Below are 57,671 nucleotides of genomic sequence, written 5' to 3'. Positions count from 1 at the left end.
TCGTTTTTCGCCCTATTGACTGAAGTAATATAAATACAGCAAAAGGATTCATATATTTTATACCAATCACAGTAAGTAAGTGACCAGAAATAGCGTAGGAAAAATGCTTGAGAACAAAGCAGAATTTTTCGATAAGTAGTTATTCTACAATCAAAAATTCTAACGCAGTTATCGAGTATTTTAACAAGCTAGAATGACCAGTTATTTACTACGATTGGTATTAGAAAGGGACTGTGGAAAGCTGACTACTCATTGAAACACAACAGTCTATGGTTGATTTGAGGCTATACCAAGTATCTCAGTCGGTTGATGAAGTTTCACCTGAAAGTGTTACTGTGGTCGCTTCTCAGACTTAATTTCCCACCTAGCAACTGCTTTACTCGCTAATGACTTCTTCATCAACAGAATGTTAATTACGCCTTTGAACGATCCCAAATATTCGGCATCACTTTGTTTGAATATCCCGAAATAAAGCGTCTTTTCTGCCCTGTTTCTGAGTCATAGACATGTCGACTAACAGACCCGATGTTGGCACCGTAGATGTGAATGCTGATAGACGTACGATCTGAGTGAGCGTTTGAGACCTTGTGAATATCTCCGATACGCGGTGATACTAGGTCAATGTCACCACAGTGGAGTTGATGTTGCCCATTCGGCTGTAGCCGATTCGATTTTGGATCCCAATGAAACTCTTCACAAGACTCAGCGCCTCGCATGACTCCGACCATACCCCACACAGTGTGATCATGCACTGGTGTCGCTTGACCGGGCCCCCAAACAAAACTCACCACGGAGAAACGTTCCAATGGATCGCAATACAATAAGTATTGTTGATACGTCTCTGAATTTGGTCGAGCGAACTCATCAGGCAACCAATCATCGTGGCTGATAAGTTCAGTGAGGAGCATTTTCCCATCTGCCAAAATGCGATCTTCATCTAGGCCCACTTTATCGACCAACTGTGTGAAAGACTGAATAAAGCCCCTTAACCTAGCTATGTTTTTCATTACTGGTTTTCCGTCAATTTGATTATGGCGCGTGGTAACACTCTGTCGCTATTAACACGATGTGTAATACCGCACATATCTACTGAATACTTTAGTTGCCTAAGAAAAAGTTAGTCAATAATAACAAACTACAATTTACGTTTGAGAGGGAGTTTCTATGAGGTTTTTTTTTGCACTGACATTTGATGATGACACGAAACGCAAATTGATGGCGTACCAAAATTTATTGCGTTCACACGGTATAAAAGGTCGTCATACTCGCACAGCAAACCTTCATCTCACGTTGGCATTTATTGGTGAATCAGCAGAAGAGCATAAGCAAAAATTAATCAACATCTTACATCAGTTGAAATCAGAATGTGATGCTTTACGGATTGATCATTTAGGTGTATTTCATCAAAAACGAAGTCGGTTGATTTGGATGGGCATAACAAGTAATCACGCATTAATGAGCTTACAAAGAGAACTGAATACGGCACTGAAAGCACAAGGCTTTGCTACTGAATCAAGAAAATATACGCCCCACATTACACTTTTTCGTCATGTTACTGGCGATACTCAGATAAAGAACGTCGGTGTTAAACCGCAACACATTGATGTTTATTCAATTGCTCTAATGGAAAGTATTCACATCAACAATAAGTTGACTTATCGAGTTGTCGACGAGGTAGTTCAGAGTCAGGGATTGGCTCCCTGACTCTGGCTTTATAAAAAAATTTAGTAAAGCTCTCTCCTTCTATGTAAGCTCACCAGGATGGAAAAAGAGCTTTGCCCCATATTGGCTATTTTTTGTTTTTAGGCACCCACGCCGTACGGTCAATATCCAAATCAGGGAACTCATCTGGATTGAATTCAGGATGCTCAGCACCGGCGGCAAGCTTCTTCCTGTAATCTTTCAACAAGCGCATTGCCGTCGGAAACAGCATGATCAACGCCAGCAAGTTCACGATGGCGAGAATCCCCATCATCGGATCTGAGAAGAAGAATACAGAAGTCGCTCCAGGTGCAACCGCGCCAACAAACACGATAGCAATAACGGCAAAACGCAGAATATGTAGCGACAACTTGCGCTGAGACATAAATGTAAGTGCGTTTTCACCCAGATAGTAGTTGTAGATAACAGAACTAAATGAGAACAACAAAATTGCACCTGTTAGATAATACTGAGCCCATTGACCTAGGTGAGACACCAACGACTGTTGGGTAAGGACAACGCCATCCACACCTTCGGCTCCCGGTACATAGACATCCCCGAGTAGAATCACGAAGGCGGTACAACTACATACGACAATAGTATCGATAAATACGGACAGAGACTGAGTAATACCCTGACTAATCGGGTGAGATACATCTGCCGTTGCCGCGACATTTGGCGCAGAACCCAAACCAGCTTCATTAGAGAACAAGCCTCGTCGTAGCCCGTTAGCCAACGCAGCCCCCATACCACCACCCACAACTTCCTCAATACCGAAAGCGTTTTTAACGATAGTCGCAATAACGCCTGGTAGCTCAGTGATATTTAGAATAATAACAAGCAGCGCTAAACCAACATAGGCAACCGCCATAATTGGTACGATGACGTCAGCTGCTTTTGCAATACGATGAATACCACCATAGATGATGAAACCAACAGCAACAGAAAGAAACGCACCAGTGTACAAACGGTCAATACCAAGGCTATCTGAAGCGGCACCAGCAACGGTATTGCCCTGAAATGCATTAAACCCGATAGCAAAAGAGGCGATCAGACAAACAGCATAAACATAGGCGAGCCAGCGGTAGTCTTCACCAAGACCATGGATAATAGTACGAGCAGCACCACCACGAAAATCATTGCCTTCCTTTCGTTTATATAGCTGGGCGAGAGAACACTCGACCAAGCTGGTCGCCATACCAACCAGTGCCACAGCCCACATCCAGAATACGGCTCCCGGCCCACCGAGCGTGATTGCAACAGCAACACCAGCGATGTTACCACCACCAACGCGTCCACCAATAGAGAGTAAAAGTGCTTCACGGCCAGAGATAGCTTTCGCATCTGAAGTCTGGTTTTTAGTCAGTAATACGCGAAACATTCGTTTGAAGAATCGAAATTGAACAAAGTCAGTTACGATTGTGAAGAATAGACCAAAGATCACGAGGAACGGGACAAGAGCCCAACCCCATGTGAGGTCTCCGATAATACCAAAAAAAGATTCAAGTAATTGCATCATTATTCCTCAAATTAATTAAAGGCCTTCTGATTTATTAACTATACAATTGATAAATAAGTATAAATATTTACAGCCCATGATAATCGGCACATCAGTTTTGTTTTTCGATAAAACATCATGTAACTATTATGATAGTCAGGGAATGTTGGGATAGGAATAAAGATTCTTCTGCTAGAGAGCAGCGGAAGGCAATCACTTTAAATAGCAAGTTAACATTAAGTTTCCTTCAGGGTTAGAAACAAAAAATGCCCCTATTCGAGAGTCCGTGAATAGAGGCATTTAAAATTGAATGGCGTTTTATAATAGAATGTTATGCGGCTTCGAATGCCAATGCTTTCTTCTCAACCTGACGGAAGATCAGCGTCAGAATGCCGTTGACCGTTAGGTAGAATGCCCCCGCAACACCAAACACGGTAAGCGTATCGTAAGTTTGAGCGTTGATACGCTGCGCGTACCCCATAAGATCCATGATCGTGATAGTGCTCGCCAGAGAAGTCCCCTTAAAGACCAAGATCACTTCATTGGAGTAAGCCGGAACCGCGCGGCGAATCGCATAGGGAAGCAATACTTTTAACGTGGCCCACTTGTTCATGCCTAGTGCGCGACAAGCTTGCCACTGACCTGATGGTATTGCGTTGAAAGCACCTTTAAACAACTGAGTACTGTACGACGCGGTATTCAACGCCAAAGCGACCATGGCACAGAACCATGGCTGGCTTAACCATGACCACAAGAAACTCTCCCTGATTGCATCAAATTGCCCTGGACCATAATAGACCAGAAAAATCTGTACCAACAGCGGTGTACCCGTGAACAAGGTAATGATGCCTCGACTCAACCAATGCAAGCCTGGCGTGCGCAGAATCAGCGTTAGGGTCATCAATAAAGCAAGCATACAGCCGACAATCAGCGAAGCTGCGGTCAATTGGATGCTGGTTCCGAGACCTTCAACCAATTGCCAAACGTGTTGTTCGTTCATGCGGTTGCCTCCTTACCCATGCTGATTCCTTTAACCGAAAACTTCTTATCGATGAGCTTCACTGCTCGTTGTGTTACCAAAGTAATCACCAAATAAACGGCAGCCGCGGTCGCGTACCAAGTAAAAGCCTCGTGTGTCGCAGCAGAAGTAAGCTGAGCTTGCTTAAGAAGGTCAGTCACACCAATCAGAGAAACCAATGCAGTATCTTTGAGCAACACCAACCATTGGTTAGTGAGGCCTGGTAGCGCGTGTCTTACCGCTTGTGGCAAAACAATACGTACAAAGGCATGCACCTGGCCGATCCCCAGCGCACTGGCTGCTTCTCTCTGCCCTTTTCCGACCGCTTTGAGTGCACCACGTAGCGTTTGAGAGGCGTAAGAAGCAAAAATCAATGACAGCGCAATCACACCAGACAAAAACGGGCTAACTTCAATAAAGTCACCGGTGATCAAAAACAGAACTTGAGCCGAACCAAAATAGATGAACAACACGACGAGAAGCTCTGGCAAGCCGCGTATCACTGTAACAAAAGCCGTTGTTGGCCATTTGACGAATACACGACGAGACATTTCACCACTGGCGAATACCACTGCCAGAATCAAACCGACTAACAGACTTGTAAAAGCTAGCTGGACAGTCATCCAGCTCGCTTGCACAAGAGATAAAGAATAGCCCGATAACACCATATTAGTTACCGAAGTACTTGTTGAAGATCTCGTCGTATTCACCGTTTGCTTTTACGGTTTTAAGAGCAGTATTCAGTTTGTTTACAAGTTCTTCGTTATCTTTGTTTACCGCGATACCAAAACCGTTGCCGAAGTACTTCGCATTCGTTACACGTTCGCCAACGTAAGTTAGGTTGTCTTCTTTCTTAAACCATTCAGCTACCACGGCTGTATCACCGAAAACAGAGTCAATGCGACCATTTTTCATATCGATGAATGCATCTTGGTAGCTTGCATAAGGAACTGCTGTAACGCCAGGAAGCTGCTCAAGAAGGTAAGTTTGGTGAGTTGAACCGTTTTGAACTCCAACACGCTTGCCTTCTAGCTGAGTTTTGTCCGCTACTTTACCTTTTAGAGAAACAAATGCGGCTGAGTTGTCGTAGTACGAATCAGAAAAGTTTACTTGCTCTAAACGTGCATCAGTAATGTCCATCGCAGAGATAGCTGCATCGTAACGCTTGAATTTTAATGCAGGAATCAAGCTATCAAAAGCTTGGTTGTAGAAGCTACATTTGGTTTCCATTTCTTTACATAGTGCGTTCGCTAGATCCACATCGAAGCCTTGGATTTGATTATTTTCATCCATGTATTCGAATGGTGCGTATGTCGCTTCCATTGCGAATTTGATTTCTTCTTGTGCTGCTACGTTTGCAGAAATAAGGCCGATTAGTGAAGCTAGTAAAATCTTTTTCATTGCAATACTCCGTGTGTACGTCTTGGGCTGACACTCGCAATGACAGCCGGTCATCTGTGATTGTTGTTTATAGCTACACCCTTATGTGGGTATAAAATTATTTTAGTGTTTTAAATAATCAGCAAACTGGGTCGTTTGCGGATTGGCAAACGCATCGCTTGTACCATGTTCAACAATATGCCCTTTCTCAAGGTACAAAACATGGCTGGCAATTTTTTTGGCAAAATCCACTTCGTGAGTAACGACAACCTGAGTGATACCTGTCCCACTTAAATCCTTGATTATCTTAACCACTTGGTTGGTAATTTCAGGATCAAGCGCGGCCGTTGGTTCATCAAACAGAAGCACTTCAGGTTTCATCATCAACGCACGAGCAATCGCAACACGTTGCTGTTGACCACCAGATAACTGCATTGGCCAAGCATCAGCTTTATCCGCCAAATGCAATGTCGCTAAAATTTGCAACGCCTGCTGTTTGGCTTCGTCTTTCGCCATACCAGAGACTTTGACTGGCGCTTCAATCAAGTTCTCCATGACCGTCATATGTGGCCAAAGGTTGTACTGCTGGAACACCATACCTACTTTACGGCGAAGCGCTAAGCCTTGTTTTTCTTTGATATCAGTTGAAAAGTCGAAAGCGTCATCGGTAATGTTTAACTTGCCGTTATCCGCCCCTTCTAAGAGGTTAAGAACGCGCAGCAGAGAGCTTTTCCCTGCCCCACTCGGGCCTAATAACACCAATGTTTCACCACTTTCACAATTAAAACTGACATCGTGAAGAACTTGTGTATCACCGTAGGATTTATTGACCCCGCTAACCTGAATACTCATGCTGTCTTACCGCATTAATTGTCATCGGGCGTTAATATTACCAATAAGTGCATTTTATGCAATATAAATGTATAAAAATATACCTTGTTAAATTATTGTATGAAAATATAACAGCATCACAGAGCATATGACTGGTTTGATGAGTCACGATATAGAGGATTTATCAAATAAGAACGAGAGAAAAACGGTGGGTAAGACTCGAGTGAGAAAAAGATGTGTGGGTATTATTTAGCGTAACGTCATGGCCTTACTCCCCCAAAGCTCTTAAATATTGATAAGAGCTGATGGGGAAGCTTTGGTATAGAAACAAGCCGTAGTAACAAGTGGTACTTCTATACTTATCACTCTGGCGTAATGTTCTGATTCATTCTGAATAAATTATTCGGATCATACTTTTTCTTGATTTCCTGAAGACGGGCGTAAGTCGGGCCATAGGCAGACTCGGTGCGATCAGACTCGTCCTGAGTCAGAAAGTTGATGTATGCCCCACCACTGGCAAAAGGTTTGGTTTTAGCGAAGAAATCACGCGCCCAAGTAATACAATGTTCATCCTCCTCCTCGGCATCCCAACGCCCGTGAACATTAAGGACATACTCTGCATCACGACTAGAATATGCCATTGATTCAGGTGCAGGACGGGACGCTGCACAGCCTAGAGAGGCGATAAAAATCTCGCACTGAGGTGACGGTAATTTCCCTGCGTATTCGATAGCAGCGTCGATCACCTCTTCACTGAGCTCTGTAAAGTTATGTGATTTCCAATAATTACGTGCGCCCGGCGTTAATAGAGGATCAAAGGCTTGCTGCCATGCTACAAAAGGTTGCACACCAATATGCTCACCATGAGCATCACCAAACGACCGAAGCGGTGCAATCAACTTTTCACCCTCTGATGGATCTCCCGCATAACAAATGGCAAGAACCACAACCTCTTTACCATGAACATCTTCCGGCAAAAACGGTAAAGGTGGCGCTTTACGGCTGACCATCCAAACACTGAGTTCTTCTGGCGCAGTTTTCGTGAATTGAGCGAATTGAGTAATAACGGACTTGGCTTGGCTAAATGGGAATACGATCAGGCCACTAAGAACATCAGGACCAACAGGGTGAAGCTGAAACTCAAACTGAGTAACGATGCCAAAATTACCACCGCCTCCCCGAAGTGCCCAGAACAAATCCTGATTCTCAGTCTCACTAGCCAGCAACTGACGCCCATCCGCCGTCACGACATTAGCGGACACCAAGCTATCAATCGTCATACCATATTTGCGACTCAACCAGCCAAAGCCTCCACCAAGAGTTAAACCTGCAATGCCTGTAGTAGAATTGATGCCCACGGGTGTAGCCAGCCCGTAGTTTTGTGTTTTAGAGTCAATATCACCAAGAGTACAGCCGGGCTCAACGATAGCCTTTTGCGCAGATGGATAGACCTGCACTTCGTTAAGAAGTGATAAATCGATCATCAAACCATCATCACATACTGCATTACCAGCAATGTTGTGCCCTCCACCTCGAACAGAGACGAGCAAGTTGTTTTCTCTAGCGAAATTCACTGACAACACAACATCTTCCGCTGATTTACAGCGAGCAATCATACCAGGCTTGCGATCTATCATGCCGTTCCAAATTTTTCGAACCTCATCATAAGACACATCATCAGGTAAAATAGCCTCACCACCGAAATGTTTTATAAAGTCTTCAACCTTAGCGCTTTCGATACTTTTCATACAAGTTGCCTCACACGTTTTACATGAGCACTTGCGAATATTGAATACGACACCCAAGCTCCTCATATTTAAACGTTTATTTAGAGTAGCTATTATCCAGTTACAATAATCTGCTTCTTAAACCTCAATATATTTCTAAAAAGTAGATCGTCCATTTTCTAAAGTAGCCAAGATAAGCAAAACAGTATTTTCGAGTTTAATCAGGCCACTGTAATTAGATTTATTATTCTAATTTACTTGCCTACCTTGGGCCCGAGATCCAACATCAGATTCGGGATGATAAAATAGTTAAAACGCTTAAAGTGTATGAGCAATTCATCAAGATGGTTATGAAAAAGCGTCTCATTACTGATAATACAGTCAATTAAATAAAAATATATCGTTTATACAATCACTTCATCAACCTAAATGGCTAAGTGATTATTTTGGTTGATATAGGACTTATTGCTTATCCAATTCCACAAAAAGAGCCAGAAACCCTTTAAAAATTGGTGACAATGCTTCAATAAATAAAATTAAACGGATGATATCAAGGTATTCATATTAACATTTAATTGTTTAGCCATACGACATCCATGATGTTTTATATCATCCAACCTAAGCATTAAATAGCATCTAAATTAGAACAATAACCCTAATTTATATTAAGAAAATAATGATTGGATTTTAGTTCGCAGTATTAACCCGATGTTTTAAGCATCCAATACTTGGATTAGACAGGATATCAAGCATGAAACTTAAACCATTTTCTTCGAAGTTAACCACCAGCACCCTATTGTTTTCAGTCTCTGGCGTTTCTTATGCCTTTGAATGCCCAGAGAATTTTCCTATATGCGCACCAGCAACAGTTATAGAAGCCGCAGTGCCAAGATTGTTATCGACAGTATCTCCCGGCGATGCACCACTAATATTAAGAACGACCACGCTTATTACGGCTGCTTGGTTTGATGCCATTGCGCCGTACAGTGACACGTCTATTGGCGTACATTCCGACTTAGGCCGCCTTGATGCAGGAGACAGTGATTCAGCAAGAAACATCGCCATCATGTACGCGAGCCATAAAGTACTCTACAGCTTAATGCCACAATTTGCGTTGGATTGGGATGCCATGCTTACAAGCGTAGGTCTTGACCCAAGTAACGATACGCTTAATGTAACCTCTGCGGTAGGTATAGGTAATATCGCTGGTAACGCCGTTGTTGCAGCTCGAGAATATGACGGCATGAATCAGTTGGGTACGGACTGTAATCAATACTATCCAAAACCCTATGCCGATTGCTCGGGTTATCGACCGGTGAACACCGCAGAAAAATTAACCAACCCTCGACGATGGCAACCAGATACACTGACCTCTGGTAGCGGTATCTTTTTCTCCCAACAATTTGTCACCCCTCAGTTAGGAACGACCCAACCTTTTAGTTACGAAAAGCCGACAATAATAGTTCCTAAACCAGAAAAATCTTACGCCATAACCCCAAGTGGCAAAGCATTTCCAGAGTACATTGACCAAGCCAATGAGGTATTAGAAGCACAAGCCAATTTAACCGATGAGGAAAAATTATTTGCGGAGTTTTACGACAATAAAATCATAAGCTTGGGTTATTCAACGCTAGCCGCAACTTTCTATCATCACTTATCATTGGAGCAATTTGTTCAGCTTGATTACTTGGTAAACGTCGCAGCCTTCGATGCTGGGATAACAGTTTGGCACAATAAGCGAAAATACGATGCCGTCAGACCATTTTCAGCGATAGGCTATTTGTTTAAGAACGATAACCTTACCGCTTGGGGTGGCCCTGGAATGGGTACTGTGAGCGATCTTAAAGGCAGTGAATGGCGACCATATTTACAATCCGCAAATCACCCAGAGTACCCATCAGCAAGTGCCAGTTTTTGCCGTGCTCATGCCACTTCGACCAAGCGCTATCTACAAGAAGAATTAGGGCTATCATATGAAGTCGCTAACGACCTAAGTTTCTGGCAACCTGGATTTTTGCCGCCTCAGTTTGAGGTATTAGATAAACAACCGGGAACATCTTTAATTGAGCCAGAGGTAACACCGCAATCGCACACAGTTTTGGGGTGGGATACCTGGGATGAGTTCTCTGATAAATGTGGATTAAGTCGTTTGTGGGCTGGGGTCCACTTTTACGACTCCATTCCAGCTGGCCAATCCATAGGAGATCCTATTGGTTCAGCAGCTTATGACTGGTTAAAAGCTTACATAAATGGTTCGGAAAAATAACGAAAATTTAGAAACTTATAATAGCTACTAATCATATAAACAACTTTACTCGCCTTTTATATTACTTTGAATCATTTATAAAAGGCGAGCTTATTTTTAACCGAGTAATATTACTAACACTTCAAACACCCTTTGTCACTTTTCTATTCCCGATTAAAACCTCTTCTTTGCAGACTAATATCAAACTGAGCTAAAAATACCTGTTAGAGATTGATAGGCTTTGCTTATTAAATTAATCGGTCTAAGTGATATGATAAATCTGAGGTTCCTTACTATTATCAAATACAAGTTACTGAGATGTATAAACATTAACTTCTAAATAGATAATAAAACAGTGATAAAGCATTTACGTTTTCTGTTTAGAGAAAAATAAAATTTCACTGCTAAAAGGACACCCTATGAACAACAGCGATAATAACTCAGCAGGAAAGTGCCCGGTAATGCATGGTGGCTTGACTTCCACAGGCTCGACCGTGATGGAATGGTGGCCGAACACGCTTAACTTAGACATTCTCCATCAACACGACCAAAAAACAAACCCTCTTGGTGAAGACTTTGACTACCGCGAAGCGCTCAAATCACTTGATGTAGAAGCCTTAAAAAATGATTTGAAAGATCTGATGACAGACAGCCAAGAATGGTGGCCAGCAGACTGGGGACACTACGGCGGCTTAATGATTCGTATGGCATGGCACTCTGCTGGCAGTTACCGCACCACTGATGGTCGCGGGGGCGGTTCAACCGGAAACCAACGTTTTGCTCCGCTAAACTCTTGGCCAGACAACGGCAACCTTGATAAAGCTCGTCGCTTGTTGTGGCCAATTAAGAAAAAATACGGTAACAAAATCAGCTGGGCAGATTTAATGCTTCTTGCGGGTAACATGGCTTATGAGTCTATGGGTCTTAAAACCTTTGGATTTGCCTTTGGCCGCGAAGATATCTGGCACCCTGAAAAAGACATTTACTGGGGTTCGGAAAAAGAGTGGTTAGCACCAAGTGGTGTCGAAGGTAGCCGTTACTCTGGTGAACGTGACCTTGAAAACCCTCTGGCGGCAGTAATGATGGGTTTGATTTACGTGAACCCAGAAGGGGTAGATGGCAATCCAGATCCTCTGAAAACCGCAGCCGACATGCGTGTCACCTTTGCCCGTATGGCGATGAATGATGAAGAGATAGTGGCTCTGACTGCAGGTGGCCACACGGTTGGTAAAGCTCACGGTAATGGTGACGCGGCAAACTTAGGTCCCGAACCGGAAGGTGCTGACATTGAAGAGCAAGGTCTTGGTTGGAACAACCACACATCTCGCGGCATCGGGCGTGACACCGTAACCAGCGGTATTGAAGGCGCTTGGACAAGCCACCCAACTCAATGGGACAATGGTTACTTTAAAATGTTACTAGAACATGAGTGGCAACTGACAAAAAGTCCTGCAGGAGCTTGGCAATACGAGCCTGTAGATATCGCAGAAGAAGATAAGCCGGTCGATGTTGAAGATCCGTCAATTCGCTACAACCCAATGATGACCGACGCCGATATGGCTCTGAAGGTTGACCCTGAGTATCGCAAGATTTCTGAGAGCTTCTACCAAGATCAAGAGTACTTCAACGAAGTTTTCGCGAGAGCTTGGTTTAAGCTGACGCACCGCGATTTAGGCCCTAAAGCGCGTTACATTGGCCCAGATGTACCAGCTGAAGATCTTATCTGGCAAGATCCAATTTCAGCGGGCACCACCAACTACGACGTAGACGCAGTAAAAGCAAAAATTGCGGCAGCGGACTTAAGTGTTTCTGATTTGGTTTCAACAGCTTGGGACAGTGCACGTACCTTCCGACACTCAGATCTTCGTGGCGGTGCAAACGGTGCTCGTATTCGCTTAGCTCCACAAAACGCATGGCAAGGCAATGAACCACAGCGCCTGTCTCGCGTACTTGATGTACTAACTAAGATTGCAGATGAATCTGGTGTCAGCGTCGCGGATACTATTGTTCTTGCTGGTAACGTCGGGCTTGAACAAGCAATTAAAGCGGCAGGTTTTGACTTTACAGTGCCATTTACACCTGGCAGAGGCGATGCAACGGCTGAGCAAACGGATGTTGAATCATTCGATGTACTTGAACCAGTGGCTGACGGATTCCGCAACTGGCAGAAACAGCATTATGCCGTTAAACCGGAAGAAATGTTGCTAGACCGTGCTCAGTTGCTTGGTCTGACTGGCCCAGAAATGACGGTACTACTCGGTGGTATGCGTGTACTAGGTACTAACCACGGCGGTACTCAACATGGGGTATTTACGGATCGTGTAGGTGCGCTGACGAATGACTTTTTCGTTAACCTAACGGACATGTCGTACACATGGAAACCAACTGGTCGAAACTCTTACGATATTTGTAACCGTAAGACAGGCGAAACGAAATGGACAGCAACACGCGTTGACTTAGTCTTTGGTTCAAACTCTATCTTGCGCTCTTACTCTGAAGTGTACGCTCAAGATGACAACCAAGAGAAGTTCGTGAAAGACTTTATCTCGGTTTGGACAAAAGTGATGAACGCAGACCGATTCGATTTGGTTTAATGACAAGCCAATCTCACTAAAAAGCACCTAGGTGCATATTAATTTTAAGCCGCTATTTTTTAGCGGCTTTTTGTTTACACTGTAAATCTATTAGAGCTTAACCCCGGCCGGTGGGAACTGATCACTGTCAGTTTGGATCTACCGCGCCAACATTTTCTAGTTGTCCTGCCTTATCACTTTCAAACGTATTATCCTGTTTCTCCTAAACCATGAGCATCACTCCTATAAACTTCATAGCTCAGCCACCTGTTCAAAACCTAATCACTCAGTACCAAATATGATCCAAATAACAATTATCGGTTGAATTTGGTAACGTTCTCATTTACTTTTGGACATCTAAACGGCTAGATATCCAATAAAGGTGTAAGAAAAATGAAAACGGATACGATGTTGATTCTTGATGGTGGTATGGGGCGAGAACTAAATCGTCGTGGTGCGCCTTTTCGTCAGCCAGAGTGGTCTGCGGTTGCTATGATCGAAACGCCAGAAACTGTTAAAGATGTACACACTGACTACATTCAAAGCGGTGCTCAGGTGATTACGACTAACAGTTACGCATTGGTGCCCTTTCATATTGGAGAAGCGCGCTTCAAAAAAAGTGGACAATCACTCGCTGCACTTTCTGGCCAAGTAGCAAAGGAGGCGGCGCAAGGGACTAGAGCCAAAGTAGCGGGTTCACTTCCTCCTCTATTCGGTTCATATCGACCAGACCTGTACGATCAGGAACACGTACGTGACTTAGCGACCCCACTGATTCTCGGTTTGTCAGACTCTGTTGATTTCTGGCTCGCGGAAACGCAAAGCCTAATCGCCGAATCTGTGGCAGTAAAAGCATTGGTAGACGAACTAACGACAGAAGAAAAGCCATTTTGGGTCTCGTTTACACTGGAAGATTCTGAACCAACAGACGAGCCGTGTCTGCGTTCCGGAGAAACAGTACAACAGGCGGTGACAACCATGACACAAGCTGGAGTAAGTGCCATTTTGTTTAACTGTTGCCAGCCAGAGATTGTGGAAGAAGCATTACAAGTGTCAGTACGCACACTTGCAGAACTCGGTTTATCTCACATTCGCCTTGGTGTTTACGCCAATGCGTTTCCTCCACAACCAAAAGATGCAACCGCAAATGACGGTCTTGATGAAATTCGTGACGACTTAAGCCCAGAGGCCTACCTCATTTGGGCAGAAAAATGGCGTCAATCTGGGGCGTCTATCATAGGTGGTTGCTGTGGTATCGGACCTGAACACATCGCTAAATTAAGCCAATATTTCAAGGACTAAGCGTTAATTATGGTACAAACAAAAAGAATTGGCTTAACCGCATTAACAGCGTTAGTCTTTAGTTCAATGGTTGGCGCAGGAATATTCAGCCTACCGCAAAACATGGCAGAGGTCGCCGGACTCAATGCCATGATCGTCGGCTGGACGATTACTGGTGTAGGCATTCTACTTCTGGCAGGTTGCTTTCTTCACCTATCTCGCCTTAAGCCAGACTTGGACGGAGGCATCTATGCCTATGCCAGAGAAGGGTTTGGTGATCTCGCAGGTTTCCTGTCTGCATGGGGCTATTGGTTGTGTGCGACCATTGGTGTGGTTGGCTACCTTGTCGTCGCGTTTGCTGCGATCGGCGCTTTTGTGGATTCCTCGGACTTTACGTTATTTGGTGACGGGACAACCATCTATGCCTTTATCGGCGAGTCCCTAGTGCTGTGGTCAGTTCATAGCTTGATTCTAAGAGGAGTCACGCAAGCAGCCTTCATCAATTTGCTGGCGACTTTGGCCAAGAGCGTACCGTTAATCCTCTTTATCTGTGCAGCCTACTACTTTTTCGATACCGATACTTTTCATATCGATACACAAGGAAAAGCACTCCAACAACCTTTTATAGAGCAAGTGAAAGGGACGATGTTGATTACACTTTGGGTGTTTACGGGTATTGAAGGTGCTGTGATTTTATCAAGTCGAGCCAAAAACCGGAAAGATATAGGCCGCGCAACTTACCTTGGTGTCATCGCTGCATTAATCTTGTACGTTTTGATTTCTCTCATGTCACTCGGAATCGCTTCACGTGCAGAGATCGCCACGATATCGAATCCTTCAATGGCTGGGCTGATGGCAGCTATGACCGGGTCGTGGGGTAAAGCAGTGATCAGTATTGGTTTAATTGTATCGGTGCTGGCTTCGTACTTAAGCTGGATTTTGTATTCTGCGGAAGTACCTTACACTGCGGCTAAATACGGTGCGTTTCCGAAATATTTTGCGAAATCAAACGATAACGACACACCAAAAAACTCGTTGCTCTTAACCAGTTTAACTGTACAACTGTGTTTAATACTCGTGATGCTTACAGGTGAGGGTTATAACACATTGGTGCTGATTTCTACGTCAATGATTTTGATACCGTATTTCTTGGTTGGTGCATACCTGCTTAAGTTATCCATACAGACTAATGCTAACTTGCAATTAAAATTGATTGGCTTTGGAGCCAGCATTTATGGCATTTGGCTCGTCTATGCGGCTGGTGTCGATACCCTGTTGCTTTCCTCGATTCTATATATACCGGGAGTTGCACTATACGTTTACAGCAGACGTCAACATCGATTAACCCCGACTTCAGCATAAAAACGTTACTAGCTATAACAAGGATGGCATTAAAGCCATCCTTTCCCGAGTCTCGAACCTTAAAACTTAAGCCACTACCTTTTCATCCGCGCAACTGCTCTTCAGACTCTGCATGATTTTGTCAACAAGCTGGCCGAGACGTGCTTCGGTTGGTCTCGTGCTGGCAAACGCCCGCAAGCCGTAAATATTCATCACCAAAAAATCACTCAACAACTCGCAATCGGTCCCTGAAGCAATTTCATCATTCTCTTTTGCTAACTCTAGCTTCGATTGAATGTTGAGTTTCCATTGCTCAAGCATGTTACAAATGATGGCTTCTACCTCTTCATCTTGCTGATCAAGCTCACTCAACGCCTTTTGCAATAAACAACCTTTGCCGTTTTCACATTCGCTGAACTCGATAATGTCATGAAGATAACGCTCAAAGCCGAATAAAACCTGTCTAGGGTCGTCAAAGAACTCTTCAAAAGCCTGAGATTTTGTTGTCGCATAATGGTCAAGCGCGGCCAGTAATAGGCCCCTTTTGTTCTCAAAGGCACAGTAGATGGAGCCTGGATGCAGCCCAGTGGCACGCTTCAAGTCCTGCATGCTCGTTTTATTGTAGCCCTTAGCAATGAACTCATTCATCGCTGAACTTAAAACATACTCTCGGTCAAATTCGGCATTTCTCATCTGGCAAGGCTCTATAATATTACAAACACCCTAAGTTTACTGGGGTTAACAACGTTTCACAAGCTATTTGAATGTTCGTTCAAAAACAGCTTGAATGATCATTCAAAAAAGAGTTAGCATATGTCCCTAGCGTTTATTAGGAGCATGCTCATGACCAAAACATTATTCGAAGCGTATAAACTCAACGACAAAATTACACTAAAAAACAAAATTGCGATGGCACCATTGACGCGCTGTATGGCCGATGATGATTTGGTGCCTACTGATGCAATGGTGGCCTACTACGCGAAACGTGCAGATGCAGGTTTGATCATTTCTGAAGCAACCATTATTCGTCCTGATGGTCAGGGTTACCCAAATACTCCGGGAATCTTTACCCAAGAACAGGTAGCAGGTTGGAAAAAAGTAACCGACGCTGTACACGCGAACGGCGGTAAAATTTTCGTACAGCTTTGGCATACAGGCCGTGTAGCACATCCACATTTCTTCGGTGGAGAATATGTATTAGCGCCCTCTGCGGTAGCATTTGATGGTACGGTTCCTCGTATGCGTGAGTTAGTTTACACTGTGCCAAAACCAGCCACTCATGAAGAAATTGCTCAGCTAGTGGAAGACTACGCAACGGCAGCACAAAACGCGATCGACGCAGGATTTGACGGCGTAGAGATCCACGCCGCGAATGGTTACCTGCTGGATCAGTTCCTGCATTTCGATACAAACCATCGAACAGACGAATACGGTGAAACACCAGAAAACATGTCCCGCTTCCCGCTCGAAGTTATTGATGCAGTGATTACTCGTATTGGTTCGGAAAGAGTTGGTCTGCGCGTATCCCCTGCTGGTTACATGCATATAGAAGCCGACGCTCGTGACCGTCAGGTGTTTGATTACTTCCTACCTGAAGTAGAAAAGCGCAACTTGGCTTACTTACACGAAGGTATGTTTGATGACAGCGTAGAGTTTGATTTCCTTGGCGGACGCGTATCACAATACCTCCGTGACACTTACTCAAAGACGTTGATGGGCGTAGGCGGTTACACAGCACAAACAGGCGCAGAGGCAATTCAATCGAATAAATTTGACTTGGTTGCTATTGGTCGTCAGTTTATAGCGAACCCAGACTACGTTAACCGTATCGAAGAAGACAAAGAACTTGTCGAGTACGATGCAGCAATGCTAGAAACGCTGGTTTAGTACTTAAAGTTAAGATAGATATTAAAAACGGCTCATTGTGAGCCGTTTTTTATTTTTGAAAGCGTTAACTATATTCTAGTTCGCCAGCTCCTCGTATTGAGCGCTCACTGTTTGCTACCAAAAAAACCGTTGCTGTTTTTTTAAGTGTGTCCCACTCATTGTCCTCAACGAAGATACCATTTTGCCACGACACCTGCTGAGTTCTGCTTAGCTCTTCACCTTTTATATGAATCGAGTAGCCCTGTGAGCTTTCCTCAATATTAAAATCATTAACCGATAGCTCGATTACCATTGAGTGGCAATCAATGTCTGTTTCGCTAGATCGGTCTGATAAAAAGATTTCAGGCGCAATGTGCCCTCGATTCAGTACATAAAGCGTTCGCCTCGGCTTTGAGCCATTCACCCATTGCGCACGACAGGCTATTCCTTTAGCAGCAAGCTTTAATAATTCACTAAATGCCAACCAACGGTTGTGACACTGCTTTAAAGTGATCTCAATGGATTTTGACTCAATCATTTTCTCCAGTGCAAAATCAAGCACCGTAGGGAGATGACATGCAACGCTACCATTATTAAGCTCGATTTCTATACTCGATGACGTGCTTTTGGTCACCGATACCGCACAGTCTGAATCTAACCCTAGGAACAGGCTGGCGTTATTAAAATGGCGCACCCCGTGCAAGCCGACCATTTGTAGATCAGCCACCATATTCGCAATAACATCAGCCTCACCACAGTGACGGCGCATGCCAAGAAATGCCTTATTAACGGCGGCCACCAATTCGTTGTGAGAGACGATCATAATGCAAATCCTCCGTTGATTTTTTGATTGTCACTTTGCGCAATTTCGGCACGTTCCGGCATGCTTGGGAAAATCCATGTGTCTGCCAATTGCGGATCGTGAATTTCATCTAACAGCGGCGCGCCTTGAAAGAAGGTCACGCGAACCCAACGGTCTGAGCGAGGATCAAACTTAGTCGCACCAAATATCGCCAACTTACAACGCAATAAGTGCATTGGCAGCGCATCTTTGCGCAGCACGTTCATCTGAATGTCGCCCATTGCTCTATTGCCTAACGTCCATACGCGACGTGTGATCGAACGATAAGTCGGGTTTTGTAACAAAAACTCAGCCACTGAACTGTCTTCATTAGACCCAAGCAAAGCGTGGTAAAGACGATTCGCTTGTCTTCCGATATCGAGCGGCAATTCTTTGTCTTCTCCGGCCTCTTCACCACGCACTCCAAGTCTAGGCTCTTCTTTGTCTTGTGAACGATACCAGAACCAATAGTTGTTCTCAGCCAGTGAGTAATCCGCATCAATCGCCCAGCGGTATTTTTTTCGCAATACTTCAAGTAAGTCTAGGATCTTTTTCCCGCCAGGAATAGATAACGTTTCATCCGTGTTCATTTGGCTGGCAAATTCATCCACCAAAGATGGGTAGAGTTCGATCAAGCAAGAGGTGAGGATTTCTTGGGCTTCCACACTCATTGTTTTCTTCTGCTCGACCAAACTCGCCCAGTTCGGATGCGATGCCATTAACGTTGTTAGCTCTGGCAGCAGTTGTTTGATGTCTGCTATCGCTTGGTGGTTGAGCCTGTCTTGATGTTCATTAATGGTAATAACTTGCTCTAGGTGACGTTGCGCCTTTTGCAGCAACCCTTGCAATGGCGCATGGAATGACACTTCACACGGCATCGCAAAGACTCGCGCGACTGCACGCTCTCGAGATGTCATCCACTGGTCAACGATACATGGGTGGTTGATCAAGTATGGGGCCATACCCAAACCTGTCGCATTACCCACGCCAAGGTAGCGCTGCAAACCACGATGCAATGCCACCGCGTTGTCGCCACCTTGCTGAAGAGCTAAAAAGTGTACCCAATCTAAGCTAAACTCACGCAACATATACACAGCACACATTTGTGCACTAAAAGACAAGCTAAAATCTGGATTGTTCTCCAGCAGTTTAAAATCGGCGATGCCAAACTTTCCGTTACCATAAACAGCTGTGGTACGCAGGATATAACCCACTTCCGCCAACTCTTTCGGCTCGGGCTGCTTGCCTTGAGAAAGTGCGCTAACAATGTGTTCAAACACGCGCACGCTTTTGTTTGCTCGAGCAAGGACAAGAACGTTATTCGGATTACGTCCCGCTTCTTGCAGCGGTACATTTGCTCGCAATCTTTCTAACAAAGTAACATCAACATCGCCATGAACCAGTGCGAAAGTGACGTCCCACTTTTCTGCAATTACGCGGTCATTACGCTCGTCATCAGCAATTTCATCACAGAACACCACCAAATGATAAACGTGCTCTGGCGTGGTCAATTTATAAATCACATGACCATAACCACGCGGGCAAAGTTGCCAATCATGTTTAGTTACTTGCCAGTTTTGACTTGCCATATTACGAATCAGACTGCGAACAAAGCTGATTCGGTTTTGGTGCATTGCGCCAAGCCTTTCTGCTGCCATGACAATCGCTGCGTCGCGCATAGTCGCTTCCGTATAAGTAGAACGATGTGCATCCATTTTGCTCACCACCTATTTGTTATTGTAAGAATACTAGGGTTTGTGCGAATGCAGGAGGAAAACACCCACACAAGCTCCACGTTGTTTGAATTAGATAATCGTTATAGCCCTTGCTCTTTCGCCATCTTGATTGCGATTTGCGGTGCATTCCAAAGTGACGGCAACAAAACCAGAGAAACCGGAACCGCGGTAATCACAATAAAAGATTGCAGTGCAGAAATTCCGCCGGAGCCCAGAGAAATTAGAATCAGTGCCGTTACACCCATCATTACCCCCCAGAAGGTACGAATGATCGCGTTTGGCTCCGTTTCACCACTGACCACGACACTGATGGTGTATGTCATTGAGTCGCCCGTGGTAACGATAAAGATCGTAGTCAGAATCAGAAATAGAATCGAAGTCAGCATCGGGAATGGCAGTTGCTGGGTCACCGCGAGCAAAGCACCGGGTAAATTGAAACCTTCAAATGCCGCACTCACACTACCCGGCTCAGCAATTTCAAACGCAAGACCAGAACCACCGACAATCGTGAACCAAAAGCATGTTGTTAGCGGAGCCACAATACTAATGGTTGAAATGACCTGGCGAATAGTGCGACCACGAGAGATTCGAGCAATGAAGATTGCCATCATCGGACCATAGCCAAGGAACCAGCCCCAGAAAAATACCGTCCACCAGCTTAACCAACCTTCATCACCACGGTATGTCGCCATTGGGATCAAGTTATCCAACATACTTCCTACCCCTTGAATATATCCATTAAAGATAAAGTTCGTAGGACCAAAAAGCAGAATATAAACCATCAATGCCATTGCCAGAATCACGTTATAACGACTAAGCAGTTGCATTCCGCGGCTTAAGCCACTAAGTGCAGACAGCGTGTAGAGCGCAATCGCAAACAAGATAATGATAAGCTGGGTGGTAAAGCCATCGGGAATATCAAAAAGTGCATTTAGCGCGTAGCTAACCTGCAAGCCTAGAAACCCAATTGGCCCGATGGTGCCAGCCGCTACAGCGATAATACAGCACGCATCAATCAACGCACCGACTTGACCTTTAAGCGCTCGTTCGCCCAATACCGGGTAAAGCAAAATACGTGGTTTTAGTGGTAAACCTTTGTCGTAATGTAGGTGCATGACCACGATTGAAGTTAAGCTACCCACAATTGCCCAAGCCAAAAAGCCCCAGTGCATAAAGGATTGTGACAACGCATTCACCGCGCCTTGCTGTAAGTTATCTTGCGGGCCGTATAAAGGTGGTGGGCTAACATAGTGTGCGATAGGCTCAGCCGCTGCCCAAAAAACACCACCACCAGCCAGTAAGGTACAGAAAATAATCGCCATCCAACGGAAAGAATCCATTTCTGGCTTTGAAATTCCGCCCAACATCACCTTGCCTGTTCGCCCTGCAGCCAAGCCAAGACCAATAAGAAAAGTGAGAAGAAGCAGTAACTGCCAGTAAGGACCAAACACTTGCACTGACCAGCTAAACCCGGCATTAACGAGCGTAGATAACAATTCGCCATCATAAAGTGCAATCGCAACAAATAGCGCGATAAAGCCGCCGCTATACCAAAGTACTGGGTTATTCAGACCTAATTTATCAGTGGTGCTATTCACTGTTAATGTGTTGTGTGTTGCTTGTGCCTCGTCTGATGACACGCTCATCGTTGAAGCTTTCATGCTATCGGTTAAATCAGACATACTCTGACTCCAGAGGTTCTTTGCAGCAGCCAAAGACTGGCTACAAAATGTGAGTTTTACGCCTGCCGTATTGTTATTATGTTGGCAGGCGGTTCCTAATTTGGGGAAATGCTACGAAATAGGCTCTAATCCTTCTTTGAGGAAGTTGAACCAGTTTTCACCCAATATCTTTCCTGCTTCGGATTCACTGAATCCATGACGCATTAATCCGTTATAGATGTTCTCCATTCCTGCACTGCCGCAGAACCATGGCAGCGCATCTGGCCAGCCTGAGTTACTTGCTGAGCCTTCGCCGTAATCCATCGCTTTTGACCAACGACCATTACGCATCCACTCCAACACTTGTTGCGGTTGGTTTAAGCATAAATCGCTACCGATACCTAAATGGTCAACGCCAAACATATCTGCAGTTTGTGCGACCATCTGGCAGAAATCATCCAACGTACATTGGCTGCCATTTGGCAGATGGAACGGGTATAAGCTAAAGCCAATCAGGCCGCCGCGTTCAGTTAATGCTTTAATAACGTTGTTTGATTTGTTACGTAGCGCATCATGCGCAAACGTCGGGTTGGCATGGCTGATACAAATTGGACGCGAAGAAAGGTCGATAGCTTCCAGCGTTGAACGCTCGGCGCTGTGGGACATATCAATGATCATCCCAACTCGGTTCATCTCTTCAATCGCTTGCTTGCCAAAGCGAGTAACACCGGAGTCGTGTTGCTCGTAACAACCTGTCGCCAGTAAGCTTTGGTTGTTGTAGGTCAGTTGCATGATCAATAGACCTTGGCGGCGCATCACTTCGATAAGGCCAATTTCATCATCGATTGGTGAGCAATTCTGCGCGCCGAAGAAGATGCCGACTTTACCCTCGACTTTGGCTTTTTCTACATCTGCCATTGAATAGATAGGCATGATGAGATCCGCATTTTGCTCGAAACGTAAGTTCCACTCAGCAAAACGCGTTAAGGTTTCGCGCGCAGTTTCGTGGTAGACGATGGTGGCATGAACAGCAGTAATGCCACTCGCCTTAAGCGTTTGGAAGTACTCTCGATCCCAATTGCAGTACTGCAATCCGTCAATCACAATCCGTTGTTGGTACATAACCACTCCTTAAACAATTTCTTTGCCTTTCAGTGTGGGTAGCTGACGCCATCAGCTACCCAGCTCTTCTTAGTAAGGGCGCTGATAAGCGGTTTTCACCACGGTGTAGAATTCTTTCGCGTACTGACCTTGCTCACGAGGACCAAAGCTTGACTCTTTACGACCACCAAACGGAACGTGATAATCTGTACCTGCGGTTGGCAAGTTAACCATGACGCAGCCCGTTTGAACTTGCTGCTTAAAGATCGCGCTGTTGCGTAGGCTTTGCGTAATAATGCCGCCTGTCAGGCCAAAACGCGTATCGTTCGCCACTGCAATCGCCTCATCCAGGTCAGAAACGCGAATCACGCTCGCCATTGGTGCAAAGACTTCTTCTTGGTTCACTTCCCAGCTATTTTGTGTGTTCAAGAACAGCGTTGGCGACATGTAGTAGCCGTCATGCTCTAGGTTTAGGCGCTCGCCACCAAAAGCCAGTTCCGCGCCTGCTTGACGTGCTTTTTCAATCCATTCAAAGTTTGCATTCAATTGGTTACCATCAACCACTGGGCCCATGAACACACCATCCTCAAGTGCGTGACCAACTTTAAGCTCACTCATTCGTTTAATTAGTGCTTCGACATACGCGTCGTGAATACCATCCATAACAACGAGACGAGACGACGCGGTACATTTTTGACCTGCACCAGAGAATGAGCCTGCGATTGTTGCTTCTACGGCAATTTGAATGTCTGCATCATCCGCCACCACAAGCGCATTTTTACTGCCCATTTCTAACTGACAACGCACAAAATTTGGCGCAGTTGCTGCAGCGACTTTACGGCCTGTATCGACAGAGCCAGTGAAGCTCACGCCGTTTACATCTTTCGAGTTGATAAGGGTATTACCCACTTGCGAGCCGCTACCTAGGACGAGGTTAAATGTGCCTGCAGGTAAACCTTGACGATGGATAATCTCAGCAAGCGCCACAGCACTCGCAGGGGTTAAATTTGCTGGCTTCCAGACTACGCTGTTGCCAAACGCAAGCGCTGGCGCGATTTTCCACGCCGCTGTTGCCGTCGGGAAGTTCCAAGGAGAGATAATGGCGATAACGCCGACGGCTTCACGAGTAACTTCAACGGAGACACCTGGACGGACGGAAGCAGCGTTATCGCCAATTTGACGCAGAACTTCGGCAGCAAAGTATTGGAAGAACTGACCTGCGCGGTAAATCTCACCTCGACCTTCAGCAAATGGCTTACCTTCTTCACGCGAAAGCAAGGTACCCAGTTCATCACAGCGTGCAATGAGCTCATCACCAATCGCTTGCAGCACTGCTTGTTTGCGCTCGATTGGCGTTTTTTCCCACTCTGGCTGCGCTGATTTTGCTGCTTGAATCGCTTGCTCTACTTGCGACACGCTCGCTTGAGCGAAATCACCAATATTTTCGCTGATATCAGAAGGGTTAATATTGGCGATGGTGTCCATGCCCGATTGCCATTCACCTGCGATGTAGAGCGATTTTTCTGCTTGAACATTGTTAATAAAAGTCATTGTTCTTTCCTTGTTCTTCCGATTTTTGATGGCAAGCCACCAACTCACTGATCTCTAATTATTTTTGTTGTGGTTTTATTCTGGCTGACTTGCCGACGCGTAGACGACAAACTCCACCAACATTTCTTCTCGCGCTAACCCTGCAACCACCATGGCTGCGCGGTTTGGATACGGCGCATCAAAATATTCCGCGTATACTTGGTTAACGGTTTTTAAGTATTCTCTGTCGGTAACGTAAATCAAGACCTGCAACACAGAATCCAAAGATTCGCCCGCGCACTCTAGAGTGTGAATGAGATTGTTAAAGGTTTGGCGTGTTTGCGCTTCGATGCCACCTTCAACAACCGCGCCCCTATCATCGATAGGAATTTGTGCCGTATACAAGGTTCCGTTGTTAACAATCGCCCATTCAAGCGGCGCTTTAGAAGCAAACAAACTGGTTTTTACTGGGTGTTTTTTAGTAGGAGTATTCACGTGCCTTTCAACCTTTGTAACAACTTTGTTTCAATATGGTTAAATGATGCACGTTGACATACGATAAATCTAACGGTAAATTTTTTACATTTGATAAATAAAACTTATCACTTTATTGTGAATAGCGTAAATAAAGGGATTGAGAGGCGTTAGGGATGAGTATCAAGCTTCAACAATTAATGCATTTTGTGATGGTAGTCGAGGAAGGTGGATTTCGGGCCGCTTCACATCGTGCAAATCGTTCTCAGGCGGCGCTCTCCACATCGATAAAAGAGCTTGAGAAAATGCTGGGGCAAACGCTGTTTGAGCCCGGAAACAAAACCAAGTTGACGCCTTTTGGTGAGATTTGTTTGCCTAAAGTGGTTCAGTTCCTCAATATCTATAGTGCGCTAGACAATGATCTAAAAGCCGCCGCTGCCGGACAACAAGGGAGAGTGAGAATTGCGAGTGTTCCTTCTGTGGCGGCGAAACTCATTCCAAGCGTGTTGGCGGCCTTTTGCGAGCAGCATCCAAATGTAGAAGTGAGCTTAGTCGATGACAACGCTGCGGGCGTCGAGGCTCGTCTACTCTCTGGTGAAGTCGACTTAGCGCTTGGTAATCCATCTCACCTCGATGAGGGTGGTATCGACTTTACGCCGCTGCTATCTGATCCAATTGGTGTGGTGTGTTTAAAAGATAACCCTGTTGCAAATCACCCTGAGGGAATAGAGTGGCAAACCTTACTTGAACAACCTTTTATTCGTAACGGTACCTGTACGCTTCTCGATCCAACCCCTGCAAGAGCATTAAGTCAGCAAGCGCTTTATTCAGTGGAAAATATCACGTCGTTATTTTCAGTCTTGGAGCTGGGTATTGGCGTAACCACTTTACCAAAGCTAGCCTTTCCGACTAACGAAACTAGATTGGTGTGGATTCCAATGATAGATCCACCTTTAGAAAGACAAATTGGCATCTTTACGCTTAGTGATCGCACTATCTCTCCACAAGCAAAAGCATTTCATGATCTATGCGTTCAATATCTAAATTATCAAGGAGAAAACGCCTAACTTGAGCGTGATTTTTCCACTAGAGAGGAAGCGATAACCTACACTGCTGCAATGTGTTAGCCTACAGTTGATTACTTTCTTTTTGATCGTACGAGAAAGGAGAAGGAACAGCGATATATTATGTCGCTGTTCCTTTTGAGATTACGCTTTTTACGCGGAGTAATATAAACCTAACGATTACAGGTCAGGAATTTGGTGTTTGGTATGGGTGCAGACCAAACATCTTTTGCTCAAAGCCTTGAGGCAAACGCAGCTCATCAATAAACTAACGCTAACGGAAGTAGCTCTAATCCAAGCACACCGCTGATTCCCATTACCACCAGCAAAGAGACTTTGAACACCGACTTCGACCAAGCAACGTAGTTTTCATCGTCAATGCTGCGGAAAGTCACTTTTGTCCACATAAAGCAAACAACGGCTGCGACAGCCAAGTATTCATACCCTGCTTCACCGAGTAAAAAGAGTCCCAATGATACTGCACCAAAGGCCACCACGTAAGCTTTCATATGACGATGCGCTTTATGGATACCCTCTTTAACAGGCAGAACAGGAATCCCCGCTTCTCGATAGTCTTGCATGCGGAACATGGCAATTGCGTACGAGTGCGGCATTTGCCAAAGGCAGAACATAGTGAACAACAGTATCGCTTCTAAGCTAATGAAGTTTGTCACTGCCAGATAACCAACTAATGGCGGAACAGCACCAGAAATACTTCCGACCAAGGTGCCATATACCGAGTTGCGTTTGTACCACATTGTATAAAAGAACACGTAGTAAACGTAACCTAGCAGCACCACGACCGCCGAAAGCGGATTCACTAATTGAAACAGCAATGCCGTTCCCACCAGTAACATTGCTAAAGCATAGACAAACGCGACGTCAATATTGATGTTACCTTTCGCTAGCTCTCTGTTCTGAGTACGCGCCATCTTTTGATCGATATCGCGGTCAAAAATATTGTTCACTACACAACCTGAAGCAATCACAAGCCCCACACCAGCCAACGTTGTCAGAAACAACGTCAGGCTAGCAGGTTCTGTTTTTGCGGCAAGGAAAAAACCCGCCGCAACAGAAATCAGGTTGCCGAAAATAATGCCCGGTTTGGTGATAGACAAATAACTTTTCAGCATACCTTAGCCTACAACTTCATGTTGACGTTCATGTTGTAGATAATCCAGATCGAACCGGCGATCAGAATAAGCACAACAATGGCAGTAAACATCAGTGAAACCAGATTCCAGCGACCATCATCGGTCTTTGCTTCCATATGCAAGAAGTATTTGAAGTGCACAAAGATCTGAACCAATGCACAGCCAAACAGAACCGCGTATGTCGTAGTCTCTGGCAGAGATTGCGTCCAAACAAAGTAGAATGGAATCACCGTTAGAATAAGCGACGCAACAAAGCCTTTAACGTAATCAGACGCACTTGTTTCAATATGTTGTCCCATTACATTACCCCCAGTAAGTAAACGATGGTAAAGACACAGATCCAAACAATATCCAGGAAGTGCCAGAACAGGCTCAAGCAGTTAAAACGCATCGCCATGTTGTCGTTCAGGCCTTTAGTCGACAGTTGGTGATAAGCCACTGCCAACCAAATCAGACCAAATGACACGTGCAAGCCGTGCGTACCTACCAATGTAAAGAACGCAGAAAGAAACGCACTTTCCTGAGGGCCGTAACCTTCAGAAATCAAGTGATGGAACTCGTAAACTTCCATGCAGATGAAGCCCAGACCCAGCACAAAAGTAATTTGCAGCCAGCGTTTAAGACCAGCAACATCATTACGTTTCATCGCAATCATGCCAAAACCAAACGTGATACTACTGAATAGCAGCAACATGGTTTCAACGAACACGAAAGGCAATTCGAAAATGTCTTTACCTGTTGGGCCTGCTATCGAGTTGCTAGATAGTACTGCGTATGTGGCAAACAGAGTTGCGAACAGTACACAGTCACTCATCAGGTAAACCCAGAAACCAAACAGCTTGTTGCCATTCGTATCATGGTGGGCATCGTGGTGGTGATCATGGTCATGATGAGCAGCGACATTAGTTTGCATACGTCACCTCCAGATCATCTTTGCTTTCGTTATCTTTCACTGAACCTTTCTTCGCTTCTTCAAGCTGAGCACGTCGTGCTGCTTCAATCGCTTTGATTTCTTCAACTTCAACGTAATAATCCACGTCTTCGTTATAACTGTGTTTGATACAAGTTACGACGATAGCTACCAGACTCAAGCCAGCCAACCACCAGATGTACCAAATCATGCCAAAGCCGAATAGCAGTGACCAAGCTGACACGTAGATGCCTGTTGGCGTGTTCTTAGGCATGTGAATACGCTCGTATTCCACTTCCCTTTCCACGTCTTTAGTCGGGTCAAACTCACCACTTTGTTTCTCGTACCAGAATGAATCCAGCACATCACCTTTTGGAAGGTGTGCAAAGTTGTAGAACGGTGGTGGTGAAGACGTTGCCCACTCAAGAGTACGGCCATCCCACGGATCACCAGTAAGATCGCGGTTTTGCTCGCGGTCACGAATACTGACGTAAATTTGGATGAATTGAGACAATACGCCCAGAGCAATGACGACTGTACCAGCGGCAGCAACCGCCAATAATGGAAAGTATTCTGGGTTGATCTCCTGGCTGAGACGACGGGTCATACCCATAAAGCCCAACGCGTATAGCGGTAGGAACGCCATCAAGAAACCAATGATCCAAAGGTAGAACGCACGTTTACCCCAAGCTTCGTTCATAGTGAAACCTGTCGCTTTCGGGAACCAGTAAGTGATCGCTGCGAAACAACCAAATACCACACCACCGATAATTACGTTGTGGAAGTGTGCAATCAGGAATACTGAGTTATGCAGAACGAAGTCCGCGCCCGGTACCGCCATCAACACGCCCGTCATACCACCAACGGTAAAGGTGATCAGGAAGCCAACCGTCCACAGCATAGGTGTTGTAAAGCGAATACGCCCTTTGTACATGGTGAATAGCCAGTTGAAGATCTTAACCCCGGTCGGGATAGAAATGATCATCGTGGCGATACCAAAGAAAGCATTGACGTTCGCACCAGAACCCATAGTGAAGAAGTGGTGTAGCCAGACAACGAAAGCGAGAATTGTAATTACAATCGTCGCCCATACCAGCGAGGTGTAACCAAATAGCTTCTTGCGAGAGAATGTCGCCGTTACTTCTGAGAACACACCGAAAATCGGCAGGATCAGAATGTACACTTCTGGATGGCCCCAAGCCCAAATCAGGTTGACGTACATCATTACGTTGCCGCCAAGATCATTGGTAAAGAAGTGCATGCCCAGGTATCTATCCAGCGTGAGTAGCGCGATAGTAACCGTCAGGATTGGGAATGAAATGATGATTAGGATGTTTGCACACAGAGATGCCCAAGTGAAAACAGGCATTTTCATCATTGGCATTGAAGGCGTACGCATGCGCAGGATTGTTGCGAAGAAGTTCACACCCGTTAGCGTCGTACCAACACCCGAGATCTGCAGCGCCCAAATCCAGTAATCAACGCCAACTCCCGGACTTGCTTCAATACCAGACAATGGCGGATAAGCCAACCAACCTGTACGGCCAAACTCACCAAGACCTAGCGACATGTTCGTCAGGATAACACCGACAATAAACAGCCAGAAACTTAGGTTGTTCAGGTACGGGAAAGCCACATCACGCGCGCCAATTTGCAGCGGAACGATGATGTTCATCAGACCAATAACCAATGGCATTGCGACGAAGAAAATCATGATCACGCCATGGGCGGTAAAGATCTGGTCATAGTGTTCTGGTGGCAGGTAACCCGCTTCACCCGCAGACGAAAGTAGCTGCTGACTACGCATCATTACCGCGTCAGCGAAACCACGAATTAGCATTACCATCGCAACCGCGATGTACATAAAGCCTAGTTTTTTGTGGTCTACCGATGTAAACCACTCATTCCACAAATACTGCCACTTTCCAGCTTTAGTTACCGCGTAAGCCACAGCTAAACCGACTAAAGCCACTACCGCTAGGGTAATGACGATAATAGGTTCATGGAATGGAATTGAATCCAGAGTTAATCTTCCAAACATTGCGATTATCCTTGGTTTTCAGGCAAACAGTTCATAGAACCAGGATGCTGAGTCACGACGTTGCTGAACAGGAACGGAGGTACACTTGAGAACAAGGTAACCGGCTCAGCGATACTAGGTTCAGCTAGCGTGCTGTACTGTACCCAGTCTTCAATGTGGTCTGGACTCGCTTTAACTTTCTGCACCCAATTCAGGAATGCAGCGCGATCAGGCATAGCTGATGCAGTGAACTTCATTTGTGAGAAGCCTTCCCCACTGAAGTTCGACGCAAAGCCCTTGAAGTCACCTTCGTGGTTAGCAATCAAATTTAGCTTGGTTACCATGCCTGGCATGGCGTAAATCTGAGTACCTAAACGAGGAATGAAGAACGCGTTCATGATGTTGTCAGACGTCAGTTTGAACTGGACAGGAACATCTTTAGGAAATGCTACGTAGTTAACCGTCGCAATATTTTCTTCCGGATAGATGAATAGCCATTTCCAATCTAGCGCAATGACCTCTATCGTCATTGGTTTTACGTCACTTTCCAGAGGCTTAGACGGTTCCAGTTCGTGAGTAGAACGCCATGTGATAGCGGCTAGAATCGCAATAATGATGATTGGAATAGTCCATACCACCACTTCGATTTTGGTCGAGTGCGACCACTCAGGGGCGTACTCTTCATGAGTGTTACTTGCTCGGTATCGGTAGGCGAAGTAAATCGTCATTAAAATCACGGGGATCACGACGATCAACATCAGCAAAAGAGCAGTGATGATCAGCTCTTTTTCCTGGACACCGATAGCACCTTTGGGGTCAAGCAAAGCAGAATTACATCCTGAGAGCAAAAGTATGACGGACGCCAGACTCCCTCTCGATAAGATGCGTTTGTATCTTGAGGCTTCCATTAACTTTCTCGATGGTTGTCTGGTTTCTAAGTAAACGCTTAGAACCAGTTGTTATAGTCATTAGAATGTTTATGTGTTGAGCGTATGCGACATTGGACGTCAAAACGCAATAAAGCCCCACAAACAGTGTGAGTTTATTGTTACACTTTGAAATACAATGTTACATTCGGCCGCATTATGAGGATTTAGAAGTTAAAGCTCACGAGGCAGATCTGGAAACTAACATTTCATTAATCAACAAAACGTTAAGAAAAAGCGTTGTTGGCTAAGAAGCTTAGATAGGAATTGGAAGCCTTTACGCCTGAAGGGATGTGGCTTAAATAGAAGTAATAAGCATTGGCGATTGACGATTTGGTCACTCAAAGTTGACATCAGAATCACTAAAAATCAGGCTACAAAATGTGATATAGATCAACTTAATAATTTCACACATTTTTTACATGGTATTTGCTTGTAGATTATCTAATAAACATAACATTCAGATAATTTATTAATTATTCAATACACGCTCAACAATACTCAAAGTCGTACGATAAGGCCGCTTAAAATAAGTCAGTTATAAACCTAAACGTTATTATTTGGGTTACATACGAAGGCCGCCATCGATTTCTAACACTCTCCCAGTAAAGTACTCGTTTTCAAGGATGTACTTTACTGACTGAGCGATTTCTTCCGCCTTTGCCATTCTTCCGATTGGGATCATTTTTTCCAGACGTTCTATCACTTCCGGTTTCATATTCCCAGCCATTGGGGTGTGTACGACACCCGGTGCAATTGCCGCAGCGCGGATACCATATTTGGCTAACTCGCGTGACCAGGTTGTCGCCATGGTTGCAACGGCAGCTTTGGACGCAGAATAATTGGTTTGACCGATGTTTCCCGCTCGCGAAACACTTGATATGTTGATGATCACACCACTAGATTCAGTTTCTATCATCTTCACTGCAGCCTCTCGACCACAGAGGAAAGTACCTGTTACGTTTACCTTCATGACTTGATTGAACTGTTCCAACGACATCTTGGAGATAGCGCCATCTTTCATTTTGACCAATAAGCCATCCCTTAACACGCCTGCATTATTAACGAGCCCGTTAAGCCGACCAAAGTCTTGAACAATATCACTAAACGTATGTTCAACTTCCTGTTCATTGGTGACATCTAATTGGTAAGTGAGCGCTTTAGCACTTAACATTTGGCATTGCTGTTGAGTATCTTGCAAACCAGTTTCATTGATATCAAGCAGAGCCAAGTCGGCTCCCGCACGAGCAAGAACAATCGCCGTCATCTGTCCGAGCCCCTGCCCCGCGCCAGTAATAGCGATAACACTGTTTCTTATATCCATGACGATACTCCAACGTTTTATAACTTTTCTACGAAGCGTAACAACGGTGTCGCAAATGCAAAAAGTCTCTATCGGTAATATGTCCGTTCGGGCTTTGCCGGAATGACGAGTGACATAAATGGTACTCGATTATCAAACATCGTCATTCCCTACCGCGAAGAACGAGCGAGAAAATGAATCTCTCACATTTGTGAATGACACTTATTTTTTATTTTTATAGAACTCAAACAAACTTGAGAAATCGAGCTCCCCATAGCCGCTTGAGTTATGAAACGCATACAAATTACGAGCGAGCGACCCCATAGGAACAGAGGAATGCGTTTGCAATGCGGCATCCAGCCCTAAGCCCAAATCTTTCAGCATTAACTTGCTCATAAAGCCTGGTTGATACTGATGACTTGCCGGCGCACTTTCCATCACACCGGGACAAGGGTTATAGAGCTCTAACGCCCAGTTACGTCCAGAGCTTTGCAGCATGATATTCGACAACACCTTAGGGTCGAGTCCATGGTCAATCCCAAGATTAAGCGCTTCGCACGTTCCCGACATCAAAATACCCAACATGAGGTTGTTACAGATCTTCGCCATCTGACCATCGCCGGCTTTACCTGCATGGAACACATTTCTGCCCATGTATTGCAAAATAGCGTTGGCTTTTGAGAATGCTTCATCTGAGCCACCAACAATAAACGTCAAGGTCGCTGCTTTTGCCCCTGCTACACCACCTGATACTGGTGAATCAACAAATAAGAATTGTTTGTTTGCAGCCTCATTCGCGACCAGTCGTGCTGAATCAGGGTCAATAGTAGAACAATCGATTAACAAGGTATTTGGAGCCGCTAGGTTGAGTACCCCAACACCGCCGTGTAAGTCGCCAAGGTAAGCACTTCTCACCTGTGATGCTGCTGGTAACATAGTGATTACAGTACCAGCCCCATCCACCACTTCTTGTAATGAACTGGCAACGATAGCGCCAAACGGTTCTAACGCTTTCGCAGCCTTGGTGTCCAAATCAAACACTTGTACATTGAATCCCGACGCTAACAGGTTTTGCGCCATCGGGCTGCCCATATTGCCTAAGCCTATGAATGCAATGGTACTCATGATAAATCTCCTTCGTTTATGCGGTCTGTTTATCTTTCGTCTGGTAGCTCAACAGACCCTAACTCTGCCAGAGGATGTTCATCTTTTGCCCACAACGAGGTAAAGAGCGTATCAACAAGATCCTCATCAACTTCAGTCACACTGTTAAACATCCAATTTGGTTCGCCATCGCGATCGATCAGCCTGGCGCGTACACCTTCTTTAAACTCACCTAACAAGGCACAACGGACAGAGAGTGTGAGTTCCAACCGGAAGCAGTCTGCAAGTGGTAAACTATGAAACTCTTTGACTTGCCTGAAGCAAATATGCGCCGTGATAGGGCTACCAGCAGCAAACGTTTGTTTCGCATCCTCTAGCCACGGATTAATGTTATCCATGGCCATCACTCGCTGGGCAATAAGGTTCAGGTCAAATCCTTTACATGCTTGTTTGATTTGCTCCAGACATGGACAAATTTGTGTGATTGGTTTGCTGTCGATGACACTTTCTTCCATTAACGCTAACAGTGCATTCACCAGTTCTTTCGCGTTATTGCTTCCCCACGGTAAGCTCTGAAGCTCTTGCAAAAGGGTTGGATAATGCTCTTCCAATAACAACCAATCCGCAAAGCCAATTGTGACAGCGTCACTCGAATTGACTAACGCCCCGGTTAATCCAAGAAACAAGCCGACCTCCGGATCGATTTGGCTTAAGAACCAAGTCGCTCCCACATCGGGATAAAGCCCAATATTAATTTCTGGCATGGAGAGACGCGATGTGGGTGTGACCACTCTATGGCTTGCTCCCATAAAAAGCCCCATGCCACCGCCCATCACAATGCCTTCGCCCCAAGCTATGATAGGCTTGTTATAAGTGTGGATGAGATAGTCACACTCATACTCCAACGTAAAGTAGCGGGTACAAAACTCGGCAGTGGTGTCTTTCCCTTCGTCATGCATGACCTGGTAGATAGCCCTGACATCACCACCCGCACAAAAGGCTTTTTCTCCGGCCCCGCTAAGAATCACACACACCAAATGGGGATCATCTTTCCATTTCAGCAACTGATCATGGAGTTGAACTAACATGTCGTAGGTAAGCGCATTTAATGATGACACATTGTCTAACGTCGCAACGCCAATTCGATGAATAGCGTCTGTACACTCCAATTCAGTGATCGTTACCTTTCCTGCCATTTGGCCTCCTATTGGTTTTTCCATTTAGGCTCGCGTTTCTCAAGAAAGGCACGTACACCTTCCGTTTGATCTTCGGTATCAAAGAGATTAAGGAACAGCTCTCGCTCTTTGATAAGTCCATGCTTTAATGGTGCTGAGCGCATGTTTTGAATCAGTAATTTGCATGCCGCCACAGAGGATGGCGACTGATTTGCCACCGACAATGCCAACGCCATCGCTTTGGTTAGTGCTTCGCCTTTTGGCACAAGCTCCTCTGCTAAGCCTAGTTCGTTTGCTTGAGTTGCGCTGAGTTGTTCACCACAAAGAATCATACGCTTAGCCCAGCCTTCACCAACTAAAGCCGTTAGGTTCTGCGTTCCACCTGCACATGGCAGCAGACCCACTTTTGCTTCTGGTAATGCCAGCACCGCTTGTTCTTCCACTACTCGGAGATCACACGCCAACGCGACTTCTAGCCCTCCACCCATGGCATAGCCGTTTATTGCGGCTATGGAAACCCCACGAAAATCAGAGAGGGTTTCAAACGCTTCCCCAAACGCTCGAGCCATACCGAGTGCCACCGCTTTGTCTCCGTCAGCAAAAAGTTTGAGGTCTGCGCCTGCTGAAAAAAACTTCTCTCCATTCCCTGTTATGACGAGCGCATACACGTCTTTATTTTGGTTCAGCTCAAGGACGAGGGTTTTTAACGCGTTGAGACTGTCCGCCGTCCAGGTATTTGCAGGCGGGTTGTTCATCGTAATCACAGCGATATGATCATTAATAGTGTGTTGAATAGCGTCTTGAGGTGATGACATAGTTCGAATCCTTTCCTGATGAAATTGTTCGAATGCAGATTTACAGTAATGATGATTCTGCCGACAACAAACGGCGTGCGATGATCAAACTCATGATCTCGTTGGTGCCTTCAAGGATCTGATGCACACGAACGTCGCGGAAATAACGTTCCATCGGGTATTCTTTGATGTAGCCATAACCACCGTAAAGCTGTAAGGCTTGGTCACAGACTTGAAACCCGACATCCGTTGCAAAACGTTTTGCCATGGCACAATAGGTGGTTGCGTTTGGGTCACCGTTATCGAGTTTACTTGCGGCGTAACGAACTAGTTGTCTTGCTGCAACCAGCTCTGTTGCCATGTCCGCTAATTTAAACTGCAACGCCTGAAATTGCGCTAACGTTTTGCCGAACTGCTTACGTTCCTGCATATATTGAGTTGCGTGGTTAAGAGCCTGTTGCGCCGTCCCGACAGAGCAGGTTGCGATATTAATTCGCCCGCCGTCTAACCCTTTCATCGCAAAGACGAAGCCTTGTCCTTCTTCACCCAATAAATGAGTGGCTGGAACGGTGACATTTTCGAATGTGACGGCACGAGTCGGTTGACTGTTCCACCCCATTTTCGGCTCTTTACGCCCATAGCTGATGCCTTTCGCATTTGCCTCAACCACAAAAGCGGAAACACCTTTCGCTCCTTGCTCTCCGGTTCGGGCCATAACGATCAACACATCAGTATCGCCAGCTCCAGAAATAAACGTTTTGCTGCCATTGAGAATGTATTGATTGCCTTTTTTCGTGGCGGAAGTGGTCAGTGAAGCCGCATCAGACCCCGCATTTGGCTCTGTTAAACAATAAGATCCTAGCCACTCCCCCGTCACTAATTTGGGACAAAACTGCGCTTTAACCACGTTACTGGCAAAACTGGCTATCATCCAACTCACCATATTGTGGATGGTCATAAACGCCGTTGTCGAAGTACAGCCCATGGATAATTGTTCAAAAATGATCGACGAGTCTAAACGGCTCAGGCCCAATCCGCCTTGCTCTTCCGGTGTGTAAAGGCTCAAAAATCCTAACTCGCCCGCTTCTCGCAAAACCTCTTTTGGGAAGATCTGTTTTTCGTCCCATTCCGCTGCCATTGGAGCGAGCCGCTCCTCGGCAAACTGTTGAGCGGTATCGGAAAATGCACGTTGATCTTCGTTGAGTTCAAAGTCCATAAAAGCTCCTTGCTATCGGTTTAACGCAAGTGGATGGTGAGATTAGGTCCGGTTGGAATATCATCGTCAAACCAACGTGACGTCACCGTTTTAGTTTCGGTGTAGAAACGCACCGCCTGTTTACCATAAGCATGAAGGTCGCCATAAAAACTCCCTCGCCAACCTGTGAAGGAGAAAAATGGCAATGGCACCGGAATCGGCACATTGATACCGACTTGCCCCACCAGAATTTCGTGTTGATATTTTCGCGCCGCCGCGCCACTCGCTGTGAAAATTGACGTGCCGTTGCCATAAGGATTGCGATTAACCAACTCAATGGCTTCTTGCAGGGTATCCACTTCCATACAAACTAAGACAGGACCAAAGATCTCTTGAGTGTAAACCGACATGTCTGTCGACACTCCTCGGAATAATGTCGGTCCAACCCAGTTCCCGTCGGGGAAACCCTCTACTTCACATTGACTGCCATCCAGCACACACACCGCGCCTTGTTGTTTACCTAACTCAATCAAACCTAATACGCGTTGTTTTGCCTGCTCGCTGATCAGTGGGCCATAGTCAGCATCCTCATCATCCCAAGCACCTGGGTGTACTTTCTCCATCTCCTGTTTTAGTTCGGTAATCCACTCTTTAGAGTCACCAACAAACACCGCCACTGAGATTGCCATACAACGCTGACCCGCGGCTCCCACTGAAGAGCCGACTAAATTGCTCACCACTTGCTCTTTGTTCGCATCCGGCATGATCACCATATGGTTTTTCGCTCCAGCGAAAGCTTGGACGCGCTTAAAGTGTTTTGTCCCTGTCGTATAAATATCTTGAGCCACCGGAACTGAGCCGACAAAAGAAATCGCGCGAATATCGTTGTGCGTGAGTAGAAAGTCCACTTGTTCCTTGCGGCCATGAACAATCTGCAAGACGCCTTTTGGTGCGCCTGCTTCTTCAAACAATTCAGCAAGACGAATCGACGTTAAAGGTACCTGCTCTGAAGGCTTGAGAACGAATGTGTTGCCACTCGCAATGGCGACTGGAAACATCCATAACGGGATCATGGCAGGAAAGTTAAACGGGGTGATCCCGCAACACACACCCAAAGGTTGAGTCAGTGAGTAACTGTCAATATCAGTCGCGACGTTTTCGACCGTTTCACCCATAAGGTTGCTGGCAATATTTGCTGCTTGCTCAACCACTTCAATTCCGCGCCAAACGTCTCCTTTGGCGTCGGCTAAAATCTTACCCGTTTCATGAGAAAGCAGTACGGCAATTTCTTCGTGATGCTCTTTTAACAAGTGTTGATAGCGAAGCATTAATCGCGCGCGCTCTGAGACCGCCACTTCTTTCCAAGTTTGGAATGTCGCCTTGGCACTGTCGATTGCAGCATGTAACTCTTCATTCGTTGAGCACGGAACGTACGCAATCACTTCGTTAGTGGCAGGGTTGGTGACTTCTATCCAATCTGCTGTTTGAGATTCACGAAATTCACCACCAATAAATAAGGGGACCAAACGAGTCATCATTGACTACTCCTTTACTGACATTGCTGGAATTAAAGTGGTACCTCGATACCAATCGCTGTTGCTTCTCCACCACCGATACAGATTGCGGCAATCCCTCGCATGACTTTTTTATTGCCTGAATCGCCATCCACCCCTAATGCCTGTAGCTGACGCAAGCTGTGAGTCAACGTCACCAGTATCCGTGCGCCACTTGCACCGATAGGATGTCCAAGTGCACACGCCCCACCTTTAATGTTGACTTTATCAGGTTCGAGTCCCAGTTCAGCGATAGCGATTTGCGTGACAACCGCAAAGGCTTCATTAATTTCCCATAGATCGATGTCTTCTATCGTCCAGTCGAGCTTTGATAACAATTGCTCGATCGCATAAACAGGTGCGAGAGTAAATTCTGCCGGGTCTCTGGCGTGCGTAGTGTGGCCTCTTATAATGGCCAGTGGTGAGAGATGATGATGCTGCGCAGTTTCCTCATCCATCAGCACAAGTGCGGCTGCGCCATCTGAAATTGCGCTAGAATTAGCGGCCGTGACAGAGCCATGGATATCAAACGCCGGCTTCAGCCGGGCAATTTTTTCAAAGTTAATCGAACGCGGGTGTTCATCATAATCAAACCGTACAGACGACAACTTACTACGAACTTCTATCGGCGAGATTTCCTCCGCGAACATCCCTTGCTCTTGCGCGTCTAGAGCACGCGTAGCTGACATGGTTGCCCACTCGTCCATTTTTTCACGGCTGAAGTGAAGTCTGTCGGCGATTTGCTGAGCATACACGCCCATCAACAGTCCTTCGTAGGCATCCTCTAATCCGTCAAGAAACATATGATCATAAACTGACTGATGCCCCATCCGCATGCCACTTCTCGCCTCTTTCATAAGATAAGGTGCGTTAGTCATGCTCTCCATACCACCAGCGACAGCGGTGCGGATGGTGCCTGCTTTAATCAGGTCGTGTGCTAGCATCACGCTCTTCATCCCGGAGCCACACACCTTGTTGATAGTGGTGCAGCCAGTAGAAAGCGGCAACTCGGCTTCGAGAGCGGCTTGCCGTGCTGGTGCCTGACCGCAGCCGGCCGGCAACACGCAGCCCATAAACACCTCATCCACTGAAGTTAGCGCCGCTTGCTGGAGCGCACTTTTAATCGCGATAGCGCCTAATGCTGGAGCAGAGTATGTTTGGAGTTTTCCCTGAAAGCGTCCGATTGGCGTTCTTTTCGCACTGACAATCCAGATGTCATTTTCCATGATTCCCCATCCTTAAACGGTGTATCACAGCGTACGATTTTTCCCATCACAGTCGCTATCAAAAACTTTCAAACCAGCTTAAGTTTCAAATCCAACGACAAATCTTTCGTACTGTGATTTCTTGACGTTTACGTAAGCATAGCACTAGCCTTTACAGTGAGGTAAAGAAACAAGTTGATAAAAGAATAAATTTCCTCCGACCTTTCACCACAGGGTCCGACTTCGAGAAGCTCTTTTTATTCGAGGTAAGTAATTTGAGGTAAGTGTGTGATGGAAAAATACAAAATTAGTGAGCTTGCGAAAGAGTTCGATATTACGACTCGAAGCATACGGTTTTATGAAGATGTCGGCCTGATAGAGCCTGAGCGCAAAGGCAATATGCGTGTCTATCAGCGCAGAGACAAAATCCGTTTAAAATTAATATTAAGAGGGAAACGACTTGGCTTCTCACTCGCAGAAATTCGAGAGCTCTTTGAACTTTATGATCTTCAACAAACCGATGAGCAGCTGCTTAAAATGCTCAATATCATCGAAGAAAAACAAGCGGTGTTGCAACAACAGATGAATGACATCGGAGTTGTGATGGGTGAGCTAAACGCCGCCAAAGAACGTTGCTTACAGACGTTGCAGAAACACAATAAAATATCCACGCATCCCTGACTTTAATCCTGCTACAGGGGAAATGTTATGAAATCCGCTTACACCCCACTCAATTTTGGTCTCGGCGAAACCATTGATATGCTCCGGGACCATGTTAACGCCTTTGCTACTGAGCATATTGCTCCGATCGCGGCGCATATCGATCATAATAATCAATTCCCCGACTATTTATGGCCGCTGTTTGGTGAAATGGGATTGCTCGGCGTTACGGTAGACGAAGAATGTGGCGGTGCAGGAATGGGCTATCTTGCGCATGTCATTGCCATGGAGGAAGTCAGTCGTGCTTCTGCCTCTGTGGGGCTTAGCTATGGTGCGCATTCCAACCTTTGCGTTAATCAAATTTTCCGAAATGGCACCGCAGATCAACAAAAACAATATCTACCTAAATTAATCGACGGATCTCATATCGGCGCACTCGCGATGAGTGAACCAAACTCCGGTTCCGATGTGGTCAGCATGCAGCTCAAAGCTGAAGACAAAGGCGATCACTTTGTGCTTAACGGCAATAAAATGTGGGTGACCAATGGTCCGGATGCCGACGTGTTGGTGGTCTACGCGAAAACCGATCCTAGTGCGGGTTCGAGAGGAATCACTGCATTTATCATCGAGCGCGTGTTTGAAGGTTTTGGTGACGCACAGAAGCTTGATAAGTTGGGCATGCGCGGCTCCAACACTTGCGAGCTTGTATTTACCAATTGTGTGGTCCCTAAAAAAAACGTTCTCGGTGAAATAAACCGAGGTGTCGAAGTCCTGATGAGTGGCCTTGATTATGAGCGTGTGGTCCTCGCTGGCGGGCCGTTAGGGATCATGCAAGCGTGTATGGATATCGTGGTGCCCTACGTTCACGAACGTAAGCAGTTCGGTAAATCGATCGGTGAGTTTCAATTGGTTCAGGGTAAGCTTGCCGACATGTACTCGCGTATGAGTGCCGCGAAAGCCTATGTCTACACCGTCGCTTCGGCCTGTGACCGGGGTGAATGCACTCGTAAAGACGCAGCAGGTGTCATCTTATACAGCGCTGAGCTCGCAACTCAAATTTCACTTGATGCCATTCAACTGCTTGGTGGTAATGGCTACGTTAATGAATACGCAACCGGACGGCTACTACGCGACGCCAAGTTGTATGAGATCGGCGCGGGTACCTCTGAAATTCGTCGAATGCTAATAGGACGAGAGCTATTCGAGGAATCACGTTAATCACCAGCTTGAAAAGGAAGTCTCTATGGCCATCATAAAAAGTAAAACCAAGCCAACTGAAGAGCTGTTTCTTTCCAACAAAGCCGCAATGGAAAAGTTGGTGGACAAGCTGCTCGCTGACAGCGAAATCATCAAGCAAGGTGGAGGTGAGAAAGCGATATTACATCAAAAAAACAAAGGAAAGCTCCCCGTTCGAGCACGTATAGCTAGACTACTCGACGATGAGAGTGAGTTTCTTGAAATCGGCCAATTTGCCGCTTGGGAGGTATATGATGAGCCCATTCCATGCGCTGGTGTTGTAGCTGGAATTGGGACGATTAATGGCGTTCAATGCATGGTGATCGCGAATGATCCTTCGGTAAAAGGCGGCACATACTACCCTCTAACGGTAAAAAAACACTTGCGAGCGCAAGAGATCGCTCAGCGTTGTCGCCTTCCCTGCGTCTACTTAGTCGACTCTGGCGGTGCCAATCTCCCTCATCAGGCTGAAGTCTTTCCTGACAAAGACCACTTCGGGCGTATTTTCTTCAACCAAGCTCGAATGTCAGCCAAAGGCATACCTCAAATAGCCGTGGTTATGGGGCTGTGCACCGCTGGCGGGGCATACGTACCCGCCATGGCAGACGTGTCCATCATGGTTAAAGAGCAAGGCATGATATTTCTCGCTGGACCACCTCTGGTAAAAGCCGCGACTGGAGAAGTCGTCACAGGGGAAGAGCTCGGTGGCGCCGATGTCCACTGCCGAAAATCAGGAGTGGCGGATTACTATGCAGAGAACGATGAACATGCGTTGATGCTCGCGCGCGAGGCGATTGCCAACGCGAATCAACCCAAAGTGCGAAAAACGGAGCACTCCATCTCACCTCCCCGATACAACGCAGAAGAATTGTACGGCATCGTCAATGCTAATCTTCGCTTGTCGTTTGATGTAAGAGAAGTCATTGCGCGCATTGTTGATGACTCTGACTTTGATGAGTTTAAGGCACTGTACGGCAAAACACTCGTTTGCGGATTTGCACGAATAGAGGGGCACTTGATCGGGATTGTCGCCAACAATGGCATTCTATTTTCTGACTCTTCACAAAAAGGCGCGCACTTTATCGAGCTGTGCGCCAAACGCAAAACTCCCCTGCTCTTTTTACAAAATATCACCGGTTTTATGGTCGGCAAAAAGGTAGAGGAAGAAGGCATCGCCAAACACGGTGCTAAGCTGGTTATGGCGGTTGCGTGCGCGGAAGTTCCTAAATTTACCATCATCATCGGGGGCTCTTATGGCGCAGGGAATTACGGCATGTGCGGCAGAGCTTATGATCCGACTATGATGTGGATGTGGCCAAATGCACGCATTTCTGTAATGGGCGGAGAACAAGCGGCTGGCGTATTAACTCAGGTTCGTAAAGACATCAAAGAACGCCACGGTGAAAACTGGTCAGAACAAGAAGAGCACACATTTCGAAAATCGATCATAGACTTGTATGAGACACAGGGACATCCATACTACGCCAGCGCAAGATTGTGGGATGACGGAATTATTGACCCGAAAGACACTCGCCAAGTCTTGGCTCAGGCGCTTAATGCCGTACTCAACGCACCAATTCAAGACAGCGAGTTTGGTATTTTTCGTATGTAAAAAGCAGAATGTAAATTTGGGATAGATCGAAAGGAAACACATATGCACGAACTACAACCGAGCATTATTCCAAACGCTAAAAGGCAAGATAATGTGCTTTGGCAAGTTGACCGATATGGCGTCGCAACCATCACACTTAACAGGACAAAGAAACACAACGCTTTCGACGCCTGTATGATCGATCTGCTGATACATCGGCTCGATTACCTCGCATTGAGAAACGACGTTCGGTGTCTAGTTCTGCGTAGTAACGGTGAGCATTTTTCTTCTGGTGCCGATTTAAATTGGATGAAATCCATGGCAGACAGTACACGCAAGGAGAACCTCATCGATGCGCAAAACCTAGCACGTTTAATGGAGACTCTGGACGCTTTCCCACAACCAACCATCGCCGTTGTTCAAGGTTCAGCATTTGGCGGCGCTTTGGGGTTAATTTGTTGTAGTGACATTGCTATCGCGAGCAAATGCGCCAATTTTTGTTTAAGTGAAGTAAAACTGGGACTGGTTCCAGCGACGATAGCTCCCTACGTCATGCGGTCAATGGGTAACCGACAGGCTCGCCGCTACATATTAAGCGGTGAAGTTATATCGTCAGATGACGCAGAACGCTTCGGTATCGTTCATGAAGTTAGGGAAGCGAACGAAATTGACAGTACACTTAATGAGCTGATTGAGACACTGCTTGTAAACAGCCCTGATGCTATGCGCCAAGCAAAAACACTGTGCCACCAATGTCATCAAAACCCGATCGATTCTCATCTTATTCAATATACGAGCAGGTTAATTGCCGATATACGTGTGTCGCCACAAGGGCAAGATGGCTTACAAGCATTTCTCGAAAAACGCCCCCCGAAATGGATACCGACTAAGAGACCGGAGGAAAAATGAAACTGCCCTCAAAGGTAAAGATCGTCGAGGTGGGTGCACGAGATGGGTTGCAAAACGAGTCACCCGTCTCGACAAACTCCAAAGTCAGACTGATCAACTTGTTGTCAGATACCGGTTTAACTCATATCGAAGCCGGGTCTTTCGTTTCACCCAAGTGGGTGCCACAGATGGCCGACTCCAAAGAGGTGATGCAGGCAATTACTCGTCGTGGAGATGTCATTTACTCTGCACTTACCCCAAACTTAAGAGGCTTTGAGAACGCGTTAGATTCTGGCGCTAATCAAGTCGCTATTTTTACTTCCGCTTCGGAAGGATTCTGCCAGCACAATATTAATTGTTCGATTACAGAAAGTCTGACTCGATTTGAACCAGTAATGGAACAAGCGGCTAAACACGGTGTTCCTGTAAGAGGCTATCTGTCATGCGTGATCGACTGTCCTTATGACGGAGCAACCCACCCAAGCCAAGTGGCAAGTGTCGCCAAAAGTCTCATCAACATGGGCTGCTATGAGGTATCACTCGGTGACACGATAGGAACTGGCACTCCTCTCCGCGTCAGCGACATGCTGGAAGCGGTCATTGCCAAAGCACCACATCAGCAATTAGCCGTCCATTTTCACGATACGTGGGGACAAGCACTGGCTAATATTTATCAGGCACTGATGATGGGCATCAATACCATTGATAGTAGTGTGGCGGGTCTCGGTGGGTGCCCTTACGCTCATGGTGCGTCAGGTAATGTTGCGACTGAAGATGTTCTTTATCTTTGTCAGGGGCTGGGAATTGAAACTGGCGTTGATTTAGAACTGCTAGCCAAAGCAGGATGGATGATCAGCGATGAGTTACAGCGTCAACCAACATCGAAGGTTTCATTGGCGTTACGTCATCGCTATGAGTAATCGCTCTTAATTGCAGTTTATCTTCTGGCTACACTTCGTACTTGGCTTTATTACCGATATCAAAATGCAGTGGCATTCTCCATTTGGCTATTGATAAATAGCCCATGATGAGACCCGCTAATAACATCCCGACGGAAGCAATAAACAAATGGTCAAAGCAAAGCACAAAGGTAACGACAAAGAGAAGTAACGGGACGAGTTTTAATCCTGGAACTTTGAAGCAGTATGACTCTTTGAGCGCGATGCCTGAGAACGTTACAAAAACAAACCCTAGCGACAGCCATACTCGGCTCAGGTCATGATCACTTAACATGAGCACTAAACCAATCCAGCTCGACCAACTTATGGCTAAGCGTACCGTCTTACTGTAAACATGAATATTAGCGGCTGAAAACGCTGCCGCGATTCCAATAAAGACCAATACACTGCGGTAGTGGCTATCTAAGTCGCTGAACCAAGTAAGGAGAGAAAAACCGACAAGTGAAACAGCAAATAGGCTGATACCCGCTCGATACAGACAAACACTCACCTTATCTAAAAAATCTAACGTTTCTTGATGGTCGATATCAGCCATAAGCCATTACCCTCGCCGCGAATGCACTAAGCCAAAGTTAAATACGTTTTGGAAAACGAAATCTGCCGCCGGTTCGATAAATAACGAGAGAAAATAGAATGAGCATACAGCCAATGAGTTTGTTGGTCGTCAATACTTCACCATACCAAAGAATACTCAACACCACCGTCCATACCGGCTCTAAAATCATAATCAATGCGGCATTACCCGCCTGCACAAACTTCTGCCCCATGGTTTGCATCACATAGCGTAAGCTGGTCGCAAGCAAGGTACTGAGTGCAAACCACCACCAAATTGATGTATCTACTTCGCTAGGAAGTGACTCCATAAAATAGGAAACCACTAAACCAAGACAGCCCGCAGAGAATAGCTGTAAACAAGTCAACAATAACACTGGTAGCTTCTGCGAGTACTTACTGTTTACATTAAAGTGTAATGCCAACAAAAGCGCCGCGCCAAGAAACCAAAATTGACTCGCAGACTGCTGCCACCCGTCTGCCAGAGAAAGAAAGGCTAAACCGATAACCGCGATTGGCAATGAGATCCAAAATATACGCTGTGGCCTCTGGCGAAACATAACCCAAGCAACAATAGGAACAAACAACATTGACAGGCTCATGATGAACGCACCCTCTCCTAACGTATCGCTGATCGAAATCGCGTAGATCCACGTCATTACCGCACTACCTAACAGTAAACCTACACCACTTGCTGACAGCACATCACTTATCTTCGCTGACAGAAGTGGTCGGTAACACAGAGGCAGCAAACAAAGCGCTGCGATAGTAAATCGCGAACCGATAAAGCCAAAAGGTGGTAAGCCTTGTATGGTCTCTTTAGAGAAAATCCAACCAAGTGCCGCAATCATGGTAGTAGCGATAAGAATGATGGTCGCTTTATGTTCTGAGTTAAGCATAATTACTCACAAAAATACTCGGTAACGAGCTCAACAGACGAGCTTTTTATGTCGATAAAATCGATGAGGGTTATTGTCTAAGCATCACAAATACAGGCAAGAAATGAATTAAGAATGGAGCATGCTGACGTTTGCGAAACACAGATACTATACATGAAACCAACAATTTCAAAAGCGTTAATCTGCGCCAGATCACATTGCGTATCTGGCGAGGAAACATCACTCACATTTGAATAGTAAAACGTTATTAGATAGAGCGTGCGATTGAACTGAACATTCGTCACACCAGACAGTTCTGCCAGCTCGGAGCTGGCGGAAAGGCGACTCCTATTATCAAGTGCTCCTCTCCTGAGAACCATACGTGCAACCGTTACACGAGGTCACTCGGAAGCTTTCCCCAATATAATCAAAAATAAGAGCGTTGATTATCAATACATTTAAGGGTCCTTCTGAGCGATCAACCCTATGAGGGCATCCAATATCGGTCTGAAGGACCTACATGAGTAGAACTAAATTAATAGTACCGATAGAACCACGGAACTATTACTGGTTACCTAGCGTAGTAATCCAGAAGCTAAGAAAACTTCTGTATCATATGAGATAGCCCATTCGTACATTCTTGAACTTTCTTATTAACGTCATTCGTATCAAGCATTAGTTGATACGATTCGTTGTAGCTCAAGTTAAGTGACTGAATATTTTCATTAACCTCGTCCGTAACGTGTACCTGCTGTTCGATCGCAACTGCAATTTGCTGGTTTCGTTCGACGACATCTTGTATCAGGGTTTCAAGCTGCTGAATACTATCAAGTGCATTATTGAGTAATGACACTGTATTAATAGATTTCTCATTTCCCTTATCCAGTGCAGAAACAGCTGAGTTGCTACCATTTTGAATACTTTCAATCGCTGACTTAATCTCAGTAGTCGACATCTGAGTCCGTTGAGCGAGCGTTCTAACTTCGTCCGCAACGACTGCAAACCCTCGACCTTTATCTCCAGCTCTTGCTGCTTCTATCGCTGCATTGAGAGCGAGTAAGTTTGTCTGTTCAGCAATATCATTGATGACTTGTACAACAGTACCAATTTGGTCCGTTTGATGCTTTAACGACACGACAACTTTAGATATTTCTCCTAACTCATCAACTAACTCTAATACTGAACGGTTAACGTTATCTATCACCTGGCGGCTATCTGTCATTGTATTTTGCGCTTTAAGTGTCGCATCCGCAGTACCATGTGCATTATTCGATATCTCCGCAGAGGAAGCTTGCATCTCATTGACTGCTGTCGCTACTGAGTCTATTTCTGATTTTTGCGCGCTTAAATTGTTGGTTACACGAGAGCTATTTTCTGCCGCTTTATCAGCGTTGTCTCGAGTTTCATCACATGAATCTCTTACAGACACCCCAACTCGTCCTAATAACGCGCTAGCAAACTGTTTTCTCACTTTCATTCCGAGTTCGATTTCAGCGATATCATTCACTTTCCCACAGTAAATATACTCCATTAATGGATTATCAAAGTCTTGTCTTGACTCCTTCGCTAATTTCTCTAATGGTCTGGTGAGAAGGTAAATAGCAAACGTAGACAGTAGAGCAACACTACCAAATGCAAGCCATGGAGCTAGACCCAAGTTTACGAGTAAGTGACCAATAAAACTTGATAGGACGATGAATAACGCTGATCTCATCCAGAGCCTAGTACGTGGGAGGTAGAGCTGCAAAGGCTTACGATTATTTCGAAGCTTCTTATAAGCTTTTTCTGCTCGATTCACGTACGCGCGCTCAGGCTTAAAACGAACAGATTGATATTCAACAGTTTCTCCATTGAATTTGATAGGTGATGCAAAGGCATTCACCCAATAATACCCCCCGTTTTTCCGCTGGTTTTTGACCATGCCCATCCAGTGCTTTCCAGCTTGTAGATGAGACCACATGTCTTTAAACGCTTGCTTTGGCATATCAGGATGACGGACCACGTTATGTGGTTTCCCTATCAGTTCACCATCTTCAAAACCAGCCACTTCATTAAAATGCGCACTGGCATAGGTGATATAACTCGAAGGGTCTGTAATAGAAACTAAGTTATAATTTGAAGGGTAATCATATTCCATTAATCAACATCCTTTAATATAGAAAAAATATATATTATCCAACAATTAACACAAAACAAACATATTTCTGACATTAAAATCATGAAATGAAATTTTAAAATTTACTTATTTTTCCTAGATAAATAACATTTAACTTTGAAGTGTAAGATTGAGTTTCTTATATCAGTAGAGACGGATTAAAAATATCTAAATTAAATGAAATGTCAAAGATGTGGTTGTAGTCTTCTTTCTCATCTGGAGTCAAGAAAACATCAGTAGCAGAATCTTAATAAAGCAGAGTTATTAGGGATACTTATCACATTTTGGGTAGAGTCGACATGATGCACAAAATATTATTTATATTGAAAGAGTAAAAACATCTTATTAAAAAACTAATGACTTATCACTAATCACTACCCCAGCCAGGATGATGAAATTATAGGCAACATTTCTATTTTTTTAACCACTTAGATATATTTTCTGGTCGTTGTATATAATAACCCTGAAAGTGACCCTCGTTCATAAAACATACAATTTGATTGGATAAAGAGCTGACTTATAGATTGAAGTAATTGAGCTAAATCCGGAGTCTAGGTCATCTATTGATATTTTAAAGACAATTTTAGCTAACCGCTTAATTTGAAGTAAGACATCAATGTTATTATCAAGTCTATACGACTCAGTTATTTCAAGAACTATAAGGTTAGGTGAGTGTGCTCTATATTAACTGGGTCTCAAGAGTTTAAAATTTAGTCGCGACGAAAGTGTTTGAGCTGACTAGGGATAATTCAACGCTAGAATTAACTACTTTGTTCAATGTTGAAGCGATAAGCGATGAAACTTAGCTCAGAAAACATCCTCTTTTATACGACTTAATCTTGATAACAGAGTGTAATAGAATATATTACGATACGGAGCATTTGGTTCAGAAAATGAATACCTGGTTCCAATTTTCGCCCATTGTTTAAACTGGTATCACTATCATGAAATTTTTCATAGCTTAATTTAACTTCGCTTTTAGCAATGGATTGAGTAAATAGTTGAGAACCGTTTTCTTACCTCCTAATACATCGACCTGAGCGATCATGCCTGGACGAATTGGATACTGTATCCCCTCTTTTTCCAAAAAGTTTGTCTCTGTTTTAACGAGGATTTGATAGAAATAGGCTTTTCCTTGAGCGGTTTCTTCTTCGATCGTATCGGGGCTAATTTGCACCACCTCACCTTCTAAGTCTCCGTAAATAGCAAAGTCGTAAGCAGTAACTTTTACTTTTGCTGACATTCCAGGAGCGAGAAATGCGATGTCTTCTGGGGCAATTTTAGCTTCAACTAACAATTGCTCATCAATAGGCAGCACATACATTATCGGCTCTCCAGGTTGAACAACACCGCCTTTTGTCGTAACAACGATATCATTGACCATGCCTTTTACTGGTGAAACGATCTCAGTACGTGACAACTGATCTTGCCTCTGAACTAAGGCTTCATTAAGTACATTTAGCTCCGCTTTTTTCTGTGTTAATTCCGTGTAGGCGTCTTGCATATAGCTGTTATTCACTTCTATGACTTGGCCTTTGAGGTCTTCTAACTCTTTTTCTAGGCGCAATACTTCCATTTTGCTGACAGACGCGGATTTCACCATGGGTCTCAAGATAGCCAATTGTTCTTCTACCAGCGTTGCTCGTCGTTTTAATCCGGCAATCTTTTCTTTGTTACTATTTCTTCGGGCTTCAAACAGCGCTTGCTCAAAAGCCAAATCCTTATCATCAATGCGAGCGTGATCTGGAAAGATTAATGATGGTTGTTTTTTTACTTCCGCTTCTAATCTGGTAATGGATGCCAATAGCGATGAAACTTGACTCTCTCCCTCGCGAAATGCGGCCTGAAAACGAGTTTTATCCATGTGGATTAGAATATCGCCTTCGCTGACAAGCTGCCCTTCTTTCACCAGTAGTTGCTGTACGATCCCCCCTTCCAAACTCTGAATTTTCTGTAGTCGACTAGAAGGAATGATCTTCCCTTCTCCTCTCGTGACTTCGTCAATTTCTGAGAAAGCGGCCCACATGATAAATACGGCTACGATAAAAGAACATAACCATAGCGCTGGCCGAGCAGAAAGAATACGCTCGTCTCCTGTTAGTTTGCTTGCCGTACCCATGTTTTCACCTTTGGTTGCTGATTTCCTAAAATCTTGCCAAAATCGCCTTCCATCGCAACGCTCCCGCTCTTTAAAACAATCCCACTGTTGCCGAGGCTAAGCATGCTCCGCTTGTGTGTAGACATCACCAATGTTTTACCTTTCAGCCACGTACTCATAAATCGAATCACCTTTTCTTCATTACTCTGATCAAACGCGGAGGTAGGTTCATCGAGTAAAACAATTCGTGGGTTTTGCAATATGAGACGAGCTAATGCAACGGCTTGACGCTGCCCTCCAGACAAGCTTCGGTTGCCTAAAATAGGCATATCTAATCCTAAAGGATGTGCTCGAACGGCAGCTCCCAGACCAATATTATCGAGCACATCAAAGATGGCTTCATCAGAGTGAGTGTCGCCACTAATGAGTAGGTTTTCACGTAAGGTACCGTAAAAAAGTGCCGAGTCTTGAGGCAGATACCCAATATCTCGCTGACGGTCACTGGGATCAAGTTGGGTCATGGAAATATCATCCAGTAACAGCTGACCACCATCAATATCTTCTAATCCGGCAAGTACGCGTAAGAGACTGGATTTTCCGGCACCATTACCACCGAGTAAAATAGTGTGACTCCCAGCTTTGATGCTGAGTTTTTCAATAGAGAGCGCTTTTTGCCCTTCCTCGCCATACGTTAGACACACATTTTCTAACTGATAATCCCCATTCAATTGCGATTTTTCAGCGAATTGACGTCCCGCAGGACGCTCTACAGGAGCCTGCATGATTTGATCAAGTCCTTCGAGAGCGACTTTTACATGTTGCCAGCGTACCAGCACACCAGTAATTTGGTTAACTGGTGCAATAGCACGAGACGTGAGCATAGTGCAGGCTATCAATGCCCCGATTGTCATTTCGCTTGCACTTATCTGATAAACACCAACAACGACAACGAAAATGAACCCCAACTGCTGAACCATTGATGCGCCATAACTGAGCTTGTTCGACAAACTTTTTAGATCGATACTGTCGGCGGCTTGTTTTTTCGTCAGCAGTTCCCAAAGAAAAAGGTTACGTGAAGTCGCGTTAGTCGCTTTGACTGTTTCAAGATTTTCTATCACCTCAATCATAAGGCCATGTTTAATAGCACCTTCTTTCAACCCTTCTCTCGACAGCCGAGCTAACTTGCCCTGCATAAGCAGGCTGGGTAATAACATAAGTATGATAGCGATCACCGGCACCCAAACCACAGGGCCACCGAGATACCAAATCACTAATAAGAAGAGGAAAATAAAAGGGAAATCACTGATCGTCGCTGCCGTCGATGAGGTAAAAAACTCGCGAATTGTTTCGAACTCTTTTAACTGACTAGAAAATGCCCCGACGGATTGCGGTTTAGCTTTTAAGCGCATGTGCAGTACTTGATAAAACAAGCGAGAGGAAAGCTCAAGATCGAGCTTTTTACCTGTCACATCCAAAAGGTAAGCACGTAATATACGCAGCAAAAAGTCAAAAACTATCGCAATGACTACCCCTGACGTCAATATAAACAAAGTATCGAACGCATCACTAGGTACAACCCTATCGTATACTTGTAGCGCAAACAGTGAAGTTGCGATAGCCAGGATATTAGCGAATAAGGAAGAGACACCAACGTCGACGTATGTTGGCCAACATTTTAGAAGTTGCGACTTCAACCAATGTTTTTTATAAGGTTCCGCATACCCTTCCGCACGGTTATCGGATTTATATGCAACGCTCGCGACAACGACATCTCCCGTCCATCGACTTTCAATCTCAGTACGAGAGATAACCTTTTGCCCTTCTGTAACAGGGCAAAAGACGGTGAACTGCTCATCGTTAACATTAAGAAGAATAATACCTTCATCATCTTCAGTGAGTAATAGAGCGGGTAAGTACTTATTATCCAACTTCTCTAGGGACTTTTCGAAGATAACAGCAGATATACCCTGATTGTCTAATGCTCTGGTAATCAGATCGCTTGAAAACTTGCCATCTTTTAATGGTAGCCCCTCACCAATCACATTGTAGCGAATCGGTTTACCAATCAGCGCACAATAATTGATGAGCACATCCCTTAGAGGGTCTTTACTCTGTGTCTGATTCAATCTTTAACTCCCATGACTTTCTTGAGCAAAATAGGAGTCCAATACACCGAGTTCAGAACGAATTCGGTAAGGGATTCTTAGTAGCTCAATAGAAATATTCAAATACTGATTAGCCAACTCAAAACGTTCGCGCTCTGCGTTCAACAACTCCTGAACGGTAGTTAATCCCGCCCGGAATTGGTCTTGATACGCTGACACTAGATTCGTAGCTGCTTCAAGCTGTTTAATAGTTGCGCCTTTTTGCTTTGAGAGCATCGTAATCGCTTCGCGCTGCATCCCTATGTTGCGTGCCATATCGAGTTGGGTAAATTGAACATCCCATTTCGCGGCTTCAGCACGTAAATGTTCAACGTCATCCGAATCAAAGCTCGCGGGACCTTGCTGTAAACTGGCTCGAATATTGACCGCAATAGCAGAATCTTGCACTAACTCGCCTCCAACCTTTCTACGCTGAGAGTACGCATCGAGCACAAGTTTAGGTAGTTGTTCAGCTTCAGCTTGGTTGGCATCATTTTTAGCCACCTCCACTCTCTCAACTGCTTGCATATACTGTGGAGATTGCTTGATCAGTGTCGATTCTTCTTCCTTTCTCGGCAATATGCTCGCTTGAACTTGAGATAAATTGGGCAATGTAGGCAGGTTATTAACAGGTCGCTGGACCAACAGTTCCAAACGTAACTTTGCCTGGTTTTGATCTCCTAACGCTTGCTGCCACTGCTGTTCACTGTAATAGAGTGCTTGACGAACTCGGTTTAATTCAGACCGATCACTGTATCCACCACCGCTGCGCACATTGGCCATCTTCTCTATATTTTCTAGATGGCTTTGGTGGTCAAGAATCAGCGTCTTTCTTTGTGCTTCCATTTTGCTATCAAAGTACGCTTCAATGATTTCCAGCCCAACCTCTGCTCTAACCTGCCTTAAGTAATGCATCTTTTCTCGCGCGCGGGCATTCATGCCACCCACTTCGCTATCCAGAGCCCCCCAATCGTAAAGGGTGTAACTGGCATTTGCGCTGTAAGCGAGATCACCAGTTACACCATCGGCAGGTCCTGCAGAAACATCCAGTGTAGGCCAATAGCCACCTTCACTCAGATCAACTCGCTTATCGGCTTGTTCAACCTCTGCCTCAACCGCCCTAACTCTCGGATTCAGTGATAGACCTTGAATAACCAGTAGCCGCAGAGAAGGGGCCTCTACAGAAGAGGCCGACCAACTGCAACTACTGACTAAACCCACCAATACCAATGATGTTCTGATAGTAGATTTAATAAACCACATTACTCTCATCTTCGATCGTTAGTGGTTGTGTCATCGTTCCGGCGTCACTGAACATGACTCCCTCGATCATGACACCGTCTGAGTCACTACTCGCCAACGGCACAGTTTGAGCATCAGATGACTCACTGAAGGCAAGATCGACATCATCTTCAGACGTATAGGAGAGCATTGCCTGCATCATCGTGACTGGCTCAGGAACGCCCTCTCCCGTTGCAGTGATAAAGACATCCAGCTCAGTTTGCTCCACCGTTCCATCGGGGTATTCCACTCGATAACTGAATGTATCGTTGAGAGTCCCACCAAAGACGGCTAAGTCACTATCCGGTGTGTAACTGTATTTACCCTGCACATCAACGCTCAGAGTCCCATACTGCCCTACCAACGTGGAGCTGGTCGTGACGGTTTGGAAAGTTACACCGTCGTCAGAAATAGACAGGGTATAGTCTGTACCGAATTGAACATCATTGGTGAACAAATTCCCTTCAGCAATAGAGACTTCATCCACTGCATATTGATCCAGGTAACTTATTGTCTGTGTTAAGTCAGCACTCACTGAACCTGCAACTCCAAGAGGTACGTCGACCGTTAATGTCACTTCATAGCTGCCCTCGGTCAGTCCATCAAACACCACCTGGTTACTATTACCACTTAGTAGCGTTAATAATGCATCATCTGAGAAGCTTTCTACCTCAGTCATCGTGCCATCTACATCTTGCGACAATGTCAACGTAACACTGCTACCAAGAGCCAGTAAGTCAACGTTGCTCAGGGTGAATGACAAATCCTGGGTCGTATTCGCTGCTACCTCAACATTGTATGTATCACTCTCGATACTACCTAATAGTGATACTAGCCAACTGACATCTAACGCATCATTCACTGGAGGCACTACGACAGAAACGTAGTCGTAGTGGAGTTCCGCGGTTGCGGTATCTGACGCTGCACCCTGCCCCGTTAGATTAAAGGTTAAATTGGCACTGTCGCTGCTGAATCCATCCGATATGGTATAAGTGAAACTATCACTGTCACCTAAGCCAGCACGTGCACCATTAGCGACATATGTATAGCTACCGTTCTCATAAACCGTAAGGTCTCCATATTTACCAGTCAGGGTGACACCAGATGTACCGCTTCCAAGCACCGTAACTATGTCCCCATCAGTATTGGTTACTTGCGTTACCACACCACCGTTAACAAGCGAGTCAGCTACTTCCCCTGCGCCTCCACCTTGGATCACATTACCACTGACGGTAGTACTACCTTCAAACTGGTACTCAGTCAGAGTGGACGTCACGTCCGTTTGCTGTAGTAATGTTAGGGTATTACTTAGAAGCGTGTCTGCTACTATATCCAACACCTCATCCACAACGCTGGTTAAACCAATAGTATTCAACCCTGTCGTTAAGGTGTCGACTAAGTCACCTGCCCCAATACTGTCAACGGTGGCCAACAATGGTTCAAGAATGAACGTGCGTACTGCACTCCCAACGTCCAATCCTCCTGCAGAACCAAGGACACTGCCATTCAACGCGGATTCAATTGCATCCAGCAGCGCATCTTGATTTTCAGCGCCTAGTACTACGCCACCTGCGCCTAATTCCGTAAGAGAGATATTGCTGTCGCCGCTCGTATCAAACAGATTTGCCAGCTCACTTTCATCATTGCGAACAACAACCGTATATTCACCAGCAGGCAGACCTGAGAAGTTAGCAACAAGTGTATCATCACCCGTTAGGCCTAAAACGGTCAGCCCGGCAACATCACCGACAAGAGGGTTGTCCTCTGTCACCGCTTGCCCTACGACTTGCCCTTGAGCATCAACAATTTCCACAACATAAGCATCAGCAACCGCCAATAGCGCCTCTTGGCTCACTTCTACGACGACTTCGCCATTGAAGCCATCGCCCACAACAATAGGAGTGCTTGTAATACTGCTCGTGCTTGCCGTACTCATACTGGCCATAACAACAGGCTCACTAGACGCACTTTCTAACACTCCTACAACTTGCATGTCACTGACTGTCACTGGCTCGCTAACTTGGCTGGTTTGCGCTCCCAATGCCATATCTATTGAATCTGATTGAGCAGAGGCTGCTGTAAAGTCAGAACCAGAGATGGAAATGGTTAAAGTCGCGGTGTCTGATGTTTCACCATCCGATAGAGTATAAGTAAACACATCATTTTGTCCGATCGATGCTCTGTCACCGTTTGCCACATAGCGATAACTTCCATCAGATTCAATTTCTAATGTGCCAAATTTTCCTTCTATTGTGGTAATACCCGTAGCATTTACGACCGCACTTTGACCCGTAGCATTCTCTACCGCCGTGATTAAGGAGCCAGCGACGATAGTGTCTTCACCTACGCCACCGCTATCACCAGTGATGAGATTGCCTTGTGCTTCTGTCACACCGTCATACACATACTCAGTAACGGTTGTCGTAATGTCGGTATCTTGCAAAACAGTCAGCGTGTTACTTAACAGCGCATCAGCAACGGCACTCAACACAATATCAAGGTCCGTTAACAGACCGAGATCAGTCAAACCTTGAGTTAAAATGTCTACGAGTTCGCCCGCACCAATTTCGGTGGTGGTGTCCAAGGCAGTTTCTAGAATGCCTCTGACTGCGGGACCTAAAACCACACCCAATGTACCTTCAACCGTATTTAATACTGAGTCCTGATTGTCTGGCCCTAGAACGACGCCCGCATCACCAAGTTCTGTTAGGTTAACATCATTGCTGCCATCACTATCGAGCAAGTCTTCCAACTGACTCTCATCATTGCGAACAACAACCGTATAGTCTCCAGCAGGTAGACCATCCACAGAAAATGAGATGGTTTCATCACCAGTCACATTAAAGATATTGAGGCCACCAACATCAGCCAACTGAGAATTAGCACTGACACTTGCGTACACCAGTTCATTGCTGGCGTTGTACACCTCAACTTTGTATGCATCGGCGACCGCGACTAAGCTTTTTTGCGAGACTTCAACCGTGACTTCACCAACATGATCAGCAGATACACTAAACGCGGAGCTTGCATCCGCGCCTCCGGTACTTTCTGCCACACCGATGACTTGGACATCTTGGGTGGTTTGAGGTGCTCCTACTGTCACAGTTGGTTCACCCAAATCCAGTGAACCATTATCAGCTATCGCATCAAGCGCCTGAATAAGAACATTTTGTGGAGCACTGCTTTCACTGTTTCCGGCAGCATCCGTGACAGTGGCCACAACCGTGTATGTACCTGCACTTAGAGCCGAGCCTGTTAGGTCAAGCGTCCAGTTACCGCTGGCATCAACGTTTAGTTCTGGACTAACACCTTGAGTGTATACGGTGCCCGACACACCTACAGTCAACTGTGTGGTTTCACTGGTGTTCACCGTACCGTTCAATATTAGCGTGGTGTCGCTAGTGATAAAGTCACCATCCGTACCGGAGTCAGTTGTGATGCCATCAAAACTGACTATTGGTTCACTTGCCACGCCGTCGATTGACGTATCCAGAGTTGTGGTATCCGTAACCGTGCCCGTGTTTCCTGCCTGATCAGTAACTTCCATCGTCACTGTGAGTAAACCATCATTCAGACTAGATAAGTTAAGGCTGCTCACCGTAACCACACCTGCACCATCTACGGAAATGTTCGCCGCAGGTACAGAGATGTCGGTCGTTCCATCACTTATGATAATGGAGTTTATCGTTGCCCCGGTTTCGACTGTGCCAGACAAAGAGACCGAAGCTGATTCATCCGCATTTAATAGTTCATCACCACCATCGTTAAACGTGATTGAATTTAAACCATCGCCATTGCTTGGCGCACCAGTGTCAATGACCAATGTACCCGTGGCTGTGTCTTGGTTACCCGCCTCGTCTGTGGCGTTCACTGTCACCGTGTAACTGTTCTCAGTTAGAGGTGGCAAGGTGTCGTCTGCTAGTGTCCAGGTACCATCGCCGTTGTTCGTCGCTGGGTAATCCGTGCCATTCACATTGACACTAACACTTGCTGTATTGTCATCCACGGTTCCGGTTAAGGCT

At 45.5% G+C, this 57,671-nt stretch carries 45 protein-coding genes (1 of these 45 cut by a window edge); 12 read left to right on the top strand and 33 right to left on the bottom strand.

The genetic code is table 11. The annotated features are described in order from the left end of the window. Nucleotides 1-413: 413 nt before the first annotated feature. Nucleotides 414-1,007, bottom strand: coding sequence for a cysteine dioxygenase (locus L3V31_RS04685; protein ID WP_237314960.1), 594 nt, complete (start codon nt 1,005-1,007; stop codon nt 414-416). Between the two features lie 157 nt (nt 1,008-1,164). Between L3V31_RS04685 and thpR the strand changes: the two genes are divergently transcribed. After that, nucleotides 1,165-1,704: an RNA 2',3'-cyclic phosphodiesterase gene (gene thpR, locus L3V31_RS04680; RefSeq protein WP_237314959.1), complete on the top strand. Its 540-nt coding sequence runs from the start codon at nt 1,165-1,167 to the stop codon at nt 1,702-1,704. Nucleotides 1,705-1,789: 85 nt separating this feature from the next. Here the strand turns inward: thpR and L3V31_RS04675 are convergent, their stop codons facing one another. The 6 genes from L3V31_RS04675 to L3V31_RS04650 all read right to left on the bottom strand — a co-directional run bounded on the left by L3V31_RS04675 (nt 1,790) and on the right by L3V31_RS04650 (nt 8,176). Then, complete coding sequence (locus L3V31_RS04675; RefSeq protein WP_237314958.1) at nt 1,790-3,217, bottom strand: alanine/glycine:cation symporter family protein; 1,428 nt, start codon at nt 3,215-3,217, stop codon at nt 1,790-1,792. 313 nt (nt 3,218-3,530) lie between these two features. After that, nucleotides 3,531-4,199, bottom strand: coding sequence for an arginine ABC transporter permease ArtM (gene artM / locus L3V31_RS04670; RefSeq protein WP_237314957.1), 669 nt, complete (start codon nt 4,197-4,199; stop codon nt 3,531-3,533). Further along, nucleotides 4,196-4,885, bottom strand: a complete 690-nt coding sequence (artQ, locus tag L3V31_RS04665; protein WP_237314956.1) for an arginine ABC transporter permease ArtQ — start codon at nt 4,883-4,885, stop codon at nt 4,196-4,198. Before artQ ends, artM begins: the two co-directional genes overlap by 4 nt. Nucleotide 4,886: 1 nt before the next feature. Continuing rightward, a complete protein-coding gene (locus L3V31_RS04660; protein ID WP_237314955.1) occupies nt 4,887-5,618 on the bottom strand; it encodes a lysine/arginine/ornithine ABC transporter substrate-binding protein in 732 nt (243 codons plus the stop codon). A 102-nt stretch (nt 5,619-5,720) separates the two neighbouring features. Then, on the bottom strand, nt 5,721-6,449 hold the full coding sequence (artP, locus tag L3V31_RS04655) for an arginine ABC transporter ATP-binding protein ArtP (RefSeq protein WP_237314954.1): 729 nt from the start codon (nt 6,447-6,449) through the stop codon (nt 5,721-5,723). Between the two features lie 341 nt (nt 6,450-6,790). Beyond that, nucleotides 6,791-8,176, bottom strand: coding sequence for an FAD-binding oxidoreductase (locus L3V31_RS04650; RefSeq protein WP_237314953.1), 1,386 nt, complete (start codon nt 8,174-8,176; stop codon nt 6,791-6,793). Nucleotides 8,177-8,906: 730 nt separating this feature from the next. Here L3V31_RS04650 and L3V31_RS04645 point away from each other — a divergent pair. The 4 genes from L3V31_RS04645 (at nt 8,907) to L3V31_RS04630 (ending at nt 15,616) form a co-directional block, all read left to right on the top strand. Further along, complete coding sequence (locus L3V31_RS04645) at nt 8,907-10,421, top strand: vanadium-dependent haloperoxidase (protein WP_237314952.1); 1,515 nt, start codon at nt 8,907-8,909, stop codon at nt 10,419-10,421. 398 nt (nt 10,422-10,819) lie between these two features. Further along, nucleotides 10,820-12,994, top strand: coding sequence for a catalase/peroxidase HPI (katG, locus tag L3V31_RS04640; protein ID WP_237314951.1), 2,175 nt, complete (start codon nt 10,820-10,822; stop codon nt 12,992-12,994). 372 nt (nt 12,995-13,366) lie between these two features. Continuing rightward, complete coding sequence (locus L3V31_RS04635) at nt 13,367-14,275, top strand: homocysteine S-methyltransferase family protein (RefSeq protein ID WP_237314950.1); 909 nt, start codon at nt 13,367-13,369, stop codon at nt 14,273-14,275. A 9-nt stretch (nt 14,276-14,284) separates the two neighbouring features. Next, entirely contained in the window at nt 14,285-15,616 is a 1,332-nt protein-coding gene (locus L3V31_RS04630) for a basic amino acid/polyamine antiporter (protein WP_237314949.1), read from the top strand. Nucleotides 15,617-15,682: 66 nt separating this feature from the next. On the opposite strand, the gene L3V31_RS04625 is transcribed toward L3V31_RS04630, so the two are convergent. Then, on the bottom strand, nt 15,683-16,288 hold the full coding sequence (locus L3V31_RS04625) for a TetR/AcrR family transcriptional regulator (protein ID WP_237314948.1): 606 nt from the start codon (nt 16,286-16,288) through the stop codon (nt 15,683-15,685). A 150-nt stretch (nt 16,289-16,438) separates the two neighbouring features. Here L3V31_RS04625 and L3V31_RS04620 point away from each other — a divergent pair, with 150 nt between their 5' ends. Beyond that, complete coding sequence (locus L3V31_RS04620) at nt 16,439-17,482, top strand: alkene reductase (protein WP_237314947.1); 1,044 nt, start codon at nt 16,439-16,441, stop codon at nt 17,480-17,482. Between the two features lie 64 nt (nt 17,483-17,546). Here the strand turns inward: L3V31_RS04620 and L3V31_RS04615 are convergent, their stop codons facing one another. The 6 genes from L3V31_RS04615 to L3V31_RS04590 form a co-directional block, all read right to left on the bottom strand. Next, the gene (locus L3V31_RS04615; protein ID WP_237314946.1) at nt 17,547-18,284 is read right to left on the bottom strand and encodes a DUF3726 domain-containing protein; all 738 of its coding nucleotides are present in this window, start codon (nt 18,282-18,284) and stop codon (nt 17,547-17,549) included. After that, on the bottom strand, nt 18,281-20,017 hold the full coding sequence (locus L3V31_RS04610; protein ID WP_237314945.1) for a hypothetical protein: 1,737 nt from the start codon (nt 20,015-20,017) through the stop codon (nt 18,281-18,283). The genes L3V31_RS04615 and L3V31_RS04610 overlap by 4 nt, the downstream gene beginning before the upstream one ends. 101 nt (nt 20,018-20,118) lie before the next feature. Continuing rightward, nucleotides 20,119-21,720 carry a BCCT family transporter gene (locus L3V31_RS04605; RefSeq protein ID WP_237314944.1) on the bottom strand — a complete coding sequence of 534 codons (1,602 nt, stop codon included), beginning with the start codon at nt 21,718-21,720 and terminating at the stop codon, nt 20,119-20,121. Nucleotides 21,721-21,831: 111 nt separating this feature from the next. Continuing rightward, nucleotides 21,832-22,821, bottom strand: a complete 990-nt coding sequence (locus L3V31_RS04600; RefSeq protein WP_237314943.1) for a membrane dipeptidase — start codon at nt 22,819-22,821, stop codon at nt 21,832-21,834. A 69-nt stretch (nt 22,822-22,890) separates the two neighbouring features. Continuing rightward, nucleotides 22,891-24,351, bottom strand: coding sequence for an aldehyde dehydrogenase family protein (locus L3V31_RS04595; protein ID WP_237314942.1), 1,461 nt, complete (start codon nt 24,349-24,351; stop codon nt 22,891-22,893). 75 nt (nt 24,352-24,426) lie between these two features. Next, nucleotides 24,427-24,825: a RidA family protein gene (locus L3V31_RS04590; protein ID WP_237314941.1), complete on the bottom strand. Its 399-nt coding sequence runs from the start codon at nt 24,823-24,825 to the stop codon at nt 24,427-24,429. 155 nt (nt 24,826-24,980) lie between these two features. Between L3V31_RS04590 and L3V31_RS04585 the strand changes: the two genes are divergently transcribed. Further along, nucleotides 24,981-25,871 (top strand): LysR family transcriptional regulator, encoded by an 891-nt coding sequence (locus L3V31_RS04585; protein WP_237314940.1) that lies wholly within the window; start codon nt 24,981-24,983, stop codon nt 25,869-25,871. A gap of 257 nt (nt 25,872-26,128) precedes the next feature. Here the strand turns inward: L3V31_RS04585 and cyoE are convergent, their stop codons facing one another. The 12 genes from cyoE to L3V31_RS04525 form a co-directional block, all read right to left on the bottom strand. Beyond that, entirely contained in the window at nt 26,129-27,001 is an 873-nt protein-coding gene (cyoE, locus tag L3V31_RS04580) for a heme o synthase (RefSeq protein ID WP_237314939.1), read from the bottom strand. Nucleotides 27,002-27,009: 8 nt separating this feature from the next. Continuing rightward, nucleotides 27,010-27,321, bottom strand: a complete 312-nt coding sequence (gene cyoD / locus L3V31_RS04575; protein ID WP_237314938.1) for a cytochrome o ubiquinol oxidase subunit IV — start codon at nt 27,319-27,321, stop codon at nt 27,010-27,012. Beyond that, nucleotides 27,321-27,935 carry a cytochrome o ubiquinol oxidase subunit III gene (gene cyoC / locus L3V31_RS04570; protein WP_237314937.1) on the bottom strand — a complete coding sequence of 205 codons (615 nt, stop codon included), beginning with the start codon at nt 27,933-27,935 and terminating at the stop codon, nt 27,321-27,323. The genes cyoD and cyoC overlap by 1 nt, the downstream gene beginning before the upstream one ends. Beyond that, nucleotides 27,925-29,973, bottom strand: coding sequence for a cytochrome o ubiquinol oxidase subunit I (gene cyoB / locus L3V31_RS04565; protein WP_237314936.1), 2,049 nt, complete (start codon nt 29,971-29,973; stop codon nt 27,925-27,927). The genes cyoC and cyoB overlap by 11 nt, the downstream gene beginning before the upstream one ends. A gap of 5 nt (nt 29,974-29,978) precedes the next feature. Next, complete coding sequence (gene cyoA, locus L3V31_RS04560; protein WP_237314935.1) at nt 29,979-30,860, bottom strand: ubiquinol oxidase subunit II; 882 nt, start codon at nt 30,858-30,860, stop codon at nt 29,979-29,981. A 583-nt stretch (nt 30,861-31,443) separates the two neighbouring features. Continuing rightward, nucleotides 31,444-32,202, bottom strand: coding sequence for an SDR family oxidoreductase (locus tag L3V31_RS04555; RefSeq protein WP_237314934.1), 759 nt, complete (start codon nt 32,200-32,202; stop codon nt 31,444-31,446). Between the two features lie 201 nt (nt 32,203-32,403). Further along, nucleotides 32,404-33,306: a 3-hydroxyisobutyrate dehydrogenase gene (mmsB, locus tag L3V31_RS04550; protein ID WP_237314933.1), complete on the bottom strand. Its 903-nt coding sequence runs from the start codon at nt 33,304-33,306 to the stop codon at nt 32,404-32,406. A 29-nt stretch (nt 33,307-33,335) separates the two neighbouring features. Beyond that, nucleotides 33,336-34,481 carry an enoyl-CoA hydratase/isomerase family protein gene (locus tag L3V31_RS04545; protein WP_237314932.1) on the bottom strand — a complete coding sequence of 382 codons (1,146 nt, stop codon included), beginning with the start codon at nt 34,479-34,481 and terminating at the stop codon, nt 33,336-33,338. Nucleotides 34,482-34,489: 8 nt separating this feature from the next. Beyond that, on the bottom strand, nt 34,490-35,275 hold the full coding sequence (locus L3V31_RS04540) for an enoyl-CoA hydratase (protein WP_237314931.1): 786 nt from the start codon (nt 35,273-35,275) through the stop codon (nt 34,490-34,492). A gap of 40 nt (nt 35,276-35,315) precedes the next feature. After that, complete coding sequence (locus L3V31_RS04535; RefSeq protein ID WP_237314930.1) at nt 35,316-36,470, bottom strand: acyl-CoA dehydrogenase family protein; 1,155 nt, start codon at nt 36,468-36,470, stop codon at nt 35,316-35,318. A gap of 20 nt (nt 36,471-36,490) precedes the next feature. Further along, the gene (locus L3V31_RS04530) at nt 36,491-37,984 is read right to left on the bottom strand and encodes a CoA-acylating methylmalonate-semialdehyde dehydrogenase (protein WP_237315006.1); all 1,494 of its coding nucleotides are present in this window, start codon (nt 37,982-37,984) and stop codon (nt 36,491-36,493) included. Between the two features lie 32 nt (nt 37,985-38,016). Next, nucleotides 38,017-39,228: a thiolase family protein gene (locus L3V31_RS04525; RefSeq protein WP_237314929.1), complete on the bottom strand. Its 1,212-nt coding sequence runs from the start codon at nt 39,226-39,228 to the stop codon at nt 38,017-38,019. A 270-nt stretch (nt 39,229-39,498) separates the two neighbouring features. Between L3V31_RS04525 and L3V31_RS04520 the strand changes: the two genes are divergently transcribed. From L3V31_RS04520 to L3V31_RS04500, 5 genes are read left to right on the top strand one after another with little or no spacing between them, the layout of a single operon-like run. Then, complete coding sequence (locus L3V31_RS04520; RefSeq protein ID WP_237314928.1) at nt 39,499-39,888, top strand: MerR family DNA-binding transcriptional regulator; 390 nt, start codon at nt 39,499-39,501, stop codon at nt 39,886-39,888. Between the two features lie 27 nt (nt 39,889-39,915). Further along, on the top strand, nt 39,916-41,085 hold the full coding sequence (locus tag L3V31_RS04515) for an isovaleryl-CoA dehydrogenase (RefSeq protein ID WP_237314927.1): 1,170 nt from the start codon (nt 39,916-39,918) through the stop codon (nt 41,083-41,085). Between the two features lie 25 nt (nt 41,086-41,110). Continuing rightward, a complete protein-coding gene (locus L3V31_RS04510) occupies nt 41,111-42,715 on the top strand; it encodes a carboxyl transferase domain-containing protein (protein ID WP_237314926.1) in 1,605 nt (534 codons plus the stop codon). Nucleotides 42,716-42,757: 42 nt separating this feature from the next. Then, nucleotides 42,758-43,603 carry an enoyl-CoA hydratase-related protein gene (locus L3V31_RS04505; protein WP_237314925.1) on the top strand — a complete coding sequence of 282 codons (846 nt, stop codon included), beginning with the start codon at nt 42,758-42,760 and terminating at the stop codon, nt 43,601-43,603. Next, nucleotides 43,600-44,502, top strand: a complete 903-nt coding sequence (locus L3V31_RS04500) for a hydroxymethylglutaryl-CoA lyase (RefSeq protein ID WP_237314924.1) — start codon at nt 43,600-43,602, stop codon at nt 44,500-44,502. The genes L3V31_RS04505 and L3V31_RS04500 overlap by 4 nt, the downstream gene beginning before the upstream one ends. A gap of 28 nt (nt 44,503-44,530) precedes the next feature. On the opposite strand, the gene L3V31_RS04495 is transcribed toward L3V31_RS04500, so the two are convergent. The 7 genes from L3V31_RS04495 to L3V31_RS04465 form a co-directional block, all read right to left on the bottom strand. Beyond that, complete coding sequence (locus L3V31_RS04495) at nt 44,531-45,076, bottom strand: DUF2301 domain-containing membrane protein (RefSeq protein WP_237314923.1); 546 nt, start codon at nt 45,074-45,076, stop codon at nt 44,531-44,533. A gap of 37 nt (nt 45,077-45,113) precedes the next feature. Beyond that, nucleotides 45,114-45,992, bottom strand: coding sequence for a DMT family transporter (locus L3V31_RS04490; RefSeq protein WP_237314922.1), 879 nt, complete (start codon nt 45,990-45,992; stop codon nt 45,114-45,116). A gap of 574 nt (nt 45,993-46,566) precedes the next feature. Beyond that, nucleotides 46,567-48,108, bottom strand: a complete 1,542-nt coding sequence (locus L3V31_RS04485; protein WP_237314921.1) for a PAS domain-containing methyl-accepting chemotaxis protein — start codon at nt 48,106-48,108, stop codon at nt 46,567-46,569. A 979-nt stretch (nt 48,109-49,087) separates the two neighbouring features. Next, nucleotides 49,088-50,245: an HlyD family efflux transporter periplasmic adaptor subunit gene (locus L3V31_RS04480; RefSeq protein WP_237314920.1), complete on the bottom strand. Its 1,158-nt coding sequence runs from the start codon at nt 50,243-50,245 to the stop codon at nt 49,088-49,090. After that, complete coding sequence (locus tag L3V31_RS04475) at nt 50,224-52,350, bottom strand: type I secretion system permease/ATPase (protein WP_237314919.1); 2,127 nt, start codon at nt 52,348-52,350, stop codon at nt 50,224-50,226. The genes L3V31_RS04480 and L3V31_RS04475 overlap by 22 nt, the downstream gene beginning before the upstream one ends. A 3-nt stretch (nt 52,351-52,353) precedes the next feature. Next, entirely contained in the window at nt 52,354-53,631 is a 1,278-nt protein-coding gene (locus tag L3V31_RS04470; protein WP_237314918.1) for a TolC family protein, read from the bottom strand. Further along, a protein-coding gene (locus L3V31_RS04465; RefSeq protein WP_237314917.1) for a BapA/Bap/LapF family large adhesin crosses the window boundary here: on the bottom strand, nt 53,618-57,671 show its 3' portion. The gene runs 4,520 nt beyond the window's last position; 4,054 of the gene's 8,574 nt are visible here — the last part of the coding sequence; its start codon lies beyond the right edge, outside the window; it ends in the stop codon at nt 53,618-53,620. The genes L3V31_RS04470 and L3V31_RS04465 overlap by 14 nt, the downstream gene beginning before the upstream one ends.

It is taken from the genome of Vibrio sp. J1-1 (assembly GCF_021728395.1).
Taxonomy (GTDB): Bacteria; Pseudomonadota; Gammaproteobacteria; order Enterobacterales; family Vibrionaceae; genus Vibrio.
The sequence above is the reverse complement of the archived record's forward strand: the minus strand, read 5'-3'. Positions and strand labels throughout refer to the sequence as shown.

What these genes read in the sequence shown, in the direction of transcription:
- L3V31_RS04625 (WP_237314948.1), bottom strand. Translation starts at nt 16,288, where the DNA reads ATGAGAAATGCCGAATTTGACCGAGAGTATGTTTTAAGTTCAGCGATG.
- L3V31_RS04605 (WP_237314944.1), bottom strand. Translation starts at nt 21,720, where the DNA reads ATGTCTGATTTAACCGATAGCATGAAAGCTTCAACGATGAGCGTGTCA.
- L3V31_RS04645 (WP_237314952.1), top strand. Translation starts at nt 8,907, where the DNA reads ATGAAACTTAAACCATTTTCTTCGAAGTTAACCACCAGCACCCTATTG.
- L3V31_RS04535 (WP_237314930.1), bottom strand. Translation starts at nt 36,470, where the DNA reads ATGGACTTTGAACTCAACGAAGATCAACGTGCATTTTCCGATACCGCT.
- L3V31_RS04615 (WP_237314946.1), bottom strand. Translation starts at nt 18,284, where the DNA reads ATGATCGTCTCTCACAACGAATTGGTGGCCGCCGTTAATAAGGCATTT.
- L3V31_RS04510 (WP_237314926.1), top strand. Translation starts at nt 41,111, where the DNA reads ATGGCCATCATAAAAAGTAAAACCAAGCCAACTGAAGAGCTGTTTCTT.
- L3V31_RS04600 (WP_237314943.1), bottom strand. Translation starts at nt 22,821, where the DNA reads ATGTACCAACAACGGATTGTGATTGACGGATTGCAGTACTGCAATTGG.
- L3V31_RS04685 (WP_237314960.1), bottom strand. Translation starts at nt 1,007, where the DNA reads ATGAAAAACATAGCTAGGTTAAGGGGCTTTATTCAGTCTTTCACACAG.
- L3V31_RS04610 (WP_237314945.1), bottom strand. Translation starts at nt 20,017, where the DNA reads ATGGATGCACATCGTTCTACTTATACGGAAGCGACTATGCGCGACGCA.
- L3V31_RS04545 (WP_237314932.1), bottom strand. Translation starts at nt 34,481, where the DNA reads ATGGCAGGAAAGGTAACGATCACTGAATTGGAGTGTACAGACGCTATT.
- L3V31_RS04530 (WP_237315006.1), bottom strand. Translation starts at nt 37,984, where the DNA reads ATGACTCGTTTGGTCCCCTTATTTATTGGTGGTGAATTTCGTGAATCT.
- L3V31_RS04525 (WP_237314929.1), bottom strand. Translation starts at nt 39,228, where the DNA reads ATGGAAAATGACATCTGGATTGTCAGTGCGAAAAGAACGCCAATCGGA.
- cyoB (WP_237314936.1), bottom strand. Translation starts at nt 29,973, where the DNA reads ATGTTTGGAAGATTAACTCTGGATTCAATTCCATTCCATGAACCTATT.
- L3V31_RS04555 (WP_237314934.1), bottom strand. Translation starts at nt 32,202, where the DNA reads ATGGATATAAGAAACAGTGTTATCGCTATTACTGGCGCGGGGCAGGGG.
- L3V31_RS04480 (WP_237314920.1), bottom strand. Translation starts at nt 50,245, where the DNA reads ATGGGTACGGCAAGCAAACTAACAGGAGACGAGCGTATTCTTTCTGCT.
- L3V31_RS04505 (WP_237314925.1), top strand. Translation starts at nt 42,758, where the DNA reads ATGCACGAACTACAACCGAGCATTATTCCAAACGCTAAAAGGCAAGAT.
- thpR (WP_237314959.1), top strand. Translation starts at nt 1,165, where the DNA reads ATGAGGTTTTTTTTTGCACTGACATTTGATGATGACACGAAACGCAAA.
- L3V31_RS04490 (WP_237314922.1), bottom strand. Translation starts at nt 45,992, where the DNA reads ATGCTTAACTCAGAACATAAAGCGACCATCATTCTTATCGCTACTACC.
- cyoE (WP_237314939.1), bottom strand. Translation starts at nt 27,001, where the DNA reads ATGCTGAAAAGTTATTTGTCTATCACCAAACCGGGCATTATTTTCGGC.
- L3V31_RS04500 (WP_237314924.1), top strand. Translation starts at nt 43,600, where the DNA reads ATGAAACTGCCCTCAAAGGTAAAGATCGTCGAGGTGGGTGCACGAGAT.
- mmsB (WP_237314933.1), bottom strand. Translation starts at nt 33,306, where the DNA reads ATGAGTACCATTGCATTCATAGGCTTAGGCAATATGGGCAGCCCGATG.
- cyoA (WP_237314935.1), bottom strand. Translation starts at nt 30,860, where the DNA reads ATGGAAGCCTCAAGATACAAACGCATCTTATCGAGAGGGAGTCTGGCG.
- artQ (WP_237314956.1), bottom strand. Translation starts at nt 4,885, where the DNA reads ATGGTGTTATCGGGCTATTCTTTATCTCTTGTGCAAGCGAGCTGGATG.
- cyoC (WP_237314937.1), bottom strand. Translation starts at nt 27,935, where the DNA reads ATGCAAACTAATGTCGCTGCTCATCATGACCATGATCACCACCACGAT.
- L3V31_RS04585 (WP_237314940.1), top strand. Translation starts at nt 24,981, where the DNA reads ATGAGTATCAAGCTTCAACAATTAATGCATTTTGTGATGGTAGTCGAG.
- artM (WP_237314957.1), bottom strand. Translation starts at nt 4,199, where the DNA reads ATGAACGAACAACACGTTTGGCAATTGGTTGAAGGTCTCGGAACCAGC.
- L3V31_RS04635 (WP_237314950.1), top strand. Translation starts at nt 13,367, where the DNA reads ATGAAAACGGATACGATGTTGATTCTTGATGGTGGTATGGGGCGAGAA.
- L3V31_RS04515 (WP_237314927.1), top strand. Translation starts at nt 39,916, where the DNA reads ATGAAATCCGCTTACACCCCACTCAATTTTGGTCTCGGCGAAACCATT.
- L3V31_RS04660 (WP_237314955.1), bottom strand. Translation starts at nt 5,618, where the DNA reads ATGAAAAAGATTTTACTAGCTTCACTAATCGGCCTTATTTCTGCAAAC.
- L3V31_RS04620 (WP_237314947.1), top strand. Translation starts at nt 16,439, where the DNA reads ATGACCAAAACATTATTCGAAGCGTATAAACTCAACGACAAAATTACA.
- L3V31_RS04650 (WP_237314953.1), bottom strand. Translation starts at nt 8,176, where the DNA reads ATGAAAAGTATCGAAAGCGCTAAGGTTGAAGACTTTATAAAACATTTC.
- L3V31_RS04520 (WP_237314928.1), top strand. Translation starts at nt 39,499, where the DNA reads ATGGAAAAATACAAAATTAGTGAGCTTGCGAAAGAGTTCGATATTACG.
- L3V31_RS04675 (WP_237314958.1), bottom strand. Translation starts at nt 3,217, where the DNA reads ATGCAATTACTTGAATCTTTTTTTGGTATTATCGGAGACCTCACATGG.
- L3V31_RS04630 (WP_237314949.1), top strand. Translation starts at nt 14,285, where the DNA reads ATGGTACAAACAAAAAGAATTGGCTTAACCGCATTAACAGCGTTAGTC.
- cyoD (WP_237314938.1), bottom strand. Translation starts at nt 27,321, where the DNA reads ATGGGACAACATATTGAAACAAGTGCGTCTGATTACGTTAAAGGCTTT.
- L3V31_RS04470 (WP_237314918.1), bottom strand. Translation starts at nt 53,631, where the DNA reads ATGTGGTTTATTAAATCTACTATCAGAACATCATTGGTATTGGTGGGT.
- L3V31_RS04485 (WP_237314921.1), bottom strand. Translation starts at nt 48,108, where the DNA reads ATGGAATATGATTACCCTTCAAATTATAACTTAGTTTCTATTACAGAC.
- L3V31_RS04595 (WP_237314942.1), bottom strand. Translation starts at nt 24,351, where the DNA reads ATGACTTTTATTAACAATGTTCAAGCAGAAAAATCGCTCTACATCGCA.
- L3V31_RS04540 (WP_237314931.1), bottom strand. Translation starts at nt 35,275, where the DNA reads ATGTCATCACCTCAAGACGCTATTCAACACACTATTAATGATCATATC.
- artP (WP_237314954.1), bottom strand. Translation starts at nt 6,449, where the DNA reads ATGAGTATTCAGGTTAGCGGGGTCAATAAATCCTACGGTGATACACAA.
- katG (WP_237314951.1), top strand. Translation starts at nt 10,820, where the DNA reads ATGAACAACAGCGATAATAACTCAGCAGGAAAGTGCCCGGTAATGCAT.
- L3V31_RS04495 (WP_237314923.1), bottom strand. Translation starts at nt 45,076, where the DNA reads ATGGCTGATATCGACCATCAAGAAACGTTAGATTTTTTAGATAAGGTG.